Raw genomic sequence first — 57,671 nt, 5'->3', positions numbered from 1 at the left:
TCTGTTACGAAGATAAACAATTATTGCCCTATTACGCGGGCAATTCAGTAACAGTACCTGAGCATCCGGGCGCGACCATCGAACATCTGCAACGTGCTGCCGTAGCGGTCGGTATTCGCGTGGAACTTGTCAGAATGCCGTGGCTTCGGTGTTTACAGCAACTGGCAGACGGGAAAGTAGATGCATTAGTGGCCGCATATAATGCTGATCGCGCTCACTTTACCATCTATCCTCAAGATGAGTTTGGCCAACCCGATCCCAGTAAAGCCATTAACCGCAATGCGCTGTGTCTGACATATCGGTTTGACAACACCTTGCCCGCCAAACTGGAAAATGAAAATGCGGTATTAACCATTGCCAGGCCTCTGGGTTATCAGCCGCTGCCGTTACCACCTCATGCCGTGCAGGTTAGCGCACATTCACTGGAGAATGCGTTGGAACTGGTTGTCTCCGGGCGGGTTGATGCGACCACTGTTACCTGTGAAATTAATGGTATAGCTGCTAATAGGCAGGAAATCGACACCCTGCCGCTTAAGGTGCTGCAACCACCAGTATATTATTCAGTGGGGTATCTGATGTTAAGTAAGCCGTTTTATCAGCAAAATCCTTTGATTGCTGATAAGTTATGGCGGGCTTTGCCGCTTAACATCGAGCATAACCGCTATATTGACTATCTGGCGTATCCCGTGGGTTTTTAAAATGAGTGGGTACATCGCTCTCACATTATTCTGTCAGTAGCGCATTACCAACGTAGTGAGATAAATATGGACATGCAAAAGCTGATAAAAACTCTGCAAAAGTCGCTATTCCGCGCGGTGCTTGGCCTCATTGTGATCAGCCAACATGGCTGTTCTCTGATTCAAAAAAAAGTACTGACGCAAGACAGTGAGCCGACTATTATTCTTATTTCACTGGATGGATACAGCCAGCAATATCTTGGAAAATACTCTGCGCCTAATATCGATCAGCTCATTGCTGAGGGTGTTGTAGCAGAATCAATGCAGCCAGCGTTTCCAACAAAGACTTTTCCAAACCACTACAGCATTGTCACCGGACTTTATCCCGGCAATCACGGTATTATCGAAAATAATATTTATGATGCTGATTTTGATAGCATTTTCAGAATGAATAATGCCGAAGAAGTGACAGCCGCCCGCTGGTGGCTGGGCGAACCTATCTGGGTGACGGCAGAGCTCCAAGGGATAAAAACCGGTACCTACTTTTATCCGGGCTCAGAAGCCGAAATTAAAGGGGTACGTCCACGTTACTGGCAAGTGTATGATGGCAAAATTAGCAATACAGAGCGCGTACAATCCGTATTGCAATGGTTAGCATTACCACCAGCAGACCGTCCGCGTTTTATTACACTTTATATGAGCACCATTGATGATGCCGGGCATCAATATGGGCCTGACTCTGCCGAAGTCAGCGCCGCGGTAACTGAAGTAGATGAAGCAATTGGCCAGTTGATTGCCGGGTTGGAACAACAAAATTTGTACGGCAAGGTAAACTTAATATTGGTGTCAGATCATGGCATGGCAGAAGTACCCGCTGATCAGGTTATTATTGTTGATCGTTTATTTGATACCAGCAAAGCCATGCTAACGTTGTGGACACCGGAAATTGTTTCGATTTTTCCTAACGTGGGTGAGTTAGAAGCTATTTATCAGCAACTAAGCACTAACCTGCCCGATACCGCCAAAGTATATCGCAAACAAGAATTACCCGATCGCTGGCACTATCAGCAAAGCAAACGGGTAGCACCGTTACTGATTATTCCAGAGCCAGGCTGGCGTTTGCTTCAACACAAACGTTATCAGCGCGAGCAAAACGATCCGTTGAGGGAAGCCGTCACCGGCAGTCATGGTTACGACAATATCGTTCCACAAATGCAGGCCATTTTCATCGGGCATGGTCCGGCCTTCGCCAAAAGCCAGACCATCCCAGCCTTCGCGAATGTTCAATTATATAATTTAATGTGCAGTATATTGGGAATTGACCCGGCACCTAACGATGGCAATCCACAGTGGGCTGAAAATCTGTTGAAATCAGGTAATAAACCCTAGCATATTGCACAGTACCTTACACTTTACTTTGCACAGTACTTTCTAAAGTACCTTCTAAAGTACCTTCTAAAGTACCTTCTAAAGTGCTTTGCTCAGTACTAAAGCGTTATAGTAATGGTGTGGTCGCTGTGTCAAGGTGGCACTAATAACCTATTTTTAAGGATGTCTGAGATGAGCCATTGCCTGTTAAAAACTACACAGCTAAATTCAAAGCTGCTGGCGCTAGCACTGGCTATTGCGCCTGTTTATGCCGCAGTTACTGACAGTAAATTGCAACTTGCTGATGAAATAACGGTTTCCGGTCTGTCATCAGGTGCATATATGGCAGTACAATTTCATGTCGCGTTTTCCACTCAGGTAAAAGGAGCGGCATTGATTGCCGGTGGCCCGCTGTATTGTGCTCAAAATAGTCTTGCTACCGCTTTAACTCATTGCCTGGGTAAAGAAAATGCAAACCCTGATCTGAACTCCATCAACACTTATGTAAATGAACTGGTTCAAGCACAACGACTGCCAGATTTAGCCCAATTACATGACGATAAAGTTTGGATCTTACATGGCCACGCTGACACAACGGTTAAACCAGAAGTAGGCAAAGCGCTGGTCAGTCAATACCAGCAATGGGTAAAACCTGCAAACCTGAAGTTTGTGGCTGATAAGCCTTTCGCGCATCATTTTCCAACAGATAACAACACAGGCACCGCTTGCGATGTTTCTGAGCCGCCTTTTATTGCAAGCTGTAACTATGATGCCGCGGGTGAACTGTTACAACATTTGCTTGGGCCGATAGCGCCGAAGGTGGATAGCAGTACCGGCAACATTCGGCAGCTTACCCAGTCACAGGCTGGCAGTTTACTGGCAAAGACAGGCTTTGCTTACGTTCCTAAGCGCTGCGAAGCAGGCGAACCTTGCCGTTTGCATATCAGCTTTCATGGTTGTAAGCAGCATGTAGCGGCAGTGGACGATGCTTATTTAACCCAGACAGGCTTAAATGAGTATGCCGACAGCAACGATCTGGTGATACTTTATCCTCAGGCTGCAGCCAGTGCCTTTAATCCACATGGCTGCTGGGATTGGTGGGGTTATACTGGTGATGACTATATCAGTAAGCAAGCACCGCAGCTGCAAGCAGTGATGTTACTGGTGGAGCAACTTATGGCTAAGCATTAACGTTAACGTTAATTCTTGGTCTGAGACGCCCCTTGCAGCAGCTGTTCAAGACACTGCTGCTCAATCCCGTAAAATTGCTTTATTGCAGCAATTTGCTGTAATACGGCACGGTTATCCGGTGCTTTTTTACGCTTAGTCGCCAGGATCATTTTGTTTTTACTGGTATGCTCCAGCGAGATAAATTCAAATACTTTTGTCTGGTAACCATGAGCCTCCAACAACAACGCCCGCAGACTGTCCGTGACCATTTCTGCTTCCTGCCCCAAATGGATGCCATGGCTTAGCATCGGAGCCATAACCTCAGGCAAACGTATTTGCGGCCGGATTTCTTTATGGCAGCATGGTGAGCACATAATGATATCAGCGCCAGTGCGAACCCCCATATTAATCGCGTAATCTGTAGCGACATCACATGCATGCAGCGCCACCATCACATTGATCCCCCGGGCCTGAAAATGTTTAACGTCACCTTGCTCAAAATGGATACCCGCCAGCTCAAGTTTCTGCGCTGTGCTATTACACAGGTCAACCAGATTCTGGCGCAGCTCTACACCGGTAATTTTTGCTGGTAAGCCCAGCGTATGGCAAAAGTAGTCGTGCATCGCAAAAGTGAGATAGGCTTTACCCGAGCCAAAATCGGCCACATGTAACTGTTTCGCGTGTAAAAGGCCACTTTCTTTCACTGCAGCGTGTAATATTTCGATAAATTTATTAATTTGCTTCCACTTATTGGCCATCGCAGGAATTATCCCGCCCTGAGCATCGGTTACACCAAGTGCCTTCAGGAATGGCCTGCTTTGTTCAACATACCGCTGTTTTTCTCTGTTGTGGCTGATGTCTAAAGCGGGCGTCGTGCTAACTTTTCTACTATTGAACAATACCTTACCTTTTTTGCTTATCGTCAACTGGGTTTCACTGGCGCTCGCGTGTAATTGCGCTGCTTTAAACTGACCAGGCAGCAGCGTACGTAGCAACGTCACTGCGTCTTCCAGAGCATAGTTCTGAGTTTGGTGATTAGTTTGGTATTGCCAGACAAAACGCCAGAATATCTTGGATTTAATTTCTACCGGACTGATCTCAATCCGTCGAAGTTCTGACCTGGATCCCTGATACTTGCTCAACACCAGACGGATCAGCTGCTGCTCAACCATTAATTGTTGTGTTAATGCAAAAAAACGTTGCAGCTCAGTATTACTGCTCGGTTCAGAGGGGGTAAATGAGGTCGGCAAAGAGGCAGTCAACGTCTGATCCTGAATTTAAAACTATAACAGACGGTAATGATAACATTGTCAGCAGGCTTCAGGCACTACGCGCTAACATTGTGGGTTGATTAAACGGACTGACCCGGTTTCGCAGCAAGCGTAGCACCGTTGTGCGCTTAATAATTTTGCCCGCCAGTGTTTGAACATCATTCAACATCAAACAGGTTACACAGTCTGGATCTTCAGCAATAACCAGCGCGGCTATCCGGCCATCGGCGCCTACAATACTAACGACATCGCCATGCTGTACCGTTGATGTCACTTGTTCAGGAAAGTACCAGCTTTTGTGCGCCTGCAATTGTAAGTATTGCGCACTTAACGCATGTAAACATAATTCCAATTCAGACGCATGGCCTAATGCCAGCGATCCCAGACTCTCTATATAATGCCAGAATAATTCTGCTTCATTTACTGCAAAGCGCTGCTGTACCGGTTTCACTGTTAACTGTTGCGAGCTCAAATTAGAGCAAAACTGTGCCTGCTCGCTGATATCGAGTAACAAGCGGTCGCGTTGTTCGCAGTATGTCCAGCTCCAGCGCTCTGACGGCGTTAACATGGTCAAGTCCTTTGCAATCAAGTTATTGAATTAGCTTATGCTTTTCATCACTATAGCATGCTGATCAGTATGTTAAAGATTATTTATTTATATTAAAACCGGATCGCAGATTGATCTTTATAAGCCATCGATGATCGTTTTTATCAACGGTGGCCCACGATAAATAAAGCCGGTATATACCTGCAGCAGGTTGGCACCCGCTGTGAGCTTTGCCTGAGCAGACTCGATGTCATGAATACCCCCTACCCCAATAATTGGCAGCTTAGGCCCCACCGCCTGGCGCAACTGGCCGATAATAACTGTGCTTTTTTGCTGTACAGGTAACCCACTCAGACCGCCGGTTTCCTCAGCATGAGTCATTCCTTTAACCAGAGTTCTGTCCAGGGTTGTATTGGTGGCAATGGCGCCATCCATTTTGCTTTTTAGCAGCGTTTCTGCAATCTGGCTCACTGCCAGATTGTCCATATCAGGGGCAATTTTAACAAACAACGGTACATACTTGTCATAATGGGCTTGCAGGTCAAGCTGTTCATTTTTAAGGGTTTGTAACAGATCAAGTAGTGCGTCGCCAAACTGCAAATCACGTAAGCCCGGCGTATTTGGCGATGAAATATTAATGGTAATATAACTGGCGTGAGGATATACCTTGCGCATACAGCTGACATAATCGTCTTTACCTCGCTCATTGCTGGTGTCTTTGTTTTTACCAATATTTATGCCAAGGACACCTTTATAACTGGCATTTTTAACATTATTAACCAGATAATCAACGCCTTTATTGTTAAATCCCATTCGGTTAATAATTGCTTCTGCCTGAGGTAAACGGAAGATCCGGGGCTTATCATTACCCGCTTGTGGCCTGGGTGTTACCGTACCGACTTCAATAAAGCCAAAACCCATCTGACCAAACGCATCAATGCAGTCGGCATTTTTATCCAAACCTGCAGCTAATCCCACTGGATTCTCAAACCGAATACCCGCTACCGTAACCGGTTTCGCCGCAACCTGTTGTCGCCATAGCAAAGAGGCGGGCGTATGAGCTAATCGTTTCAGGCTACCCAGAGCCAGATCATGAGCACGCTCCGCATCACAGGTGAACATTACTTTTTTTGCAATAGAGTAAAACATAGGCGCCTTCAATAATAAAAAAATACCCCGGTACTACCGGGGTATTGTAACCATTGTGTCCGCTTATTTCAGCATCAAACTGATTGGCTTAACAACATCAGTTCTCGCATCGCTACTGAGAACTTGGCAAACTCATGGCTCTTGGTTGTTTTAAACTCCGCCAGCATTAGGCGCCAGCGCTCAACCAAAATGTGATGTTGCGTCAACCACGTGGCGATGACATCATCTGCTGAACATGATTTACCGCAGTTACGAACGACTACCGCCGTTAATGAGCGCTGCTGCCAGTCCAGTTCTTCGCGGTACGATGCTCGTGCCAGTGCTTGCCAGTGATTTGCCACCGGTTGCTGAGTAATTTGCTCCAGGAACCAGTGTAAATCAAGCTTGTCGCCGAGCTTGAAGTAAATCTCCGACACCAGAGCCAGTGAGGTTCCCTGATTATCACTAACCTGAGCAATATCCATCACCGAGAACACCGTGCTTAATTGGGTTAAGTAACGCGCAATGTCAGCCGGGATGTCTTTCGTTATCAAATCTTGCTCGTTGGCACGCAGCTGAGCAAGTTCAGCTTCTGCCAGATAATTGGCCAGCTCGTTTGATATCGCCTGATAAGCCGGTTTAAAGAAATCAACAGTTTGTTGAATATCCATCGTTTTATTACGATGCCGAATAAACCAACGGGTCGCCCGGCGCATGGTGCGTCGCAGCTGGAACAACAACTGGTTTTGTAACGCTGCCGAAATTTCATTATCCAGTAGCTCAAGTTGCTTCCAGAATTTAGATAAGTCGAATAGATCCCGGGCAATGGCGTAGCACATTGCAACTTCACCTATGGTAGCACCGGTTTCTTCCAGCATTCTTTGAGCAAAATTAGGGCCCATTTCATTCACCAGCATATTGGCTAATTTAGTGGCGATAATTTCTGCTTTTAACGGATGGTTCTCCATCTCTTTAGCGTACTGTTTTTGTAATATCTCAGGAAACGCCGTGAACAACTGCCGTTTAAAGTAATTATTCTCATAAATTTCCGGTAATACTAAGCGCTCTTTCAATACCATCTTGCCGTAAGCGGTTAATATCGCAAGCTCTGGCCGGGTAAGACCAATGCCTTTTACCATGCGCTCTGCCAGCTCATCATCGCTGGGCAAAAACTCCAGCTCGCGGTTTAGCTTGCCATCTTTTTCCAACGCATGAATAAAGCGGGTGTATTCTTTAATCTGTTCTGAACCCAGTAGCGACGACAAGGTAATGCTCTGATTTTGGCGATAGCATTCTTTTAAGACTAATGCCGCAACATCGTCCGTCATTTCATTAAGTAATTTATTGCGCTGCTTCAGGGTTAAATCGCCACTTTGTACCAGCGCGTTTAATAAAATCTTAATATTAACTTCATTATCTGAGCAGGTTACGCCACCAACGTTATCAACAAAGTCAGTGTTAATGCGCCCACCGTTAGCGGCAAATTCGATACGACCGCGCTGAGTAGCGCCTAGGTTGCCGCCTTCGCCGAATATTTTGGCTTTTAATTCTCTACCATTTATCCGTAACGGTTCAGAGCCACGGTCACCCACTTCGGCATGACTTTCTGACGTCGCTTTAATGTAGGTACCAATACCACCGTTCCAAATCAAGTCTACCGGCATCATCAGACATTCGCGGATCAGTTCATTTGGCGTCATGCTGGCTTTAGTGGTACCCAGCATTTCTTTCATTTGCGCTGATAATTTTATAGATTTAGCGCTGCGTGCAAATACACCACCGCCCTCAGAAATCAGCGATTTGTCGTAATCGTCCCAGGTAGAAGTTGGCAGATTAAACAAGCGCTCACGCTCAACGTAGCTGCTGGCTGGATCCGGAGTCGGGTCAATAAAAATGTGCATATGATTAAACGCAACCTGCAAACGAATGTGTTTAGATAACAGCATACCGTTACCAAATACGTCGCCTGCCATATCGCCAATACCGACACAGCTAAAATCTGTCGTCTGACAATTAATTCCCATTTCCCGGAAATGCCGCTTGACGGCTTCCCAGCCGCCACGGGCGGTAATTCCCATTTTTTTATGGTCATAACCATTAGAACCGCCTGAGGCAAATGCATCCCCCAGCCAAAAACCATATTCTTCTGAAATACCATTTGATATATCGGAAAAGGTTGCCGTGCCCTTGTCCGCCGCTACCACCAGATAAGGGTCATCTTCGTCTAGGCGGGTAACATGCGCAGGCGGCACTATTGTGCCTTTTACAATATTATCGGTAATATCCAGTAATGCCCGGATAAAGATCCGGTAACACGCTTTACCTTCTGCAATAAATGCATCTCGACCACCGGTTTCAGGCAGTTTTTTACATACAAAACCACCTTTAGCTCCAGAAGGAACAATAACCGTATTCTTAACTTGTTGTGCTTTAACCAGGCCGAGAACTTCGGTCCGGAAATCTTCCCGACGATCAGACCAACGTAACCCGCCGCGGGCCACTTTACCAAACCGTAAATGCACCCCTTCCACCCGCGGTGAATAAACGAAAATTTCATACATTGGCAACGGTAACGGAATATCAGGAATTAAATCAGGTTTAATTTTAAAAGAGATATAAGGTTTATCAGTACCGTCAGCGGCAGGCTGATAGTAATTGGTACGTAAAGTCGCGTTAATCATGTACACAAAGCGGCGGATAATCCGGTCGTCATCCAGGTTGGCAACCCCCTCCAACTGTGTATTAATTTGCTCTTCTAACTTTTCAATAGACTTTGCCGTCGCTTTAGACGAGGGTGAAAACTTTTTATCAAACAGCTGCACCAACAAGCCAGCCAATTCGGGATAACGGGTAAAGGTACTTTCAACATAATTCTGACTGAAAGTACCACCAATCTGCCGCTTATACTTAGCAAAAGCCCGGATGATAGAAGCCTCTCGCCCGCTTAACCCTGCGCCTAAAATCAGGCGGTTAAAACCGTCATCTTCCAGCTGCCCCGCCCATACTTTAGCAAAAGACAATTGAAAGCTTTGCTGTGCGTCGGCAAAGTCCAGCGGAACCTCACCATTTAGCTGCATGGAAAAGTTTAAAATCCAGCTAACGGAACCATCGGGAGACTTGACCGCATAAGGTGTCTCACCAATAACCCGCAAGCCGAAGTTTTCCAGCATGGGTAACACATCTGACAAATGAATCGGGTGATCTTTATGAAACAGGTTCAGCCGTACCGCTTTACTTTCTTTACTCTCTTCTTGCGGACGGTAAAACAACATTTCTAACTTATTATCGTCGTTTAATGCTTCCAGTTTGCCAATGTCTACCAGTGCGTCACTTGGTAGCATTTCTTCTTTATAGGCTCTTGGAAAACTGTTGACATATTTACGTCCCAATTCCCTGCCACGGGCCTCGCCATACACACCAGTTAATGCCGTTTCTAATTTGTCTTCCCAGGTACGGGCCGCTTCGACCAGATTACGTTCAATATCTTTCACTTTATACTCGACATGGCTATCCGTGATCCGCACCAGATAATGAGTGCGGGCCAAAACAGATTCTGAAAAATAGGTAGTAAATTCTACCGGCTCGTCGGTGCCCAGTGCCCGCTGTAAAATGGCCTGAGTTTCTTTTCGCAGCTGCGTGTTATATCGCTCGCGCGGCACATAAACCATCGCAGTAACAAAACGGCCAAATGCATCTTTGCGCATAAACAAGCGGGTCATGTCACGTTCTTGCATCTGTAACACACCCATCGCGACATAAAGCAATTCGTCGGCGCTCGCCTGGATCAACTCATCACGTGGATAGGTTTCCAGAATATTCAGCAGTGCTTTATAAGCATGGGTACCGGTAGCAAACTCAGACATGGCCATTACCCGGGCCAGCTTACTTTTAAGCAATGGAATATCTGCAGCGCTGTTGTTATATAACGATGATGAATACAAGCCGATAAAACGATGCTCGCCTACCACCTTGCCGTCTTTATCGAACTGTTTAACCCCAACGTAATCGATATAAGCCGGTCGGTGAACCCGGGATTTGTTATTGGTTTTAGTGAGCACCAAAATTGTCGGGCTTAACGCTTGCTTGCGACCGGCATCAGGCAACTCAGATAACATAAGGTCGCGGGATTCAGAGCGGCGCATCAACCCCAAAGAGCTGGCATCGATGCCGGCAATTTTATAATCACCTTTTACCGGCGTCATTTTATATTCGCGGTAACCAAGTAAGGTAAAGTTATCTTTAACCAGCCAGTTAAGAAAATCCGTTGTTTCTTTAATTTCGTCAGCAGCAGCTTTACCACTGTTTTTTGCAAAGGTTTTAATTACGTCCAGCAACTTCTGCCGGGTCGGCTGCCAGTCCTGCACTGCCAGAGAAACATCTTCCATTACCGAGTGCAATTCACTCTTTAATGCCTGGATAGTTGAATCATCTGATATCCGATCGATTTCAATATGAAATACGGTTTGCTGAGTACTGGAGCTATGGCTACTGCCTAACTTGAAAAAATCAGTAATATGTCCGGCTTTATCGCGTTGTGTTTGTAACGGATAATGCAATAATAAATGGGCTGCAATGTTATGGCGGCTTAATGCCATACGCACTGAGTCGACTAGAAATGGCATATCCTGTACGACAATTTCTACGATAGTGTGCTTAGACTCCCAGCCATGGCGGGATATCTCAGGATTGTACACCCGGATCCGGGCTTCAGCTTCAGCATGCTGATTAAAAGTTTGCCATAAACTTAATGCCGCGCCATACAGATCACTGTCATTGCGCCCCACTAAATCTTCATTCGACATGTTGCCATAGAGGGTATAAGCAAACTTCTCCACCAGCTTAGGCTGATCTTTTACTTTTTGAGTTATCAGTTTGCTTACATTTTGTAGTAGTACAGAGGGATGACCGTCTATCAGTGCCATTATTGTATCCTTTTTCAGAGCACAGCTTTACCAGCTGGTTCTACCTAACATACAAGGTCTTGTCTGCTGCGCAGTGTAGTGACTATTGTAGCGCTTTTGAAGCACTATTTCCGGCTTTTATGCTGGTTAAACCAGTGGTTTTTAAGGCTTTTGACAACTTATTCAGTTCACTTAAATAGAAAATGGCCTTTCGGCCATTTTCTTGTTTAAACATGCAAAAAATAATTTTTGCCGTTAACGATTATTTCGCCAGAATACCGCAGCTAAGGCTGGCAATACCACAATGGCACCTAACATGTTTACAATAAACATAAAGGTAAGCAGGATCCCCATATCTACCTGGAACTTCAACGCTGAAAATACCCAGGTACTGACCCCAACGGCCAACGTTATACCCGTAAACAACACGGCACTGCCCCGCTCTTTCAGGGCTTCAAAATAGGCCTGCCGTAATGGCATGCCGTCGCGCAACAGCTGACTCATGCTGGATAAGATATAAATACCATAATCAACGCCTATACCGACACCCAGCGCAATAACCGGTAAGGTGGATACCGTTAATCCAATCTGCAACTTGGTCATTAGTGCAGTCGCCAGCACTGACACCACATATAGCGGCACTACAACCGCAATAGTGGCCCGCAGTGAACGGAAGCTGAGTAAACATAGCATGATCACAGCGCCGTACACGTACCACATCATGGGTTGCTGAGCCGCTGACACCGCTTCGTTGGTCGCAGCCATTACCCCCGCTGGGCCTGAAGCCAGCATAAACCGGGTTTGAGCATCACCCAGTTCCACGCCGTATTTTTTCGCGGCTAACACCACTCGCTCAATCGTTTCTGCTTTGTGATCTTCCAGAAACACCATCACTGGCATAACGGAACAATCGGCATTAAGCAACCCGGTACTGGTTTCAACCCGGGAGGTCGCTTGCACCAGCGACTGAGGATTGCGCGGTAAAACCCGCCATTTCTGATTGCCTTCGTTATACGCGGCATTAATGCTTTTAGACACCGATGCCAACGATATTACCGATTGCACACCCTGAACGTTCTCCATCAACCATTGAAATTGATCTATCCGATCCATAATATCGTGCTCAGTACAGGCACTAGGAATGGTCTCAACCATAATATTGATGTAATCAACAGAGATAGCAAAACGATCCGTTATAAGTTTTGTATCGACGTTATAACGGGAGTCTTCGTGTAGTGACGGTGCCCCTTCATGCAAATCGCCAATCTTAAGCTGCTGACTCTGCCAGTATCCAACGGCGAACAACACGGCGGTTACCGCGATAATGGCATAAGCAAATCGTTTGGTGGCAAATGCTGATAACGCATACCAAAATTTATCTGCCTTGGCTGAAGGCGAAGCAACTCTGGCCTTGTACGCTGCGCTGAATTTAACAAAAGACATTAACACCGGAAGCAAAATCAGGTTGGTCAGAATGATGACAGCAACACCAAGGCTGGCGGTAATAGCGAGTTCACGAATCACGCCAATTTCTATGATTAATAAAGTTAAAAAACCCACAGTATCCGATAACAAGGCCACGCCCCCTGGTACCAGTAACTTTCTAAAACTGGATTCTGCCGCCGTTTTCGCATCCATACCCGCAGCAACACGTTTGCCGGTAGAGTTAATCATTTGCACACCGTGACTGACACCGATAGCAAACACCAAAAACGGTACCAGAATAGACATTGGGTCAATGCCAAAACCAAGCATGGTCAGCAGCCCCATTTGCCACACCACAGCGATCAGCGAGCAGGCAATCGGCAACACGGTCAGCATGATAGATTTAGAGAAGAAAAACACCATCAGCGCAGTTACCGCTAACGCCACCAGGAAAAACAACACCACACCCTTGGCGCCTTCGGCGACATCACCAACCATCTTGGCGAAGCCGATAATATGGACACTAATTTGTTCACTTTGATGCTTTGCCCTGATGTTTTGTTCTAAGGTTGTGGCAAACTCGAGGGTATCGACCGCCTCTCCGGTGTCAGAGTCAATTTCAAGCAGTTGGGCAGTTATCATGGCACAACTGTAATCATCCGCGACCATACGGCCGACAATGCCTGCTTTTTCAACGTTAGATTTCACCCTGGCAAGGCCACGCTTGTCGGCAACAAAATCGGCAGGAATAACTGGTCCACCGGCAAAACCATCCTCAACCACTTCAATAAAACGCGTGCTGGGACTGAACAACGACTTGACCAATACCCGGTTTACGCCCGGCGTATACAAGACGTCATCATGAACCTGGCGAAATGTTTCAAAAAAGGTTGGGTTAAAAATGTCGCCACTGGCATCGCACACCGCAATAAGAATATTGTTAGCACCGCCGAAATCTTCAGCATGCTCCAGATAAGTCTGCATATATTCGTGCTTTAGCGGGATATTTTTGGTAAACGCTGCATCCAGCTTAATGTCTGTCGCTTTTACCAGTAAACCGATAGTGACCAGAAGAAAAACTACAAGCACCAACGCCCGGTGCCGGAATAACGCATATTCAAATTTATTAACCAGTGAATTTACACTCATATTATTCAGACTTATCCAGATTTAATACTTTAATGCCAACCTCAGTAACCAATAACATCCTGTTATCCAGAGCCACCCCATTTAAAATTGCTTTACCATCGTCTTGCGAGCGTTCCGCAAAGCTGACACCGTCATCTTCACTTTGTAATAAAGTGCCTGCATTACCTGTCAGATAAACATTGCCGTTTGCATCACTGAACACGCTATTCAACGTAGCCGCTTCACTAATCTCAATTTGTTGCCAATTCTGACCGTTGTCTTCGCTTCGAAAAACGTGACCGCGTAAACCAACGGCTAGCAACCCCATTTGTGGCGTCCGATGCAAATCAAATAAGGAACCGTTATAAAACTCTTCCATTCGCTGCCAACTGGATCCGAAATCTAAACTTTTTGCGATAAAACCTGATTCACCAACCATGTATAACGTATTACCATCGATAAATAGTCGATTAAAATGGGGCAAAATTGAACTCAGTTCCTGACGGTAAATCTCGGGATCAGTTTGCTGTAAATCCAGTAAGTATTCTTTATCTTCCTCAGCTGCGAGTTCGACAAATAATTCCTGCTGCCAGTTTTTACCACCGTCGGTGGTAACAAAAAATAAGCCATAAGCGCCTATCGCCATACCATGTTGGGCATCGCGGAAGTAAACGTCCAGCAGAGGCTTATCATCATCAGGCAAAAACTGCTGTAGCTGCCAACTGGCACCGCCATCGCTGGTCGCCAGTATTAAGGCGTCATGCCCCACAGCCCAACCGTGTTGCTCATCAACAAAGAAAACTGCAGTCAGCAGGCTTTGTGTAGGTACCGGCACCTGTTGCCACTGAGCGCCATCGTTACTCAATAAAATATGACCACGCTCACCCACTGCCACATAAAAATTATCACTAACCTTTTGCACATCGGTCAATAATGACTGTGCGGCGAGCGGCATTATATATGCTGCCTTAGCTTCATCTACAGAGTTGACATCGGCCCGCGTCTGCAACGCTGTATTGCTTAACAAAACACAACTGCAAGCCAAAAAAAGTTTCTTAAACATAGGCAGCGTACTTACTCTTTACAATGCATAAATAAATTAATTACTGCCAACACCACTGTTGCGACAGAAATTAAAGCTAAAAAAAACGGCCAGCTAATGCCAGCCGTTTAACTACTATCGTGAGTTAACGAGTACCCTCACGGCGCAATGCTGCAGGCGTGAAGTCATTGTCAGAAAGTTGAACTGAAAAGTCATACATTCTGTCTTCGTTGTCCAGACCAATGGCGATATAACGACGGGAGTTAAGATCATGATAAACTTCCAGCGTACTCCAATGGGTTGGTACTTCATAATAGTTCAAGCCATGCGCAACCGCTACCCGATACATGTCACCACGGTTATCGTACAGGTCCGCAACATGAATTTGCCAGCTGTCTTCATCGATATAAAATACCCGCTTACCATATACATGCCGGGTACCCTCTTTCAGGGTTGCTTCGACCACCCAAACCCGGTGTTTTTCCCAACGAACATAATCAGGATTAATATGACCGGCCATCAGAATGTCAGCATATTTTGCTTCTTTGCTGTGCAACTTATAATCATTGTACGCAATATACATTTCCTGTTTGCCTTTCAGCTCCCAGTTATAACGGTCAGGTGAACCGTTGAACATGTCAAAGTCATCAGTGGTCCGTAAACCATCTGACGCAGTACCTGGTGCATCGTAGGCGACGTTTGGCGCACGACGAACCCGACGTTGGCCGGTATTATAAGTCCAGGCCTGACGAGGTGTTGCCACCTGATCCATCGTTTCATGCACTAATAACGCTGTGCCTGCCAGTCGCGCTGGCGAGGTAACGCTTTGCTTAAATCTGAACAAGATGTTTTCAGCTTCTAATGCGTCTGCAGTGGCGTCCGGATGAGAATACTTAAACATGATTTGTTCATCGAAGCCAATAACCGTATAGGCACCGTTAGAGGTAGGCGCAGCCTGGCCACCATTACGGCTTGCAGCAACACCACGATAACGAACAATATGGTTCCAGACCGCTTCCAAACCATTTTGCGGTATTGGAAATGGAATGCCTATTGCCGCGTTAATCAAACCATTACCACCTTGAACTAACTCAGCTTCAGTAGCAATTTTTTGGGTAGCATCATAAAAATATTGAGGAAATGATGCACTACGACGAGTTGGATAGACATTCATCTTAAAGGTATCAGGATAAATATCAAACAGCTGTATCATACCCGGGCTTAAAAACTGCCGATGGTCTGCAACATTAGATTTATCAATGGTTAATACCACTTCATCTGAAGCAAATGGATTAATATGATGATCACCAGCTGTGTAACCTGCTGGCGCACTTTTAATACCACCTGTCCATGCTGGAATTGAGCCATCAGCATTTGCAGCTTTCTCAGCACCCAGCGGCGTTAAATCATTTCCCAACCTGGCAGCTTGTTCTGGTGTTATTTTTGCCAGGGCGTTACAGCTGACAATCAGAGCAATCGCTGAAGATAATAGGGTGAGTTTTTTCATAATCGGCTCTCGTCCCTTAAATAGAATATTTAATATTAAAAGATACAAAATCACGGTCGGCTACGTTGTTAGTAGTACCCTTACCACCCCAGAACAAATTGTAAGAAACCTCAGCTGACCACTTACTCAGGTAATCAAAACTAACCGCGTAAGCTGCTGATTTTCTATCTTCAACAAACATGAATAACGGATCAGGGGTAATACCATTCACGTCATGTGAAAACACCAACCGTTGCGACATATTAACGCCAGCAAAGACGTTGTTATAGTCTGCTTTAGCCAGAATACGATATCCCCACGCAGATTTTGTTGGAAATGGATTGGTTTCAGGGCCATCAGACAAACCAGTGTGCAGGCCTTGAGATGGACCATTTACACCAATCAGAGGACCACCGCTGCGATCCGTGCCTGGACCATTTAAACGTAACTCATCATATGCTGGCATATCATTAATGGTGATACCACCAATTTCACCTAACATACTAAAGTTATCAGCTCCCAGCATAGGGCCAAATAAATGCGTAAAGGTCGCTTGCGCCTGCAAGGTATCACTTAGGATGTACCCTTGGGCAAAATCACCCGGGCCAACTTTTTCGCCAAACACCCGGCCTATCTGAGATATACCTGCCAAATCGGTACGCAAACCGGCATTGGCTAGCTGTTCAGGCATCCCCGCATATAAAATTTCAACGTCGTCAATTTGCAATGGCTCATCCTGCCGATAGGCTATTTCGCCTGCAATTGACGTTCCGCCTACCGTTGTATTAAAACTAAAACCATATAGCTTAATATCTTCAGGATATTCTAATAACGCCTGCGAAAACATTTCCATACTGGCAATATTTTCACTGGTAATCTGACCTTGATTTTGCGACAGGAAACTTAACGACTGAAGTACACCTATGAATTCTCCACTTTCAGGATCCGCACCTACTCTGAAATCAGATGCGATACCTGAAATAACAGGAACCCGGCTATGGTAATTCATGTAGTACAGCGCAAACTCGGTTTCATTCAACTCCGGTGCATAATACTCAAATTTAATACCGTATTGCCCACCATTTTTAGGTTTCACTTCACCAGCACTGCCTTCCGGACGCAGTGTTACCTTTGTCGGATAAGCAATTGCCAGGTTTACGGCGTCAGCACGCTGCTGAGCTGTGCTGGCAGGGTTAGTAATAACCTGCAACAATTGCGGCGCAAACATCGACAATGTATTCATTTGGTCAACCAGAAAATCCATATCGATATCCGGGTTACCCGCAAAACCTAACTGCACGTTCTGGGCATAACCACCCCGACCGGCAAAGTCATTGGTAGAGAAGTAGCTACCCGGAACTGGCAAGTAGCTTTGTTCCCAATCGTACTGATAAAAAAGTTCAGTAGACAGGTTTTCTGTTAAACCAACAGACAAGGTAATCATGCCGACAGGGATATAAGCTTCTTTTAATTCAGCGCCTGGCGCTCGGGCAATACCGACATCTATCGGTGTAATATTAATGCCGTGTTGGATAAGCGTACTTTCACCCCAACTTAACACCTGATTACCCACTCGAATTGTCACTGGGGTCATGCCATCGTTAAAACTGAAATTACCGTATACATAAGCATCTAACAGTCGTAAATCTTTACATGCCAATTCGCTGGAACCACTATCGGCACAGGGATCGACCCGATTACCACTTAAAGGGTTGGTATAAGCAAAATCCTGATCTGCGACAGCAAAATCATAAAAATACATAAACCGGGTAAATAAACCAATATTGTCACCGCTGATAGCTAACTCATGTACGCCTTTAAACAAGCTGCTGTACATATCGCCACGGTCAAAGTTCAGATTGCCGCCATCGCCATTACTGGAGTAGGAACCAGGTTGTTCCCATATCTGAGAGTTGGCATAGACACTGTTAAAATTAGGGTTGCCACTACCGTCAACAATATAGCCATAACCTGTCCAGTCAAAGCGCGGGTGATTTACCTTAGAAATGGTATCCCAATTCCGCTCTTCGGTGCGAATACTGCCACCGTATGAAAACGTTGAATCGAATACGACATCGAAATTGCCAACTTTAAAGGTTGCTGCTTGAGCAGGCACAATGGACAATGCCAGTAATGCAGATGCAACCCCCAAGGCTAACGGACTTTTATAAAAAGTATCAGGCCTTCTATTCATCTTGTGATCTCCCCCCTGTCCCTGCAGGTATGTTTTATGTCTTTTTAATTATTATGCTGAGCCAACTGCTCGGAGCTCAGCTTGCATCACGGAAATAATTACATCATTTTAGGGTGTTAGCAAGGCTTCTCCTTGCGTATATCTGTTGATTTTTATTCAATTTTTACTTATTGCAGCATCTGCCTGATCTGATAATCGCACTTTCAGTTTAATCATTGTCTTAAGCACGTTAACACCACATCATAAGCTAATGAAATTAAAGGTCAAACCAGATGAAACTGCAAGTCGTCGTTTTAATCTATCGTTTAAAGTAATAACTCTAATTAATTTTTTCCAGCCTTTCAAAAGCGCCACTTTGCGACAACGACAACCTGAACCGACCGCGCAGGCCCGACTCTGAAAAAAAGGGCTGAAAATGCTTTAAACCAAGCTGGATGCGCTCTCCACTGTCTGCGGTTACAACCACATAGCGCAGTGTGCCCTGATAATAGAGTAGGCATTTTTCCCTGCCCAGAAAAGCACTAAACACAAATAGCCGTTTCATGACAAGCTTTTAGTAATTTTCTCATAGAGATCATTACTTAATTTCTCCTGCGTTGCTAATTGCTTAAGTGTGGCCAACATATGGTCACGTCGTTGATCGTTAAAGCGTTTCCAGGCGAGTAAGGGAGTAACCAGGCGGGCAGCCACCTGCGGGTTTATCGAGTCCATTCTGGCGACGACTGCGGCCAGACAACGATACCCCTGCCCGTCAGTACGATGAAATTGTTCAGGATTGCGCATACTAAAAGCACCATACAAAGCCCTGACCCGGTTAGGATTTTTCCAACTGAAAAGCGGATGGCGACTTAATTTTTCTAAACTATCAAACACCTCTTCTCTGGGATTACTGGCAAGCAACGAAAAGTATTTATCCATAATCAATACGTTGTCTTGCCACTTTAACGCAAAATTCTCTGCCATATCGTTAAATCCCGCTAGCGCTGCATATTGCGCCGCAACAAGTGCGGCCAGCGTATCCGTCATGTTGTCTGATTTCTGATAGTGCTGATTGAGCAGTTCAGAGCCATCACTAAGCAGTGCAAGGTAACTTAAACAACAATTACGCAGCGCCCTGCCACCTGCTCCCTGCTCTGTATAACGATATGATGCATGTTCAGTGGCTTGATAACAGTGACGCCAGTCTTTGGCAAGCTGGTTCGCCAGCTGTAGTTTAATCGTCTTTAGGCTGCTGATGATGCCCGACACCGGTATATGCTGATACTGCTCGGCCAGGGTATCAAAATCAGGTAAGGTTAGCAGCTCTGCGGTGAGTGCCTGATCGGGCAATGGATGCTGTAACCACTGGCTGAGTAGTGTTATCAACTCAGCGGGCAATTCAAGCCGGGTGGCGGGTTGCGCTAAGTGTTGCCGGATAAAATCAGACCAGAATACCTGCATGGCATCCCAACGGGCAAACCCGTTATTTGCCTTTTCAGCAATCAGTAATAACTGGGACAACGAATAGTCTTGTTGCAATTTCACTGGCGCAGAAAAATTCTCCCATACCACAACCGGTTCGACTGATAGATTGTTAAAACTGAAATGTTCAGTTTGCTGGCGCAGTGTAATAAGGTGTTGCTGATCCACCCTGCCGTCACGGCTTAATAGTTGTAATTGCAAGGGTATCAGCAACGCTTGCTGGGTTGTTTGTTCTGAATTTCCCGAAAGCTGCTGTTTTACTTCAAGATGCAAAGTTGACGTTTGCGGATCAAACTGTTGAGTCAGGGTGACTACCGGCGTGCCAGACTGACTGTACCACAGCCTGAACTGAGTTAAATCTATACTGTTAGCGTCTTGCATCGCTGCAACAAAATCATCGCAGGTCACCGCCTGGCCATCGTGGCGCTGCAAATAAAGCGCCAGCCCCCTGTTGAAGCCTGGCTTGCCAAGCAGAGTCTGCAGCATCCGGATAACTTCAGCACCTTTATCATATACCGTGACGGTATAAAAGTTATTCATTTCAAGTACTTGCTCAGGTCTTATTGGGTGTGCCATCGGCCCGGCATCCTCAGCAAACTGCGCAGTACGGATAAGTTTAACCGCATCAATCCGATTGACTGTCGCAGAGCCCATATCTGCGCTGAACTCCTGATCCCGGAATACCGTTAACCCTTCTTTTAGGCTGAGCTGAAACCAGTCACGACACGTTACCCTGTTACCCGTCCAGTTATGAAAATATTCATGACCGATTATTGATTCAATATTAAAGTAGTCTTTGTCTGTGGCAGTACTGTCATCGGCTAACACATACTTACTGTTAAAAACATTGAGACCTTTATTTTCCATTGCGCCCATATTAAAAAAATCAACGGCAACAACCATATACACATCCAGATCGTATTCCAGATTGTAACGTGTTTCGTCCCAGCGCATTGCGCGTTTAAGCGCTGCCATCGCAAAATGACCTTTTTCCTGCTGGCCTGGTTCTACAAAAAGTTGCAGGCTTACCTGACGGCCGCTTGCTGTCGTAAATTGATCCGACAGGCAATCGAAGTTGCCGGCAACTAAGGCAAATAAGTAACAGGGCTTGGCAAAGGGATCATGCCAGCTAACACGGGTTCTGCCATCAGCACGTTGCTCAGTCGCAATGTTATTGCCATTGGCAAGCAGATAGGGGTACTGTTTATGGTCAGCAATAATATGGGTGGTATAGACCGATAATACGTCAGGTCGATCAGGATAAAACATGATCCTGCGAAACCCTTCAGCTTCACACTGGGTACAAAATACATTGTTGGCAAGATATAAACCTTCCAGAGCCGTATTTTCTGCCGGAGCTATCTCAGTAATCAGTTGCAGAGTAAATGTTTTTGGCACACTTGGGATAATCAGATGATCATCGGTAAGCTGATAGCGCTCAGGACCAAGTTCAACGTTATCAAGCGCGATATATTTCAGGCTTAGCTGCTGACCATCTAATACCAGGGGAGCACCAGCGCGCTGCTGGGTAATTTTCATCAGCGCCGTTACCCGCGTCGCCTCAGGAACCAGTTCAAAGGTCAGTTCAATTTCAGGGATCAGAAAATCGGGTTGCCGATAATCGGCCAAACGACGGCTGTTTCGGTCTGAATTGCTACTCATACTTTCTCCTTGAGACCATTAAAACACTCTGGTTCTGAGTTAAAAAAGCCTGAATATTTTCAGGCTTCAGATTGTGCTAGTTTTTTAACGTTTCTGCCGGCTGCATTGAGGCTGGTGGCGACAATCGCAGCACCTTTATGCCCAGATAAGCATATACTATAGACAGCAATGGATTAATTAAGTTAAAGAACGCATAGAAGGCATAATCCAGTGGGCTGACACCCAACACACTATGCATATAGGCCCCACAGGTGTTCCATGGTATTAACGGGCTGGTTATGGTGCCACCGTCTTCCAGTGAACGTGATAAATTTACCGGAGCCAGGCCACGACGCTTATACTCTTCTTTAAACATGCGTCCAGGCATTACTATCGACATATACTGGTCGGCGGTAAGTAAGTTGGTCACGAAACACGTCGCTATCGTACTGGTAATCAGCGAACCGGTACTGCTGGCAAAATAGAGAATGGACTGCACAAATTTACGCAGCAAACCAATTTTCTCAATAGTTGCACCAAACATCATCGCACAAAATACCAGCCAGATAGTATTGAGCATGCTTGCCATGCCGCCGCCACTGAGTAACTCGTTCAGGTTACTATCACCCGTATCGACAGCAAAACCAGCATAAAAAGTATGCCATACCAGTTTAAAAACTCCCACAGTGGCCGGCAAGTTACCATCAATCAGACGAGCCAGTAATTCCTGCTGAAAAAATACGGCCCATACCGCGCCAAGTAAGGCACCGATAAATACGGTTGGAAATGCAGGTACTTTTTTAATCGCCATGGCTAACAGTACCAGCAGCGGTACCAAAGACACCAGGCTAATAGCGAACTGATCTTGTAATACCGCGCTAATTTGTTCAATCCGGGCAAAATCGGCACTGATGTCACTGCTAAAACCAATAATGGTAAAAAGTATCAATGCCAGCACAAAGCTTGGCACAGTAGTCCAGAGCATATGCTGAATATGTTGAAAAAGCTCAGCCCCGGCGACTGCTGGCGCAAGGTTAGTCGTTTCACTCAGCGGTGAAAGTTTATCACCAAAATAAGCCCCTGAAACAATAGCACCGGCGGTAATAGCCGGTGACAACCCTAACCCCGAAGCTACACCAATTAGCGCAACACCTATGGTCGCTGCAGTGGTCCAGGAACTGCCAATGCTCATTGCCACAATACCACACAGTAAACAACTGGCGGCGTAAAACCAACTCGGACTAAGTAACTGTAAGCCGTAGTAAATCAACGTTGGTACAGTACCGGATAACATCCAGGTGCCAATCAGCGCTCCGACTGATAGAAGAATAAGGACCGCTCCCAATGACAACGAAATCCCTGACACCATGGCACTTTCCATGGTATGCCATTTATACCCATTTTTTAAACCAATGATTACCGCTACTGCAGTGGCAACAAATAGTGCAATCTGGTTTGGCCCATACGAGGAATCGTTGCCAAATAAATACACCGACGCAGAAAGTAATATAATCAGAACGATAACCGGCAGCGCTGCATCCAGAAAACTAGGATGTTTTTCAGTCATTATTGTTGCTCCACTTTAGTAAAGGCGCTTGCCGCGCCTTTCAATATTATTATGATGGAAGAGGCAAAGCCCTATAATGACCGGTAAAACATCAGCACTATGATTACCGGACAAACGAATTTAACGTACCAGGGCCAAACCCGCCAGAACCAGCTATGTTCTGCCTGCGAATCGCCCTTCTTCAGCTCAGCTAAAATGGAATTTCTGTTCCATATCCAGCCAGCAAAAATACATAACATTAAGCCAAGCAATGGTTGGCTGTACTGGGTCGTCAATGCAATAACAAAACCAAACAGCAATTCAAAGTTCGCCAGAATAAGTACACTAATCGAGAAAATAATGGCAGCAATAAGCCAGACTGCTTTGTTACGCGCGACTTTCCGGTTCTCCACAACATAAGAAACCGGTACTTCTAACATTGAAATAGAAGAAGTCAGGGCGGCTATCGACATCAACAGAAAAAAAGCAGAGGCTACAACTAACCCTACAGAGCCCATTGTGGTAAACAAGGACGGCAAAACGGTAAATATAAGGGTATCTTCAGCCAGTAGCTCGCCATTTGCCCCAAATATTTCAACACCATTGTGTAAAGCAACGTACATTGCCGGAATAATCAGTAAACCAGCCAGCACCGCCACACCAATATCAACCAATGCCACTGATGCACCTAATTTTGGCAGGTTTTCTTTATGGCTGACATAGGAGCCATATATCAGCATGGTGCCGACACCTAATGACATGGAGAAAAACGCCTGACCCATTGCACTTATTAATAATTCCGGATTAAGTGCTTCGGTAAAATCAGGCAGAAGATACACTTTTAAGCCATCCATAGCGCCGTCCTGAGTCATCACATACCCAAACAGCAACAACATCAACACAAATAATGTTGGCATTAACCTCACAGACCAACGCTCAATGCCGTTGACCACGCCACCGCTAACGATGCCAACCGTTAACAGCATAAACACGCCACAGAACAGAATATTTCGAGGCAAAGAAGACGCGATCAGCCACTGTGCCAGTTGTTCTAAACCCGCAAGGCTAGCTAATGCTTCCAGTGTGTAGGACAGCATCCAGCCGCCAACAATACCGTAAAATGCTAAGATCAATGAAACGGTAGCAATACCCCACATTCCGACAACGCGACCGGAACGACCTTTCGATACAGAACCGAGGGCATCCACCACATTGGACTCGGTTGCCCGGCCAATTAATAACTCAGCCATTAATACCGGATACGCCAACACAAATGCCAGGACTAAATACATCAGAACAAAGGCGGCACCCCCATTGCTGGCGACCTGAGAAGGAAAGCCCCAGACATTTCCCAAGCCCACTGCAGATCCCGACGCAGCCAGAATAAATCCCAGCCGTGATGAAAAAACACCCCTAGTTGCCATAAATTAACCTTTATAATTATTTTTATATTTGGCTGAGCCTAACAAAAAGCGGTAATAAATACCGCTTTTAAATCGTTATGTTCGCCTTGTTTTATTATTTTTTCGCCATACGGCTAACTCTTAATAAATCCGCCGTGATATTTGCCGCTTCCTCAAGAAAGGGATCCAATTCACTGATTAACTCAGGCGCATCATCTACAGACTGAACTTTCTCAAGTTCAAACCTGACTAATCGCTCGTTAACCCTGGCAAGTTGTTCCGCTTTTTCTTTATCACGCTCGCTTATCCGTTCAGATTCTTTCAACGATACCGTTTTGTCATTCTGACGCTGCTGATAATCTTTTATATCCTGCAACATGTAACCAAACTCAGTTTCCTTGCTAATCCGTTGCTGATGCTTCTCAAGCAATACGGGCACTACGGCCTGAATATCATTAACGCTGGCATATTTGGCCGGGTTAATAGAATCCCAGGGCAAGGCATGCTGCTCTTTGCTCTCACCCCATTCAGCGGGATCAATCGCGGTAGGGAAATGAATATCTGGTATTACCCCCTGGTGTTGGGTACTGCCGCCATTAATCCGGTAAAATTTGGCAATCGTATACTGTACACTGCCCAACGGTTCTTCAAACATGTCGTAAATACGACCTAAACCACGGTGTTGCTGCACAGTACCCTTACCAAAGGTTTGTTCACCGACGATAATTGCCCGGCCGTAATCCTGCATCGCTGCAGCAAAAATTTCTGACGCCGATGCGCTGTAACGGTCGACAAGAACGGTTAACGGGCCATCATAATAACTAACGCCATCGGTATCTGGTGACTCGGTTACTTTTCCGTCGCCCTGGCGGATCTGAACCACCGGGCCGCTATCAATAAATAAACCGGTAAGCAAAGTGGCTTCCTGTAGCGACCCACCGCCATTGCCACGTAAATCGATGATAATGCCATCAACTTGCTTTTCTTTTAATTCAACCAATAATTTTTTAACGTCATCAGCCAGATTATTATAAAAGCCAGGGATGCTGATTACACCGATATTCTGCTCAAGCTCGTTGAGCTTCGGATCTAAAACCTCTGCTTTGGCAGCGCGATCTTCCAGTCTGATTTTATCCCGGACAATCGTGATAACGTCGGCTTTATTGCCTGCGATATCGCTACCACCAAGCACTTGCAACCTTACCGTACTTCCTTTCGGGCCTTTTATTAAATCAACGACATCATCCAGCCGCCAACCTATAACATCAACAAAATCATTGCTGTCCTGTGCAACACCAATAATTCTGTCTTTGGGCTTAAGTTTCTGAGTCTGATCTGCTGGTCCACCTGGTACCAGACTCTGGATGACCGTGTAATCTTCATCGGCTCTTAGCACGGCACCAATGCCTTCGAGCGACAGATTCATCTCTTGTTGGAATCGATCAGCATTGCGTGGAGATAAGTAGGATGTATGCGCTTCAATGGCCCGCCCAAACGAATTCATCACTAGCTGAAACACATCTTCGCTATTGGTCTGGCTTAACCGCTTCTGGCTGTTACGATAGCGTTTATTCAGGATCTCCCTGATTTCGTCATCGGCTTTACCGGTCAACTTTAAATTAAGGGCGTCAAACTTGACCCGCTGGCGCCATATCTCATTCAGCTCAGCTTGGTTTGCAGGCCACTGCGCGTCTTCTCTATCGTACTTATAGCTATCGTCTTTACTAAAATCGAACTCTTTAGCAAGTAAATCAATAGCGAAATCAAACCGCTCAGCTCTACGCTGCATCGTATGATTAAACATATCAAACGCAAAATTTAAATTCCCTTTGTTCAAGCCATCGTCAAATTCGTCACGAAAATGTGCAAACGAATCAACATCCGCTTGTAACAGAACATTGCGGTAATAATCTAAATTTTTTAAATACATATCGAAAATGCGACCTGATAATTCATCATCAAGTTGCACAGGGACATAATGGCCTCGGGTGAACAGCGCGGTTATCCTTTTACTGGCTGTTGCGTGATGTGACGCCTGGGCCATTACTGGCAGAACCTGATTGTCTTCAGATTTTCCTGGCTCGGCTTGAACAGCCAGAGCCATCATTAAACTTGCCGCTAAAATGGATAATTTCTTCATAAGCTACTCTGCGTTAATCAGGCCTGATACAAACTGTCCCGACGGGTTTTGACCACCATTCCAGACGAAAGCTGCACCGTTACATCATCTTTATGCACTTCAAGCACGGTTGCCAGCATTGGAGACTGGCCTAACTTAACCAATACACCAGCACCTACTTTCAGTTGCTCATCCGCTATAGACTCTAAAACAGCCTCTTTCACTACCGGACTGGCAGCTTTAGTCACTGCTTTACTGCTTAGCTTAGTGCTGTTAGAGCTATTACTTGTCGTTTTGTTCGGCTTTTTTTTGTAAGCAGGTTTATCACTAGCGGGTTTAGCCTTGGCTTTTTGCTCTGCAAGCCGCGCCTTACGTAATTCGGCCGCTTTATTTTTGCTCTCAGTAAGCGTACTCAGGGCATGATCTGCTTGCTGCTGGTCAATCAGCTCACCTGCTTCACCTTCCAAATCTACGCGGGCAACACCAGTCTGGATTGCTTCCAGATAGCGCCAGCTGGACGTATATACCCGCAGCGCTTGCCTTAATTGCGTTTTGCTTACCAGGCTATCCTGCTCAAGTTTAGCCGCAAGATCTTGAAAAATACCGATTTTAAGTGGCTTTACCTGCCCCTTAACACTAAAGCATAAAGGAAATTGCTGGGCCAGATATGCCAGGACTTCTTTTACATTCGCCAGTTTTCTGACTTCGTTCTCGTTGGCTGACGCTTCTTGCGCTGGCGCAGTATTCTGGTCTGTATTTAACGCTTCAGTGGAGGTTGTCATTAAAATTTACTCTTCATCATCATCTGCATTTACGTCAGCATCTTCTGCATTTGCAGTGTCAGCATCATCAATGCCCAATTCAATTTGTTGTCGCATATAAACTAAAGCCCACCCGGTCAGTTCATGCTCATCAACATCCAGCAATAGGGTATCAGTTCCTAATTGCTGCCAGAGTTGTGGCATTATCTGTTCTATTTGCTCAGTGGCAAGATCATCGGGTAAAGCGTCCCACACAGCATGAATAATACTGTTAATCTTATCGGTTACCAGTTCCTCTTCGCCGTCCCAGTCACCCACTTCAGACTCGTTCAATAAATAGTCCTGAACTGTCAGTGCGTCTTTCATAGTGGTTCAGTTAACCGTTGTTCAAGCAATTTGACCAACGACACCAAATGCTGTTGATCATCACTATCAAAACGCGCCAGCGTTGGACTATCAATATCCAGTACCGCAACAATATTCTGTTGAAACCGCACAGGCAGCACAATCTCTGAATTACTGGCGGCGTCACAGGCGATATGGCCGGCAAACTGGTGGACGTCTTCAACCAACTGTACTTCGCCGGTAGCTACGGCCGTGCCACAAACCCCTTTTCCTACCGGGATCCGGACACAAGCGACCTGTCCCTGAAAAGGCCCAAGCACGAGTTCATCGCCACGCATTATATAAAAACCAGCCCAGTTTAAATCAGGCAGACTGTTGTATAACAACGCACTTAAATTGGCCATATTGGCAATAACATCGGTTTCATCGGCAATGATCGCCTGAGCTTGCTGTAGCAGCAAGTCGTATTGACTGTTCTTTTCGCTAGACATCGGTTTGCGGTTTCTGTTTACCCAGTATCAAAGGCATTACATTACTTGGTTTGCAGGTTAATTTAAACCTTTTTAATGTGAAAGACTGCCCATAGCCGTATGAATTCTGCAGCATCAAGCATAAACTGGTTACAAATCGCACAAAATGTACCATCAACCGCCAAATCGCATTGGGTTTGCCGGGTAATAACAGGCACTGGTCTGCGGCTGATGTCCGAAAAAACGGGTATCTTTATAAGGTAATTTCATAAAGCCACCGACGCCCTCACCGCTGATCAGCGGAACTTTGCGCAGAATACTGGCCAGTAATGATGAAAACTCGGGTTCGGCGGCGCTATCTAATAACCGGTAGTAGCTATGCACTTTCATATAAAGTGATGTGACTTCAAAAATAATACAACCGGTATGCCGGATCAGATTAAGTTTGGCAATATCATCCATAATCGCTTCTGGCAAAACGAGCTGCTCGTCCGGATCTTTACCATCTTCAAAATAGGAATGTTGCTTGCTAGCTTCTTCCTGGCTGGCAACCGGCGCATTCTGATAAGGTATCAGGGCTTTAGATGGCACAATAAACGGCTGTTCAACTGTTTCACGACTAATATGGATAGTATTACGGGCATCAAACAAACAGGCTTTAAACACACCGAGTTTACCAATAGCCCGGCCAAGATTAACGACATTATTTACCGCATGGCTGAACGCCACTTTCAGACTATGGTCGTACAAATTTAAACTGGAATCGATATAGACACCGCCAGCTTGCCAATGAATTGCCAGGCCACCTACAACAGGGTAGCGAGCCAGCCGCCCTACTGCAGCGATAAACGCTTTCTCGGTCTCGCCCATTCCTTCCAGATAATTTTTGTAATAGCGCTCCAGTTGCACATCATCAACATAATGTAAGTCGGCTTCTTCCTGATGCTCACGTAAAAACGATTTTCTAGAAGAATAGACAACGGTATCCAGCTCTTGTTTTTGAGCGCTACACCAGACCGGTAACAATGCCTCGTCAGGAAGTAATGGCAGCGCGGGCAACACCAGTTGGCTTAATTGCGGCATTCTGCTGATAAAATAATCACCGGCCTGCTGGCGCAAATTCGGGTCATCAGCCAGCATGCTGTCCAGCATAGTGGCAAACTCTACCGGTAACCCTAAACTGCGTGCTGGTATGGCCAGGCGGCCAAAACGACATGATTGTGCCGATGCTAAAGCATACAGCGTACTGGCAATGCCCTGCTCATCAAATCGTGGACTGGAAAGTGCTCCGGTACGTTGCTCCGGGCCAATAAAATAAACATCACCCATTCTGGCATTGGAATGCTGTAAATCAGCAGACATTAACTGCATTACATTATTTGCCAGATACTGTCCCTGACTATCTAGCTGAGCATGGACGGAAGATCCCCAGTCTATTAAACTTATCTTGCCGGTTTGCTCGTCAAACACCAGATTAGAAGGCTTAATATCACCATGCACGATTGGCGCACTATTACCATGGATCTGTTGCTGGCGCAAAAATAGCAGTAACTCAGCCAGTTGTGCGGCGATATCCACCACCAGGCGCACCGATAAACGCCCTACTTTGAGGCTGTATTGCTCTAAATCCAGGCCCGCGGCCCGACCCATCATTAATATCCCCTGCTTTTTAATCACCTGATAGGTAACGTAAGCCGGTACCGCGGGATGTTTTACCAGTGACAGCATATAAGCTTCGTCGGCCAAACGCTCCTGAATATGCGGCGCTAAATTTATCCTCGAAAACTTAAACACATAAGACACCCCATCCAGGCCAAACCCGGCAAAAGCAAAACCATAGGCGCCTTTGCCAATCAGTTCTATCTGGCGGTATCCCAGTTTTTCCAGTTCTTCAATACAAAGCGCCACCCAGTCCTTAAGCTTTTTAGCGTCATTCGCATTGAGTAGATAGACCGATTGCTCTTCCGGTATATAGAAGTTTCGCAGCGGGATCTTGTCGGTTTTATCTGGCATGGCTTTCCTGTTAATGATGCTTACTGGTAATAGCTATGCCATAACACAACGTTGCTCTGCCCAGCGGCGCAGGCTGTTGATCCGTTCGGCCATTACAATTGACAAGGGTTGAGTTTCATTCAGTTCGGCCATTAAATGCTGCAGGCTGAAACGGCCACCATCGGTATGCATACGATAACTGGCACTCACTACGGCCTGCTCCAATTCAGCACCTGAGAACCCCTGCGCCAGCGCAACACATTGGTCAAGCTCTGTATCGCTTAAGCTTAACTGCCGGCGCTGCAAGTGCAATCCCAGCAGCGCTTTAATTTGTTTATCGTCAGGTAAGTCGACAAAAAATATTTCATCAAAGCGGCCTTTTCGTAGCAGTTCCGGTGCCAGTTCGTCGATATTATTCGCCGTGGCAACCAGAAATACCGGTTTGGTCCGCTCTGCCATCCAGGTTAGCAAGGTTCCGAGGATCCTCCGGGTAACGCCGTTATCGTTGTCACCGCCCGCCAGGCCTTTTTCTATTTCATCAATCCATAGCACACAAGGTGCCATCGCATCAGCCTGAGCCAGCGCCTGACTGAGGTTCTTTTCGGTTTCGCCAATATATTTATTATACAGTGCAGCCATATCCAGACGTAATAGCGGGATCGCCCAGGCGCCAGCAATAGCCTTAGCAGTCAGACTTTTGCCACTTCCCTGTACTCCGGTCAATAAAATACCTTTAGGCGTATCCGCGCCATTATGTCGAAATGCATGCTGACGTTGTGCAAGCCAACGTTTAAAATTGGTCAGGCCGATGACGTCGTCCATACCTTTTGTATCGAATATCTGACTCAATGTGCCGCCACTTTGTAGCATACTAAACCTCGCTCGGGTAATTCGTGGCAGATCAGCCTGCGTTATTGCGCCATCATCCGCGACCGCCTTGTACGCCAGGCGTCTCGCTTCATCAAAGGTTAACCCGACTAAGTTTTGCACCAAGGCGCTGACATCTGCCGGAGCCATGGCCACTAACTGGCCATGCTCTCGGCTGTATTTATCTGCAGCTTCATTAATCATTTGCCTGATCTGCTGCTCGCCTGGCAGTGACAACTGAAACCGGTAACTTAACCGCGCCAGTTCCGGTGGGGTTTCGAGGGCATAACTTAATAAAATCAGGGTGTGACCCAGGCTTTCGTGCGCCTGAGCAATTTCTTTAAGAAAACGGATGTGACGGGGTTCCGTTAAAAACGGATGAAAGTCACATAATACATAAATACCGGGCACCCGCGTGCCCTTAATTTGTGCCAGTAGCTGCGAAGGTTCAATGTTAAAAGCTTGCGGACTGCTCTCCCGATCGGTCCGTTGTAACCCGTCAGTAATGGTCCATTGAAAGACCGGTCGCATCAGGTTTATTGCCAAACGCTTTATTAATGCCAGTGCCCGTAACTCTTCATAGGTTTCAATGACAATAAGGGGGCTTTTAGCCTGCACTAACACTCTTAAGTCTTCAAACTCGTACATTTTCGTTCCCTGTACCCACGGTATTATTCACCATAAAAAAACCCACTATCAAAGTGGGTTTTTATCAGAAACAGCCAGCGTTGCCAACTGCTTAAATCATGCTAACGAGCATCGAGGTCGGTTGCTCCAGATACTGTTTCCACAAATTGGTAAAGCGGGCAATCGTGCCTCCGTCGATGATCCGGTGATCGCCGGACCAGCTTATTTGCATCAGTTGCCTTGCTTGCACTTCGCCTTTGGCATTAAAGCGAGGCAACGTCTGCACCTTACCAAGCGCCACTATTGCCACTTCCGGTTTATTAATAATAGGCGTAGCGACCGTGCCACCAATTGCCCCAATATTAGAAATGGTAATGGTACCGCCTTTTAAGTCTGCCGGACTAACCCGCCCTTCGCGGGCCGAATCGGTTAAGCGACTAAGCTCGCGGGCAATATCAACAATAGATTTCGCCTGACAGCCTTTTACATTGGGTACCAGTAAACCCACTTTACTATCAACCGCCACACCAATGTTATGCTCGCTAAAGTAACGTAACTCCGTGCATTCGCTGTTTGGCTGGCTATTCATTACCGGGAAATCTTTAATTGCCAGCGATAACGCTTTCATAAAGAACGGCATCATCGTCAGCTTAACGCCTTGTTTGGCATAGCTGTCTTTCAGACTTAACCGCAGCGCAATCAACTCAGTCAAGTCAATCTCTTCACAGTAAGTAAAATGCGGAATTGTGGCGACAGAATCCGCCATCTGACGGGCCATTGCCGCTTTAATGCCTTTGATAGGCTCCACTTTGTCAGCAGTCTGATTGCCACTGCTCACTTGAGCCGAACCTGATGCGGATTGAACCTGTGCCTGGCGATTACTGCCTGCCTGCGAACCCGCACCATCAGCAAACGCTTTAACATCTTCTTTGTAAACCCGGCCTTTATCACCTGAGCCAGGCACTTTAGCCAAATCAATGTTCAGCTCTCGGGCTAACCGGCGTACAGCAGGGCTGGCTAATGCCTTGCCGCTGGACGCCACAGTGCTGTTGCCAGAAGCGTTATCAGTGGTGCTGCCAGAAGTGCTGCCAGAAGCGTTGCCAGAACTATTACCAGAGTTGTCGTTACCGGCTACTGCCGCAGTTTGTTGCTTAGCGGGCGCTGAAGCCTGTGCAGCCTGTCCGGCTATTTGCATCGCAAATAGTGGCGAATGCACTTTGGCAATCTCACCTTTGGCATAATACAATTTAGTGACCACACCTGAGTATTTAGCCGGAATTTGCACCAGGGCTTTATCGGTCATCACGTCACAGACCGGCTGATCTTCGACAATACTGTCGCCTTCGGCTACCAGCCAGTCAACAATTTCACATTCTACAATACCCTCGCCAATATCCGGCAGTATAAAGTCTTCTGTGTTTTCAGTGGTGTTAGTTGCCGCCGGTTTTACGCTATCTGATGACTTACTTTCGCCAGTCGGTGCAGCAGCGCCGGCTACGGTTTCATCTTTAACTTCCATGGCAAACAGCGGCGCATGCACTTTAGCAATCTCGCCTTTGGCGTAATACAGCTTGCTAACCACACCGTTGTGGACAGCAGGAATTTGCACCAGGGCTTTGTCCGTCATGACATCACAAACCGGTTGGTCTTCCTTTATGGTGTCACCTTCGCTGACCAGCCACTCAACAATCTCGCACTCGACAATACCTTCACCAATATCCGGCAGTATAAAATCCTGTTTCATACTATCTCCTTAGAAATTGACCGAGCGCATAATGGCTTCGTAAGTTTTAAGATGATCAGCCACATATTCTTTTTCAAGTGCAAGCGGATACGGCGTATCTAAACCGCAAACCCGGGCAATCGGGCTTTCCAGATGCAGGAAACACATCTGCTGAATGGTAGCGGCAATTTCACCGGCAAAACCGCCGGTTAATGGCGCTTCATGATTTATAACCAGCCGGCCGGTTTTCTTAACGGAAGCGGCAACAGTGTCGGCATCCCAGGGTAAAATACTGCGTAAATCGATAACTTCACAGGAAACACCTTGATCCTGTGCCATTGCCACCGCTTTATCAACAATCTCCATTTGGGCGCCCCAGGCTAAAACTGTAATGTCTTTACCTTGCTGCACAACTTCTGCTTTGCCCAATTCGATTTCATAATAGTCTTCAGGCACTTCACCCGTTGACGCCCGGTACAGTTTTTTCGGTTCAAAAAATATTACCGGATCCGGGCTGGCAATAGAGGCCAGTAATAAACCTTTTGCCTGATACGGATCACGCGGTATCACCACTTTAAGGCCTGGAGTATGAGCAAAATAGGCTTCAGGTGACTGGCTGTGATAATGACCGCCAGCAATGCCACCACCATAGGGACTGCGAAACACTAAACCGCCAACATCGAACTCGTTACCTGAACGATAGCGGAACTTTGCGGTTTCATTGACGATTTGATCAAACGCCGGAAAAATGTAGTCTGCAAACTGAATTTCCGCTACCGGCTTCATACCTTGTGCCGCCATACCATTGGCGAAACCGGCAATACCTTGCTCGGTTAACGGGGTATTAAAGCAGCGGGCTTTACCGTACTTTTCCTGTAGTTTGCTGGTTGCCCGGAATACACCGCCAAAATGACCAACGTCTTCCCCAAAGCATACTACGGCATCATCTTTTGCCATGGCTAAATCAAGCGCATTGTTAATCGCTTGCAGCATATTCATTTTGGCCATTAGTCCATTCTCCCCGACGTCACCGGATACGCATCCGGGTATTTTCTGATATGTTGTTTTAATTCATCTAATTGTTGTTGTAACGCCGGGATCGGCTGTTGATACACATCAGAAATTAAATGTTCTATTCCAGGTTTCGCTACTTTTTCAGCAACTTTCAGTGCATCCAGAATTTCACCACGCAGCGCTTCAATTTTTGCTTTATCCGCGTCTTCGTCCAGCCAACCCTGCTTTACCAACCATAAGCGAAAACGTGATATCGGGTCGGTTTTTCGCCATAACTCTTCTTCTTCTTTCGAACGGTAGCCACTTGGGTCATCCGAAGAAGAGTGTGCGCCTAATCGATAAGCCATGGCTTCAATTAATACTGGCTCGTTATGCTCAAGTGCATAGTCTCTGGCCATTTTAGTAGCCTGATATACCGCCAGAATATCAGCGCCATCTACCCGCAGCGCTTTCATGCCATAACCCACGGCCCGACACGCTATACCATCGCCAACAAACTGCTCATTAGCGGGAGTAGAGATGGCATAGCCATTATTGCGACAGAAAAATAGCACTGGTGCCTTGTGAACGGCAGCCATATTTAGGCCCGCATGAAAATCCCCTTCCGATGCCGCACCTTCACCAAAGTAACAAATAGTGGTGTTTTTCAAACCACGCAGCTTCTGAGCGTACGCGTAACCACTTGCCTGCGGAATTTGCGTGCCAAGTGGTGACGATATTGTCATGTAATAAATGTCTTTACTGCCATAATGCACTGGCATCTGACGACCTTTACCCAGATCTTTCTCGTTAGAGAACAGCTGGTTCATAAACTGCTCAAGGCTAAAACCGCGGTAGCGCAATGCGCCTTGTTCACGGTATTGCGCCATAATCATATCTTGCTCATCCAGAGCGGCAGCACTACCTACTGTAGTCGCCTCTTCGCCCAGACACTGCATGTAAAAACTGATCCGGCCCTGGCGTTGTGCGGCCAGCATCCGCTCATCCAACACCCGGGTAAATACCATAGTGTCATACATTTTCAGGGCGGTTTCTTTGTCCAGGCTCGGTTTATCGGCACCGTCATAAAGGTTGCCATCGTCTTTAAGAATTCGCAGAGTAGGAATTTTTAACGCATCACCAGCAGTAAAAGCTGCATTATGCACCGTGGTGATGGTGGCATTATTTGGGTTCGTCATAGCTATCTCTTGGGTTGTGGACACGCTGTCGATTATGGTTATTTGCCGGGAACTTTACCTTTACGTAAACTGCATTGCAACCGTGCTCAGGCACAAAAAAACCTGACAGCCCGCTGAGCTGTCAGGTTATATTTACTGTTTGCCAGCCATATTATATTACTGGCCTTACAGCAGGGTTTTATTGCAGATTATCTATTACAGAGCTTGGCACCACCATTAACATTGCCCGCTGGCCTATCGCTACATTAGCATTGGGAAAAATCAAAGCTTCACCTTCTTGTTCAACCCGGTATTCAATATTTCCATCTGTGGCTAACAGACTTCCTAAAGGATAACTGGTGAAGTTTTCAATATCGTCAGCAAAATGCAGTTTGAAGTCCTCCGTTTGCTTAATAATAGAGCGATATACCTGATACATATTAAACTGACTATGATCAAAGGCGCCGGATTTTACCGGTTTATTGCAGATTAACGCCCGTAAACTGCTATCCGCCTTGGCAAAGCGCGCCATATCGTTCTGACCAAACGGCTTAACCTTGCCAAGTTCAATGGTAAAGGAATTTGCACCATGTTCATTTGAAGCATAATAGCTAAAAGTGCTGGCCGGCGTTTGCATCAACAACACGGTATACACATCACATGCGGCTAAAAACGTAAACTCGGCCTGGCGCCAGGGCTTGCCATGCAGATAAGGATACACCGCAAACTTTTCAAAACGGGAACCGCGAATAGCGGTATGCAAGTCATACAAACTGCGGTTACGCATAACGTTATTGGTTACGGGTAACCCTTGGTAGAACTGAGTAACATACTGCTCCAGCGCTTTTGCACGCTGCCTTTCCGGATTAATTAAGCCCGCCCCTTTACTGTGATGACCAGAGAACAGTCGGTTAAGATTTTCAGTAATTTCACGAGTACCGGCATTAATCGCTGGTGGGTTTCCAAATAGTACCAATAACCGGACGTTGACCGCTAAACGCCCGGTCAGGATGTCTTGTACTATAGCAGCACAAATTTCAATGGGTGCGGTTTCGTTGCCATGTACACCACATGACAACACCACATCTTCAGTTGTTTCCCCGGCGGGCTCAAAGCTTATTACCCCACTATCCCATACCTTGACTTCAATACCATTAGCTAATGTAAATCCGAAGGGGGCTAAACCCAGAGGATTATTCAGGGTAAGTTTAAGAAAATCATCAGCAGGTATTAGTTGCTGTGCCATACATCGTCACTCCTTCCACTTGGCAGCTGTAGCGTATGCTTTATTATTGCGCTTATTGATCAGTTTTCTGATATTCGACCACCTGATTGCGGCCCATGGCTTTTGCTTCGTACATGGCCTTGTCAGCATCTGCCAACAACTGTTTGTTATCGTATCCACTGACAACACTGCCGCTGACGCCAAAGCTGGCGCTGAGGCTGAATTGATGCTCACTACTGCTGCAATCAATACTGGCGATGGCATCCCGGCATATCTCGGCAAGTAAGGTTGCTTTATCTAATTCACAACCGGGCATCATAATAACAAACTCTTCGCCGCCAATCCGGCCAAATATATCGTTTGATCGCATAAACTGCTTACATGCCTGCACGATCTGCTGCAGTGCCCAGTCTCCGGTGGCATGACCAAACCGATCATTAATGGTTTTAAAGTGATCCAGGTCGAACAAGATTATCGCCACCGGCAAGTGTTTAGCCTGGCAATACTTTAATGTCTGTTTGGCCTGGTTATTAAAATGGTAGCGGTTACTGATACCGGTCAGTTGATCGTACTCTGCCATTATTTTAAAACGTTTTCGCCCGGTTAATCCCTGGTAAGCCAGCACCAGAGCAATACAGCCAATCAGGGCCGCTAACAGCAACAGCAAACGACTGTTTTTCACTTCTTCCTGATAAATGCTTTGTTGTAAAAACAACAGTTCGTTGTCTCTGTCCAGTAAATTAATCCGTTGGTTTTTTAATTCAATCTCCGACTTAACGGTATGATAAGCCGCCTGTTGTTTAGCTTTACTGGCATTAAACTCTTCCTCGACCTGATACTGTTGCTCCAGATACTGCAAAGCCAGTGCGTAGTTTTTTTGCTGTTTAGCAATCTGATATAAGGTGGCGTAGGCCTCTACCAGCGCAACGTTATTAGGGCTGCTCTTTGCGCTAAGCAACGCCTGATTCGCTAGCGTTGCAGCCTGCTGAATATTATTTAGCTGCAGCTGAGCCTGAGCGGCGAGAACTTGGACTTGCGATATCAACATCGGATAATGCGTGTTTTCTATCTCTTCAATATACTGCTGATAAATTGCCAGCACTTTCTCAGGTTCGTTATTCTTTAAAAAATGCCGCATTAAATGGTGTCTGGCTATATTTGCAGGAATGAATTCTCTGGCCGCTACACATTCATCTATCACAATATTTGTTTCATTTTCAGTAGCGACACTGTCAACTTTTTTAAATTTTGCTTCAACGCCAATGACATTTATCCGACACGCTAATTTTTGGGGTATTGAATTAAAATCGATATATCGCAAATATAATAAAGATAAATCATAGCGTTCGAGTTGGTTATAAGTAAACATCACTAAGACAATAACCTGCGCCATCAATTCAGGATCAGTAATAGCAGATATGTTATTGGTTAACTGTTCAAAATAGGAAAAAGCCAGTTCATGGCGATTTGACAACAAAAGGACATTCACGGCCAGCATACGGGCTTTAATAATCATGGTTGGATCTGAAGAAGCGTCCAGTAATTGGGTCAGTACAGGCAATACCCTATCATATTGCCCTAGCAGGGCTTGTTCATAGGCATTCAGCAACATTAAATACTCAATATCAGCCGTCTCAGACAATTGTAATTGCCTTAATCTGGCCAATCCGGCTCTAAATTGAGATTGATCTTCCAGTCTTATATTGTCCAGGTAGGTTAACTGTTGTTGAATGGTCAGAGCTTGCTCAGCAGTGGGTTCCTCAGACAATTTAGCAGGTTCATTTGCAAAGCCTGCAGGTATCAGAATAAGCAGCGTTAGCAACAGCGCAGCGCTACCCGTAATGACTTTAATTAGAACATTCATAAGGTCAGTGCTGCTGTTTTTTTCTACTCATTAATTTAAACCGCCCGCTTAATTTCAGGATCTGCAGGCTCGGGTGCATCCTCCGGCTGCTTTTTGGGCTCATCGTCAGGCGTCGGCTCTTCTGCCGGCAGGATCATACAGACAATTTTATTATTGGCATGAAGCAATTGTGCCAATTTAATATCGTCATGCTGACATATTGCCTGCTGGATTGCCGGGTCCAGATTTAACGGGTTAACAACCTGCTCAAGCTGAGTATCAGCAAGATGACGCAGCGTAGCATCCTCTCCTAACCGTTGTAATAACTGCAATACATTATTCATGCGAAGCGTCCTGTATCTGTAATTTTATTATTATTATGTAATTTATAGTAATTACCTTGCTTACAATACACAAAGCCCAGCTCGCTAACCAGCTTTATTGCAGCCAGATTGCCGTCGGTAATCCTGCATATTATGTGTATGACCTGGGGCAGTTGCAGCAACCTCTGACATAAACTGATAAGCGCAGTAACAGCAAGACCTTTACCCTGGGCGAACGGTAGCAGCATAATACCAATCTCCGCGTTAAAACGATTGGCATGTACTGAGGTATTAAAGGTTACGGCCATTAACCCGGGAGTGGTGTTCGCTGCCGGGTCAGTAATAGTCAGAAATAACCGGCTATTTGGCTTAAGTTCAGTCGATGCCGCTAAGTTTTGCTGAAGCGCCGCAGCAAAGCTGCAGGTCAACTGGCTGTCAGTTAACGGCTCGCCAATCCATTGCATTACCGCTTTGCTGGTAAAAAGCTGCCGGTAGAGCTTTTGATCTGTCGCAAGCAACAGCCTGACACTTAAAAAGCCAGCGTCAAAACAAACAACAGGGGCACTAGGGTTATTGAGCAACGTTGTTATCTGCCTGTAGTGCGGCCAGTTTATCCAGCATGGGCTGGTTAGCGACCATCTTGGTCGCCGGCGGGATCACCAGAGTAGTTTTCGGATCCATCGGAGCACTTAGCAAATCGGCAAGCGACAAATAAGTAATCCGCGGCTGCTGAATGGGCAGGGTTACTGCTTCATATAATATTACCTGATGGCTTAACGGATAATGTGCAGCTAACAACTCAATAAGTAACTGCCGGTAACGGGCGTCAGTACTGCGTTTGGCCAGGCTGAGATCTCCCGCCACCCCAACCTGCCACAAAATAAGATATGCTGCGGTATCAATAGTGCGTTTATAATACATAAACTGGCTGGTTTCAAAATGCTGACAACCATAAGCACCAGGGTCGATAGCCAAATCCGCTATCAGGCAATCCTCTGCTGAAATACCGGGCTCCATATGGGCGGCAAAACCCGCAGCTTTCGCCTCGGCGATGGCCTTATGCGGTACCCAGGCAAACACCCCGGGGTGACCGTAAAACGCCCCCACCACTTTTTTATTTAGCCGTACCTCGCTCAGCATAGCTGCAACCATTTGCTGATAGCTAAGCATCCGCGATACACCCGTCTGATAATAGGGCTGTAACGAGCGAACATCGGCATTCATCTCGCCCACCCATTGTTCAGTAATACCATCTGCGACTAATAAAAATACTACATCGGCTTGTTCAATATAGCTGCGACTTAACGGACTAATATGCGAGCCCAGGGTCATACCGGTACCGACACAAACTAAACTGCCTGTTTGCTTCACGTGTTGCTCCACTATCACTATCACTATAATTTTTAATTTTGTTCAGTTGACCCTGCAGCCTCATCAAAGGCGCGTAAACCTTGCTCATTGAACATGTTAAAGTCAATACTGCTAACGTCGCTGTGCCACATTCTTAATACTTCCAGAAACTCCGGGTCTTGTCTTATTTGCGGCATCACGCGATTTATTCGTGATATTTGTTCCTTACCCCAGGCATTATTTGCGCAACCTATGGCACCAGCCACCGGCTGTTGATCATTTTCTGAAATAGCGATGGTTACCATATTACGGTTGTATAGCTGCTGAAAATAGTTAGCAATCATCGGGTAATCAATGGTGTAATCAAGCCTGCCCGAGCTGATCATATTCAAAATGGCCACAGAGCCGCCCGGGCCTGAGCGGGCCAGATAAGGGTCATGTTCATTTATTAAGGGTTGCAACACACCATAACGCCGACCCGAAGGATAGCCCAGCCGGAAGCGAGTGTCAGCCAGTAATGTGGCTAAGGAAATCGGCTCACCATAGAGTGCCTTTAACGTTTTCGCCGTATTTTCATCAGTAATGACATGATGCGGGTAATAAAGGTGCGTTGGCATACTGTAAACTGCTCTGTCCTCTCCTTCTGGTTTAAAGATCATGCAGGGAAAACACACCGGTTCTTTGTTGTCTAATGCCTGAGCAATTCTGGGCTGGGGCATCACCAGATACCTTGGCCGGGTATCTGACATGTAACGATGCACCACTTTAATTAACACATCACATACCCCCTGACGCTGATATTCGCCATGGATCACATGAAACGGCGGAGCGTCAGTAATGGCCCAGTTTAACCTGTCTTTCTCTTCGGTATCGTCAGTGACTTCTGGCCTCGCCTGCATTTCATTAGTTATTTGCAATGTATGGCTTGTCGTATTGGCCGCATGCACCGTTACGGCCACTGTTAACCCATAACCAAGTAGTAAAATATACATTAGCTGGCCAACTACCTTTCTGAACAATAGTAACACCTGCCCTGACCTCACCTAATCTGCTAAACCTGCTTAACTTTACGCATAGCCGGTAGCAATTGCCAAATTTTTGTCAATAAAAAACCCATCTGAAGATGGGTTTCTGTCAATGGATAGCGTTGCATCCGGCCTGATTAACCCTTAATCAGCTATTTTACACCGCGTTAAACGCCACACCTTGCTGACGTAATCTTCAATTGAACGGTCGGAAGTAAATTTGCCAACCAACGCGGTATTAAGAATCGCTTTTTTCGCCCAACCGGCTTTGTCGCGATACCAGCTATCTATTTGCTGCTGTGCTTTTGCGTATGATTCAAAGTCAGCCAGAACCAGATAAGGGTCGCCTCCCTCCAGTAAGCTATGCTTAATCGCTGCCAATTCACCAGGCTTGCCAGGAGTAAAGTAATCTGTTTCCAGCCAGTCTAAAATAGCTTTAATTTCTGGATTATTATGATAGTACTCGTAACTATGATAACCCTTAGAATGAAGTGCTTTTACTTCATCGACGGTAAGTCCGAAAATCGCAATATTGTCGCTACCGACTTCTTCGGCAATTTCAATATTGGCGCCATCCAGAGTGCCTACGGTTACTGCACCGTTTAGGGCCAGTTTCATATTGCCTGTACCAGACGCCTCTTTACCTGCAGTTGAAATCTGTTCAGACACGTCAGCAGCCGGGATCATTTTCTCGGCCAGGGTTACCCGGTAATTTGGCATAAATACTACTTTCAGCCGGTTTTTAACCCGTTTATCATTATTGATTTTGTCGGCAATTTTATTAATGGCATAAATAATTTCTTTAGCCAGCTTATAGCCAGGTGCTGCTTTGGCGCCAAAAATAAACACTCGGGGTACCATATCATAATCTGGGTTTTGCAGAATACGACGGTACAGCGCCAGTATATGCAATAAATTAAGATGCTGGCGTTTATATTCATGCAGCCGTTTAATCTGAATATCAAAAATGGCCGCCGGATCAATATCAATGCGGGTCAGTTTTTTTACTTCTTTGGCAAAGTCGGCTTTGTTTTGCTGCTTGATTGCCATAAAGCTGTCCTGGAGTTGCGGATCATCCGCAAAATCTGCCAGCTTGCTCAGTAATTTAAGATTAACCGGCCATCCGTCGCCTACTTTTTCATCCAGCAATTTGGACAATCTTGGGTTACAGGCTTTTAACCAGCGCCGAGGGGTAACCCCATTAGTCACATTGGTAAATTTATCCGGCCACAATGCCACCATCTCCGGGAATAAATCAGACTGCACCAGCTTTGAATGGATCTCTGCCACACCATTCACTTTGAATGAACCAACCACTGAAAGGTGACCCATCCGCACCATCGGTTCGTCGCCCTCTTCAATTATAGAAAGCTTGCGTTTTTTAGCATTATCACCAGGCCATAATACGTCGACCTGTTCGACTAGAAAACGTCGGTTAATCTCATAGATAATTTCAATGTGCCGTGGTAATACTTTTTCAAATAACCGCACCGGCCATCTTTCTAACGCCTCTGGCAGCAAAGTATGGTTGGTGTAGGCAAAAACCTGTTGGCATAGCGCCCAGGCGTCGTCCCAACTCATGTCAGCCCGGTCAATCAGAATTCGCATCAGCTCCGGGATAGCAACCGCCGGATGGGTATCATTTAATTGAATAACGACCTGCTGCGGGAATTTGCTCCAGTCATCGCCATGGGCTCTTTTGTAGCGACGAATAATATCTTTTAATGAACATGAACAAAAAAAGTATTGCTGGATCAGCCGCAGCTCTTTACCTGCATCAGTTTCGTCATTCGGATAGAGCACTTTTGAAATCGTTTCAGCTTCAATATTCTCTCTGGCAGCATCAATATAACCACCAGAGTTAAATACATCCCAGTTAAAAAAGTCACTGGCCCGACTTTCCCACAGCCGCAATACATTCACCGAACTGCCATTGTAGCCTACAACCGGAATGTCCCATGGCACACCTTTTATAATGCGCCCAGGATGCCAGACTTTTTTCATGGTGCCTTGCAGGTCATATACCGTTTCGACATAGCCATAAACTGAAACTTCCTGCACTGATTCTGGCCGGCATATCTCCCACGGATTGCCATACTCGCGCCAGCTATCGGGGCGCTCTATTTGCCGACCATCCTGAAAGCTCTGTTTAAACAGACCATGTTCATAATGAATACCATAACCAATGGCCGGATAATTAAGAGTAGCCAGAGAGTCAATAAAACAGGCAGCTAAGCGGCCAAGACCGCCGTTGCCAAGCGCCATATCTTCTTCCTGATCTTCCAGATCCGCAATATTCATTCCAAGCTCTGACAGTGCTTGCTTAGCTTGCTCATGCAAGCCTAAGTTATGCAGATTATTACTAAATAAACGGCCCATCAGATATTCAAGGCTAAAATAATGTAAAGCGCGGGTATCTTGCTGATAATGCGTACGCTGAGTATTTCGTAAGCCGTCGAAAACCTGTTCGTTAACCGCGGCACAGGTGGCACGCCACCAGGCCTGACTGCTGGCTTTATTAACGTCGGTACCCAGACTTGAATGCAGGTGTTTAATAATATTCTGTTTAAGTTGTTCAGTTGTCGCGCCGCTGGCAGCGGCCTTTGGTGAGGTTGCTTTCTTCATTGCCAATCCTGAAATTTACTGAGCTTGTTAATTAAACCAATTTACTGAGCTGAGCCAGCCAATATTATCGTTACATGTAGCAATATTACGAAAACGATACCTTAAATTAGCTCATTTAGCAAAATAAAGGCCGCTTATGTAATTAAATTACAATATGAGGCGGCCTGGTATTGCGCTCAGAGAGTACGGAAGACCTGATCTACAAAGGCTTTCGCATCCTGTTCTAATAACTGTAAGTGTTGTTGATCAGCAAAACTCTCCAGATAAATTTTATAGGCGTTCTCAGTACCAGAAGGACGAGCGGCAAACCAGCCATTACGGGTGACCACTTTTACCCCGCCTATGTCTGCCTGGTTACCAGGCGCTTTAGTTAATACCGCCAATATCGGATCACCCGCCAATTCAGTCTGGCTAACACTGGCGATATCCAGTGATTTTAACGCGGCCTTTTGTGCGGCATTCGCCGGCGCATCTAATCTGCGATATAGCGGAGACCCTAACTCTTTGGTCAATGCCTGATATTGTTGATAGGGGTCAACTCCGGTTTTCGCCAGCATTTCTGCTGCTAATAAACCGAGAATAATACCGTCTTTATCCGTAGACCATACTTTACCATTTAGCCGTAAGAAGCTGGCGCCAGCACTCTCTTCACCACCAAATGCCAGGGTACCGTTATACAAACCATCAACAAACCACTTAAAACCTACCGGCACTTCACATAAATTACGGCCTCTCGCCGCCACCACTCGGTCAATCAATGCGCTGGACACCAGGGTCTTGCCAATGGCCAGACTGGCAGGCCAATCGGGCCTGTTCGACAGCAAATAGTTAATGGCAACTGCCAGATAATGATTTGGATTCATTAAACCGCCACTGCGGGTAACAATACCATGGCGATCAAAATCAGGGTCGTTGCCGATAGCAATATCAAATTGGTCTTTTAACTGGATTAAATTGGCCATGGCACAGGCAGAGGAGCAGTCCATCCGGATTTGACCGTCTTTATCCAATGGCATAAAAGCGAACGACGGATCTACTTTGTCATTGACGACTGTAATATCAAGACCATACTTTTCAGCAATCCGTGGCCAGTAACCAATGCCAGAACCGCCCAGCGGGTCAACGCCAATTCTGATGCCGGCTTTAGCAATTGCGGCCATATCGATGACATTTGCCAGATCGTCTACATAATGCTGAATATAATCGATGTGCTGACAATAGCCTGACTGAATAGCCAGACTGTAGGGCATCATTTTCACCCCATCAAGATCTTTGGCAAGTAGCTGGTTAGCCCGTTGTTCTATCCAGTTAGTCACCTCGGCATCAGCCGGCCCGCCGTGCGGTGGATTATACTTAATGCCCCCGTCTTCAGGCGGGTTATGCGAAGGCGTGATAACAATACCGTCTGCCAGTTTGCTATCTGCCCCCTCGTTTTGGGTGAGAATAGCGTGTGATATCACCGGTGTTGGGGTATAGCCTAAATCTTTTTGAATACATACCTGAATTTTGTTGGCTATCAGTACTTCCAGCGCTGAGGCAAAAGCCGCCTCTGACAAGCCATGCGTGTCTTTTCCTAAAAACAACGGGCCGTTAATGCCTTGTACTTTACGATAATCAGCAATTGCCTGACATATCGCCAAAACGTGCGGTTCATTAAATGAGCAATGAAGGGCACTACCCCGGTGACCAGAAGTACCAAAGCTGACTTTGTGCTCCGGATGCTGATGAACATCAGGTTCCAACACATAGTAGGCCGTCATTAACCGACTGATATTGGGAATACGATCGTTTGGCACCTGTTGTCCGGCCAGGGGATGTAAAGACATATTGATTCCTTATAATAAATCGCGGATCCGCTCAGCGTCGTTTTCACTATAACCTAATTTAACTGCCGTTTCGGTTAGCATCATTTTTTTTCTGGTGGTATTAGAATTAGTAATAACCCAGAAACTGGTATTAGGAATTTGTTTGGGATTAGTGCTGCTTCCGGCCTCAGAAAGCGCCTCGGCCGTAGTGGCAAAATACAGGCGGTTACGGCCTTTAATCTCAAGCACTTTACTGAATTGCTTTTTATGTACCCTGGCCAGTACTGACAATAAATATAAAAAACGCCCCACTACACTTGATTCCGCCTGTAAATCCTGGCGGCTTACCAAATCGAAAACAGTACCTGTGTTACTGGTCTCAAGCGTAACCGCCGGTTTTACTGGCTCAACGTCGACAGTCTCAGGTTTAACATCAGCCGCAGAAGTCTGGCTTGTCACCTGCTCACCGAGCAGTAAACGACGTAAAATATCAGAGGCACTTTCGCCAATCTGGCGCGTTTGTGTGGCAATGTAGTGATATAAATCGTCTTCTATTTCAATGGTTTTCATATTTTTTTCCGTCAACTGTATGTTGGCCCATTATATAAAGCCTTTGCGACTGACGCCAGCAGCTTAATTTGTTAAAATACCCGCTCAATCTTTTCAGTGAGTTAGCTATGATTCTACATTCAAACAGCACCGGTTCTGGGCAACCTTTGATCATACTACACGGATTGTTCGGCAGTTATGACAACTTAGCCGGTATTGCCAGAACCTTAAGTGACCAATGGCAGGTGATCAGTATCGATTTACCTAATCATGGTCAGTCCCCCCACAGTAACGTCATGAACTACACCAGTATGGTGGCGGATTTGGTTGATACAACTGAAAGCCTGAATATCGATCAATGTGCGGTATTAGGTCACTCACTCGGCGGCAAATTAGCAATGGCATTCGCGTTAGCCCACCCGGGTCGGGTTACGGCGCTTATTATTGCTGATATCGCCCCGGTTAGCTATGCCAGAAGCCATCAGGCAGTTTTTGCTGGATTAACAGCGGTCAACACCAGCGCGCTAACCAATCGTAGTGAAGCTGAAAAGCAGCTGGCCAAGCATATAACAGAGCCTGGTGTGCGTCAGTTTTTGTTAAAAAGTTTGCACAAAACTGAACAGGGCTTTGATTGGCGCTTTAACTTAGCGACATTAGCGCAATGTTACGACCACTTGCTCACTTTCCCTGACTATAGCGATGCATACACCGGCCCGGTACTTTTTATTAAAGGCGCACAGTCTGACTATATATTGCCGGAGCACCGGCCTCAAATAATGCAATTATTCCCCGATGCGCAAGCAAAAATAATTAATGGTACAGGCCATTGGCTACACGCAGAAAAACCGGTTGCCTTTGCCAAGCTGGTTAGAGACTTTTTATTGAGCCAGCACACTAAAATTTAGCAACTTTTGTGCTATAGTGCGGCCAATTTTTCAGGTATGGCCAGAGCAGATGACCATTGCACAATTTGAAACCATGGGATTATGGCTGGGGTTGTCGGTACTCTATATTTTTATAGTGCTGGCAATTAACGATGTACTGAAAAAGAGTCAGGCGCCACGGTTTGGTCGTTTTTTTGTCTGGCTGGTGTTGTTTCTATCACCACTGGTGTTTGTGATTAAAACGGTGGTCCAGTATTTTCTGGAATAACAAGGTTGAGATTGATGGCTAAAATCGCCACTGATCGCACCACTATTGATTTGTTTGCGGCTGACAAGCGGCCGGGACGGCCTAAAACCAACCCGTTGCCCAGGCAAGAACAGCTAAAGCTGAATAAACGCAATCAAATTAAGCGCGATCGTAATAACGGCTTAAAGCGTATTGAATGTAAGGTGTCAGCTCAGCTGTATGATGCGCTGAGTCTGGCTGCCGAACAGGCAAACACCACACGCAGTAACTTAATTGAACAACTTTTAGAGCAAGCTTTATCCAGGTAAGAAGGCAATTAACCATGGCAACTGTAGGAATTTTTTTCGGTAGCGATACCGGCAACACTGAGCATATCGCCAAGATGATCCAAAAAGAGCTGGGCAAAAATCTGATTGAGATCCGTGATATCGCCAAAAGCAGCAAAGAAGACATTGCCGGCTTCGACTTACTGTTACTGGGTATTCCAACCTGGTATTACGGTGAAGCACAGTGTGACTGGGATGATTTTTTCCCTGAGCTGGACGGTATCGACTTTAATAATAAACTGGTGGCAATTTTCGGCTGTGGCGATCAGGAAGATTACGCTGAATATTTCCTGGACGCGATGGGCACGTTACGCGACATCATTGAACCTAAGGGCGCGATTATCGTTGGCAACTGGCCAACTGCAGGCTACAACTTTGTGGCATCAAAAGCGTTAGCCGATGCCAGCCACTTTGTTGGCCTGGGTGTTGATGAAGACCGCCAGCCAGAGTTGACTGAACAACGGGTAAAGCAGTGGTGCAAACAGGTTTACGAAGAAATGAGCCTGCAGGAATTTGCTAACCTTTAACCCGGCTGCAAAACAGATAAAAGAGGCATTATGCCTCTTTTTTTCTGAGGCCAATTTATCAGGATAATCCGGAAAATTGGCACGCTACTCACCACTAAACTTATATTGTGCCAGCGTGTTCAGCGGTATTTGGGTTTCTTTCGAATGTAAACGGTTCGATTTACTTCGCAGACTATGTTGTTGTCCTGATCTTTAATATGTACCAAAAACTGCGGAAAATATTTCTCGCCGGCAGCCGTGTGCTTAATAATGTCGGCAACAGTGTCATCGGTCAGGATAAACTCCGCCACCAATCTACCTATTCCGGGTTTAAGGTAATCAATATCAGCTTGCTTATCCCAGACGATATATTCTTTACCCAACGCGCCCATCAACAGTAATGGAAATACTGGATCTGTCATGGCAAACATTGAACCACCAAACTGGCTACTATTAATGTTTCGGGTCCAGGGGCGGTTTTTCAGCTCTACTCTGGCATAGCGGTAATCATCAGCCAATATGGCAACTCTGATGCCACTGAAAAAAAATGGCGGCCAGAAATTCAATAATTTTCGCATGATCTGTGGTTTAAACGCCCAACGCATCACTTTACCTGGTATGACCTGTTTGCAGGCCATTTTACAATGCTTAAAGGAAAGCACAACAGAATTGACGATAAATCAGCAGTAATCGGCCATTTCAATATGGCGCCAATGTCTTTATAATCGATGCAAATCCACCAGCAAGACAGAGTTTATATGTCAGATCATAATACTGAGCTACGCAGAGCCGGCCTTAAAGTTACCTTGCCGCGGGTGAAAATTCTTGAGATTTTACAAGACCCGAATCATCAACACATCAGTGCTGAAGACGTCTATAAGATCCTGCTGGAGCTTGGTGAAGATATTGGGCTGGCCACGGTATATCGGGTACTGAATCAATTTGATGATGCTGGAATTTTAACCCGTCATCATTTTGAGGGTGGTAAATCGGTTTTTGAGCTGACGGGCAACAGCCATCATGATCATCTGGTGTGTTTAAAGTGTGGTAAAGTTATCGAGTTTGAAGATGAAATTATCGAAGCCAAGCAGCTGGAAATAGCAGAGAAAAACGGTATTAAACTTACCCACCATAGTTTGTATTTGTATGGTGAGTGCACAGACACCGCACAGTGCCAGAAAAATGCGAATTCTCATTAATTAAAAACACAACAGCTACCTGCATTGAAAAAAAGGCACTTGAAAGTGCCTTTGTTGTTTTATAATCTGATTATTCAGCTATTACCGGTATTAATGCGGGCCATGCATAACGCCGTGACATATTTACCATATTGAAACGCAAAATCTGCCAACTCCGCCTCAACTTCAAAACCAAAACGCTCGTACAGAGCAATAGCAACGTCATTGCTGCTATAAACAGTTAGCTCCATCCGTCTGATATTCAGCCAGTTATCGGCCATCTCAAGCGCTGCACGAAGCAGAGCCGATCCCACGCCCTGACCCTGATATTCCTGTAATACCCCCATTCCTAACTCAGCAACGTGACGTCGTCTGGGGTTCTGACAAACCTGTAAACCTAGTTGCCCTACCACTTGTCCTTCAACCTCTGCAACTAAATTATAAAACCCGGCACCGGCGTTATATAACTTCTGCCAACTGGCAACGGGCTGATAAGGCAGCTGTAAGGTATTAGAATAAACTGCTGGCTGATCATATATTGTTTTAATTGATTCAATATCAATCGGTTCAGCATGGCGAATTAAAACAGACATTCTTTTGGCATCCTTGGCAAATGGTAGATTATCTTAAGTCGGAAATAACATTGGCAACAAGCACTAAAACGCAAAAAGCCAGCAAATGCTGGCTTTGATACGGCATTTTATGTTGATCAGAGCTGCTGTTCGAGCTCTGGCAACACGGTAAATAAATCAGCGACTAAACCATAGTCAGCAACCTGGAAAATTGGCGCTTCAGCGTCTTTATTAATCGCTACGATCACTTTAGAGTCTTTCATACCTGCCAAATGCTGGATAGCACCCGATATACCTACCGCGATATACAGATCAGGTGCAACAATTTTACCTGTCTGACCAACCTGCATATCGTTGGGCACAAAGCCTGCATCCACTGCAGCTCGTGAGGCACCAATTGCCGCATTCAGTTTATCGGCTATGCCATTGAGCATGGCGAAGTTCTCACCATTTTGCATACCGCGACCACCTGAAATAATAACCTTGGCAGCGGTCAACTCTGGCCGGGCTGATTTAGTCAGCTCCTCACCAATAAACTTAGATACCTGTAAATCTTTCACCAGATCTAACGACTCAATTGGTGCATTGTTACCCTCTGCAGCTGCAGCGAACGCAGAGCCGCGCACCGTCAACACCTTGATGCTATCTGCAGATTGTACTGTCGCTATTGCATTACCTGCATATACCGGCCGCACGAAGGTATCCGCACTCTCTATCGCAATAACGTCGGAAAGTTGTGCGACATCTAATAGCGCGGCAACCCGTGGCAGCATATTTTTCCCGGTGGTGGTTGCTGCCGCCAGGATGTGGCTATAATCTTTGCCAATTTCTGCCACTAACGCCGCCACGTTTTCGGCCAGTTGATGGCCATATGCGCTGTCTTGAGCAACCAGCACTTTGCTAACCCCTGCGATACCTGCTGCTGCTTTGGCGGCGCTATCACAGTTCTCACCCGCCACTAACAGGTGAATATCTCCGCCAATAGCCGTAGCGGCCTGCACAACTTTATGTGTGTCGGCTTTAAGGGCATCATTGCTATGCTCTGCAATTACTAAAATCGTCATCAGATCACCTTCGCTTCGTGCTTTAATTTTTCAACCAGTTCTGCAACCGACTCAACAATTACCCCACCTTGCCGGGTAGGCGGCGCGGTGACTTTCAACGTGCTGACGTTTGAACTCAGGTTTACGCCAAGACTGTCAGCCGCTTTAACATCTAACGGCTTTTTCTTGGCTTTCATAATATTAGGTAGTGACGCATAGCGTGGCTCGTTCAGACGCAAATCGGTCGATACCACGGCTGGCAAGGTCAACTCTACCGTTTGCAAACCACCGTCAATTTCCCGGGTTACCTGCACTTTGTCACCGTTTACCGCAACTTTTGAAGCGAAGGTGCCCTGGCCCATTCCGGTTAACGCTGCCAGCATCTGGGCGGTTTGGTTGTTGTCAGAATCTATTGCCTGTTTGCCCAGAATAACCAATTGTGGCTGCTCTTCTTCAACCAGCTTTGCCAGTAGTTTGGCAACCTGTAATGAATCCAGATTCAGCTCGGTTTCCAGGTGGATGGCACGGTCGGCGCCCAGTGCCAGTGAGGTGCGCAGTTGTTCCTGCACCGCCTTTGCACCGATAGACACAACCACGACTTCAGTCGCCACACCGGCCTCTTTCAACCTTACTGCTTCTTCTACTGCAATTTCACAAAATGGATTAAGTGCCATTTTCACGTTGGCCAGGTCAACGCCGGTTTGGTCTGCTTTAACACGAACTTTTACGTTGTAATCGATAACCCGTTTCACCGGAACTAATATTTTCATATAATCCTCTTAAATCGCGTGCTACGCAGCAGGTTTACGTTAAGGTAAACATAACAATGTATATTGCTGCACAATCTACTTACTGTTGACGTTAACGTCAACCTGCAATACCCTTATCAACACAATAAACGCAGTGAATACTGTAAATATAAGCATCCAAGGGGTAACCATCGTGGAAAGAGAAGCAATGGAATACGATGTTGTAATCGTTGGCGCAGGGCCAGCGGGCTTGTCGGCCGCGATCCGGTTGATGCAACAGGCAAAAAACGCCGACAAAGACATCACGGTATGCGTGGTGGAAAAAGGCTCTGAAGTAGGTGCTCATATCCTCTCTGGTGCCGTGTTTGAACCCAGGGCCCTAAATGAATTGCTACCGGACTGGCAAGAGATGGGAGCGCCACTGACCACGCCCGTTACCCATGACGATATTTACCTGTTTAGTGACGAGCAATCCAGTCGCAAATTACCGGGCTTTGCTGTACCGAAAACAATGCACAATAGTGGTAACTATATTGTGTCTGTTGCTAACCTGTGCCGCTGGCTGGCAGAGCAGGCAGAAACACTTGGCGTAGAAATTTTTCCTGGCTTCGCCGCCAGCGAGTTGCTGATAGAACAGGATGTCGTCAAAGGCATTCTCATAGGTGATATGGGCCTGGACCGTGAGGGCAAACCTAAAGACAGTTTTACACCAGGTATGGAGCTTCGGGCAAAATACACGCTATTTGCTGAAGGTTGTCGAGGCCACTTAGGTAAGCAACTAATCCAACACTATCAGCTTGATAAAGACGTATCACCACAACATTACGCTATTGGCTTTAAAGAAATCTGGGATGTTCCCGCCAATAATCATCATCAGGGGCTGGTCGTGCACTCGGCGGGCTGGCCGCTCGCTAACGAAGCATCGGGTGGTGGTTATTTGTATCACAGTGAAAGTCAGCAAATCGTCGTCGGCTTAATTATTGACCTCAATTACAGCAATCCTCATCTGGATCCTTTTGCGGAATTTCAACGTTACAAACACCATCCGGTTATCAAGCAGTATCTGGAAGGTGGTAAACGGGTAAGTTACGGCGCGCGGGCTATTGCTAAAGGCGGGCTGAACAGCTTACCGAAAATGAGCTTTAGTGGTGGCTTACTGCTAGGTTGCGACGCCGGCACCTTAAACTTCGCCAAAATCAAGGGTAACCACACGGCGATGAAGTCTGGCATGCTGGCTGCTGAGACCGTATTTGCTGCACTGCAGACTGACGATGGCGGCGGCGGCAGAGATTTAACTGAGTATGGCCAGAACGTAAAGCAAAGTTGGCTTTATGAAGAATTGCACAGCTCACGTAATTTTGGCCCGGCTATGCATAAGTTTGGTACCTTCTGGGGCGGTGTTTTTAATACTATTGAACAAAACTGGTTTGGCGGCAAACTGCCCTTTACCCTTAAAGATAATAATTTTGATTATGCCCAGTTAACACTGGCGAGTGAAGCAACAAAAATTGCTTATCCAAAACCAGATAATACCCTGAGTTTTGACCGGCTAACCTCAGTTTATCTGTCTAACACCAACCATGAAGAAGAACAGCCTTGCCATCTTACCCTGGCAAACGCCGATATACCTATTGAAGTAAACTTGCCAAAATATGATGAACCCGCGCAGCGCTACTGTCCGGCTGGCGTTTATGAAGTTATCAGTGAAGAGGGGCAGCAGCCGCGTTTTCAGATTAACGCCCAGAACTGTATCCACTGTAAAACGTGTGACATTAAAGATCCAAGCCAGAATATTACCTGGGTTACCCCGGAAGGCGGTGGCGGTCCTAACTACCCCAATATGTAGGCTAAGGCTTGCTGCAAGACGTTACAGCCCCTAAACTAGGGGCTGTTTTATTTTAACTCAAGAATGCCATGACAGACCCCACCCAATATCGTTTAAACAAATACATTAGTGACACCGGTTTCTGTTCGCGTCGTCAGGCCGATAAATATATCGAGCAGGGTGTTGTAACCGTAAACGGCGAAGTTGCGCCGGTCGGGTTAAAGGTAGTTGACGGTGATGATGTAAAAATTGCCGGAAAAGCACTGCAGCAAAAACCTGATCGTATCTATCTGGCCTATCATAAGCCGGTGGGCATTACCTGCACCACCGAGCGTCATATCAAAGGCAACATTATTGATGCCATAGGCTATCCGCAACGGATATTTCCGATTGGCAGGCTGGATAAACCTTCCGAAGGCCTGATCTTTTTAACCAACGATGGGGACATCGTTAACAAGGTATTGCGCGCCGGTAATGCCCATGAGAAAGAATATTCGGTCACGGTGAATAAACCCATTACTGCTAATTTCATTAGCAAGATGGCCAGCGGCGTACCTATTCTTGGCACCACCACCCAACCCTGCACCGTTACTCAGGTATCAAAAAACACCTTTAAAATTATTCTCACCCAAGGGCTGAACCGGCAAATACGCAGAATGGCTGAGTATTTAGGATATGAAGTTATAAAATTAAAACGAACCCGGATTATGCATATACGCCTTGCTGAATTGCGCCCCGGCCAGTGGCGTTTATTAGATAAGTTCGAATTATCGCAAATGGACCAATTGCTGCAACATTCCAGTAAAACGGCCAATGACTGTAATGCCAATGAACACGACGATGAGGAATAACGGTGGCCAGCAACAGGCTTGAACTTGGTTATCTGCTCCCCTTGCTCACTGGCCCGCTGGTTTTTTTGCTGGTGTTGTGCACTGAGCCAGCGTTTAACGGGATGTCTGAGTCAGCCTGGCTGCTTACTGGGCTGACTGCATGGATGGCCATATGGTGGATTAGCGAGAGCGTGCCAATTCCGGCAACTTCATTATTACCCATTATTGTCGTGCCACTACTTAACCTCGACTCAGTTGCTAACGTGACAGCCCCCTACGCTGACCCGCTGATTTTTCTATTCCTGGGTGGCTTTATGTTATCTATTGCCATGGAACGCTGGAACTTACATAAACGGATTGCCCTGTTAACCATGTTGATGGTAGGCAGTAAACCCAGCCAGCAAATTGCTGGCATGATGCTGGTCACTGCCTTTCTGTCAATGTGGATGTCAAATACTGCTACTGCAGTTATGATGCTACCCATTGCCCTGTCTATTATTGGCATGCAAACCAATATCAGCGATAAATTTGCTAAAGCTATGCTGTTATCTGTGGCCTATGCTGCCAGCATTGGCGGTGTCGCGACGTTAATTGGTACACCCCCCAACGCCCTGTTGGCCGGTTATTTGCGTAATCAGTATCAACTGGAGGTTGGCTTTGCCCAGTGGATGATACTGGGTGTACCTGTTGCTGTGGTATTGCTGCTTGCTGCCTGGTACTGGCTTACTCAAATTCACTTTCGTTTTGGCCGCGACGAAGTGCAAATAAGCCGTCATATCTACCTTGAGAAACTGGTGGCACTTGGCAAAATGCAACGCGCAGAGAAAATTGTGCTGGCAGTCTTTTTATTGGCAGCCAGCCTCTGGATCTTTAAAAAGTGGTTTATCAGCATTACCGGCTTACCATTAAACGATACGTTAACCGCAATTCTTTGTGCCAGTTTGCTATTTATCATACCGGTAAGTTTTAAGACCGGCCAGAGAGTATTGACTTGGGAAGATTGCAACAAACTTCCCTGGGGTATTCTGATATTGTTCGGAGGTGGCTTAACCCTGGCCTCACAAATACAGCAATCGGGCCTGGCAGCTTTTATTGCCAGTCAGGTCGGTGGTCTTGGGGCAATAAATCTTCTTCTGCTGATTATTTTGGTGACAACCATTATTATTTTCCTGACTGAAGTCACCAGCAATACGGCAACAGCAGCCGCTTTTCTGCCGCTGCTGGGCCCCGTGGCAATCTCGCTTAATACCAGTGCCTCTATGCTGGTGATCCCCGCCGCCATTGCTGCCAGCTGTGCTTTTATGATGCCCGTAGCCACACCGCCAAACGCTATTGTATTTGGCTCAGGTAAATTAAAAATTGCCGATATGGTAAAAGCAGGTCTAGTGTTAAACCTGCTGGCGATAGCGGTGATAACCACTGCCGTATGGTTTATCAGTCCAAAACTCTTTAGCTTTTAGTGTTTTTCGCCGATATTAGCAACTTCACCACCTGACATTCTGCTTTGGGCAGAATGTCAGGTTCCAGCAGCATATCAGCCAGGTATCGTTACCATTATCGATTTAACATTTACAAACTCTCGCACACCAAAACCGCCATGCTCTCTGCCATAGCCACTGTCTTTAACCCCACCAAAGGGTAAGTTAGGTACTGCTAAAGAGTAGCCATTAATATTAATCATACCCGTATTAAAGTGCAGCTTAGCCAGCTCAATGGCATGCTCAACATCTTTTGAAAAGATACCTCCTCCAAGTCCATAGCGTGAATCGTTCGCCACTGTTATGGCTTGCGAATCGTCTTTTACTTTAATTAATACGGCGACCGGACCAAATAACTCATCATCATAAGCTGGCATTCCCGGGCTCACATTTTCCAGAATTGAAGGCGGGTAGAAATAGCCGGTTCGATCAGGGATCTTACAACCGCAAACAATGGTCGCACCAGCCTTAACCGACTCGGTGACTTGTTTATGAATTTTATCTCGTAAGTCACTGCGTGCCATCGGCCCTAAATCGGTATCATCATCATTCGGATCACCCATTTTCAGCTTAGTCATCGCGTCTGAAAACGCGTCTTTGAACGCATTATAATTTTTCTCTGTAATAATAAAACGTTTTGCCGCTACGCAAGTCTCTCCATTGTTAACTATCCGGCCCTTTACACAAGTTTCAACGGCCAATTGAATATCAGCATCATCCAGTACCAGATAAGCATCATTACTGCCTAGCTCTAACACCGTTTTTTTTGCTAATTTAGCCGCAGTCTCAGCCACCGATTTTCCTACTTCATCACTGCCAGTAAAGGTGACCCCTTTTACCTTTGGGTGACTGATAAGTTCTGACGCTGTGCTTCCATCAACCAGTAATGATTGGTAACAATGTGGTGGAAAACCTGCTGCAAGGTACATGGCCTCTATTTCCTCGGCCATGCCAAATACATTGGCCGCATGTTTTAATACGGTAGTATTGCCAGCGACCACATTCGTGATACTGTAGCGAATAACCTGATACAGCGGGAAGTTCCAGGGCTGGATCCCTAATATAACTCCCAGCGGTTGATAAGTTACAATGGCTCTGCCTTGTGCAAATTCGCGCTCTTCGTCTGCAAGCTCAGACTTTGCCTGCTTGGCAGTATAACGACATATCTCAGCACACAATTTAACTTCTTCAACCCCCTGCTCGCGCACTTTGCCCATCTCATCTGTCATCAGCTTAGTAAGATGCTCTTGCCGATCCTCAATTACTTGTGCCAGTTTTTCGGCCAGTTCAGCACGTTTTGCTAAGGGTGTCAGTTTCCAGTTGGCAAAGCACTTATCAGCTTTATCAATGGCTTGCTTAGCTGCTTCTTTACTTAATAGCGTATACGACTTAATAGGCTGCTCAGTAAACGGATTAATTGTTGTTGTGGTATTGTCTGCCATTTCGTTTTCTCTTAATTGCCTTAAACACTTAGACATGCAAAGCCAACGCCAAAAATTAAGTCAACAACAACACTTACAAGGTTATGTTTTGTATAACAATTAATAGTTAATATTTTTTCAGATAGAGGCCGCAGCCAAAAAGTATGAAAATATTGCAAAACCTTTGCTAATTATCAATTTGATAGAGCACTGTAAATCGGGCGAAACCATAAAGCAAAAAAGCAGCCATAAGGCTGCTTTTTTAAACTTGGAGCGAGTAACGAGGTTCGAACTCGTGACCTCGACCTTGGCAAGGTCGCGCTCTACCAGCTGAGCTATACTCGCGAGAATCTGGTTTTACTGTGGTTTACTACCAGCAGCAAATGGTGCCCGGGGCCGGACTT

46 protein-coding genes and 1 tRNA gene (1 of these 47 running past the window's edge) are annotated in these 57,671 nt (G+C 46.1%); 11 read left to right on the top strand and 36 right to left on the bottom strand.

The window, feature by feature from the left end; genetic code table 11:
- The 3 genes from B2X65_RS00825 to B2X65_RS00815 form a co-directional block, all read left to right on the top strand.
- Positions 1–698, top strand: the 3' portion of a protein-coding gene (locus B2X65_RS00825) for an amino acid ABC transporter (RefSeq protein ID WP_290609908.1). The gene continues 121 nt to the left of window position 1, outside the view; 698 of the gene's 819 nt are visible here — the last part of the coding sequence; the start codon falls outside the window, past its left edge; it ends in the stop codon at positions 696–698.
- A 66-nt stretch (positions 699–764) separates the two neighbouring features.
- Complete coding sequence (locus B2X65_RS00820) at positions 765–2,066, top strand: ectonucleotide pyrophosphatase/phosphodiesterase (protein WP_290609907.1); 1,302 nt, start codon at positions 765–767, stop codon at positions 2,064–2,066.
- 171 nt (positions 2,067–2,237) lie between these two features.
- Positions 2,238–3,236: a PHB depolymerase family esterase gene (locus B2X65_RS00815; protein WP_290609906.1), complete on the top strand. Its 999-nt coding sequence runs from the start codon at positions 2,238–2,240 to the stop codon at positions 3,234–3,236.
- 8 nt (positions 3,237–3,244) lie between these two features.
- Here the strand turns inward: B2X65_RS00815 and B2X65_RS00810 are convergent, their stop codons facing one another.
- From B2X65_RS00810 to seqA, 30 genes are all read right to left on the bottom strand, one after another.
- Entirely contained in the window at positions 3,245–4,477 is a 1,233-nt protein-coding gene (locus tag B2X65_RS00810; protein ID WP_290609905.1) for a class I SAM-dependent methyltransferase, read from the bottom strand.
- Between the two features lie 58 nt (positions 4,478–4,535).
- Positions 4,536–5,054 (bottom strand): cell division protein ZapC domain-containing protein, encoded by a 519-nt coding sequence (locus B2X65_RS00805; protein ID WP_290609903.1) that lies wholly within the window; start codon positions 5,052–5,054, stop codon positions 4,536–4,538.
- Positions 5,055–5,171: 117 nt separating this feature from the next.
- Entirely contained in the window at positions 5,172–6,182 is a 1,011-nt protein-coding gene (gene pyrD / locus B2X65_RS00800; protein ID WP_290609901.1) for a quinone-dependent dihydroorotate dehydrogenase, read from the bottom strand.
- Positions 6,183–6,256: 74 nt separating this feature from the next.
- Positions 6,257–11,083, bottom strand: a complete 4,827-nt coding sequence (locus B2X65_RS00795; RefSeq protein WP_290609900.1) for an NAD-glutamate dehydrogenase — start codon at positions 11,081–11,083, stop codon at positions 6,257–6,259.
- A 234-nt stretch (positions 11,084–11,317) separates the two neighbouring features.
- A complete protein-coding gene (locus B2X65_RS00790; RefSeq protein WP_290609899.1) occupies positions 11,318–13,636 on the bottom strand; it encodes an efflux RND transporter permease subunit in 2,319 nt (772 codons plus the stop codon).
- Position 13,637: 1 nt separating this feature from the next.
- Complete coding sequence (locus tag B2X65_RS00785) at positions 13,638–14,570, bottom strand: WD40/YVTN/BNR-like repeat-containing protein (protein ID WP_290609898.1); 933 nt, start codon at positions 14,568–14,570, stop codon at positions 13,638–13,640.
- 232 nt (positions 14,571–14,802) lie between these two features.
- Positions 14,803–16,164: a DUF1329 domain-containing protein gene (locus tag B2X65_RS00780; RefSeq protein WP_290609897.1), complete on the bottom strand. Its 1,362-nt coding sequence runs from the start codon at positions 16,162–16,164 to the stop codon at positions 14,803–14,805.
- A 16-nt stretch (positions 16,165–16,180) separates the two neighbouring features.
- On the bottom strand, positions 16,181–18,337 hold the full coding sequence (locus B2X65_RS00775) for a DUF1302 domain-containing protein (RefSeq protein ID WP_290609896.1): 2,157 nt from the start codon (positions 18,335–18,337) through the stop codon (positions 16,181–16,183).
- Positions 18,338–18,656: 319 nt separating this feature from the next.
- A complete protein-coding gene (locus B2X65_RS00770; protein ID WP_290609894.1) occupies positions 18,657–18,881 on the bottom strand; it encodes a DUF2835 family protein in 225 nt (74 codons plus the stop codon).
- The gene (pepN, locus tag B2X65_RS00765) at positions 18,878–21,460 is read right to left on the bottom strand and encodes an aminopeptidase N (protein ID WP_290609893.1); all 2,583 of its coding nucleotides are present in this window, start codon (positions 21,458–21,460) and stop codon (positions 18,878–18,880) included. The genes B2X65_RS00770 and pepN overlap by 4 nt, the downstream gene beginning before the upstream one ends.
- Before the next feature lie 76 nt (positions 21,461–21,536).
- Positions 21,537–23,006: a Na+/H+ antiporter NhaC gene (gene nhaC, locus B2X65_RS00760; protein ID WP_290609892.1), complete on the bottom strand. Its 1,470-nt coding sequence runs from the start codon at positions 23,004–23,006 to the stop codon at positions 21,537–21,539.
- A 71-nt stretch (positions 23,007–23,077) separates the two neighbouring features.
- A complete protein-coding gene (locus tag B2X65_RS00755) occupies positions 23,078–24,409 on the bottom strand; it encodes a sodium-dependent transporter (protein WP_290609891.1) in 1,332 nt (443 codons plus the stop codon).
- A gap of 94 nt (positions 24,410–24,503) precedes the next feature.
- Positions 24,504–26,528 (bottom strand): carboxy terminal-processing peptidase, encoded by a 2,025-nt coding sequence (prc, locus tag B2X65_RS00750; RefSeq protein ID WP_290609890.1) that lies wholly within the window; start codon positions 26,526–26,528, stop codon positions 24,504–24,506.
- Between the two features lie 17 nt (positions 26,529–26,545).
- A complete protein-coding gene (gene proQ, locus B2X65_RS00745) occupies positions 26,546–27,289 on the bottom strand; it encodes an RNA chaperone ProQ (protein ID WP_290609889.1) in 744 nt (247 codons plus the stop codon).
- Between the two features lie 6 nt (positions 27,290–27,295).
- The gene (locus B2X65_RS00740; RefSeq protein WP_290609888.1) at positions 27,296–27,634 is read right to left on the bottom strand and encodes a hypothetical protein; all 339 of its coding nucleotides are present in this window, start codon (positions 27,632–27,634) and stop codon (positions 27,296–27,298) included.
- Positions 27,631–28,104 (bottom strand): GAF domain-containing protein, encoded by a 474-nt coding sequence (locus B2X65_RS00735; RefSeq protein ID WP_290609887.1) that lies wholly within the window; start codon positions 28,102–28,104, stop codon positions 27,631–27,633. The genes B2X65_RS00740 and B2X65_RS00735 overlap by 4 nt, the downstream gene beginning before the upstream one ends.
- Before the next feature lie 153 nt (positions 28,105–28,257).
- Complete coding sequence (locus B2X65_RS00730) at positions 28,258–30,096, bottom strand: protein kinase domain-containing protein (protein WP_290609885.1); 1,839 nt, start codon at positions 30,094–30,096, stop codon at positions 28,258–28,260.
- Between the two features lie 33 nt (positions 30,097–30,129).
- Positions 30,130–31,590 (bottom strand): AAA family ATPase, encoded by a 1,461-nt coding sequence (locus B2X65_RS00725; protein ID WP_290609883.1) that lies wholly within the window; start codon positions 31,588–31,590, stop codon positions 30,130–30,132.
- 91 nt (positions 31,591–31,681) lie between these two features.
- Positions 31,682–33,313 (bottom strand): dihydrolipoyllysine-residue acetyltransferase, encoded by a 1,632-nt coding sequence (locus B2X65_RS00720; RefSeq protein WP_290609881.1) that lies wholly within the window; start codon positions 33,311–33,313, stop codon positions 31,682–31,684.
- A 9-nt stretch (positions 33,314–33,322) separates the two neighbouring features.
- A complete protein-coding gene (locus B2X65_RS00715) occupies positions 33,323–34,300 on the bottom strand; it encodes an alpha-ketoacid dehydrogenase subunit beta (RefSeq protein WP_290609879.1) in 978 nt (325 codons plus the stop codon).
- The gene (locus B2X65_RS00710; protein ID WP_290609877.1) at positions 34,300–35,484 is read right to left on the bottom strand and encodes a thiamine pyrophosphate-dependent dehydrogenase E1 component subunit alpha; all 1,185 of its coding nucleotides are present in this window, start codon (positions 35,482–35,484) and stop codon (positions 34,300–34,302) included. Before B2X65_RS00710 ends, B2X65_RS00715 begins: the two co-directional genes overlap by 1 nt.
- Positions 35,485–35,662: 178 nt before the next feature.
- Positions 35,663–36,709 carry a succinylglutamate desuccinylase gene (astE, locus tag B2X65_RS00705; protein WP_290609875.1) on the bottom strand — a complete coding sequence of 349 codons (1,047 nt, stop codon included), beginning with the start codon at positions 36,707–36,709 and terminating at the stop codon, positions 35,663–35,665.
- 52 nt (positions 36,710–36,761) lie between these two features.
- Positions 36,762–38,552 carry a tetratricopeptide repeat-containing diguanylate cyclase gene (locus B2X65_RS00700; RefSeq protein ID WP_290609873.1) on the bottom strand — a complete coding sequence of 597 codons (1,791 nt, stop codon included), beginning with the start codon at positions 38,550–38,552 and terminating at the stop codon, positions 36,762–36,764.
- Positions 38,553–38,587: 35 nt separating this feature from the next.
- A complete protein-coding gene (locus tag B2X65_RS00695) occupies positions 38,588–38,875 on the bottom strand; it encodes a hypothetical protein (RefSeq protein WP_290609872.1) in 288 nt (95 codons plus the stop codon).
- A complete protein-coding gene (locus tag B2X65_RS00690; protein ID WP_290609871.1) occupies positions 38,872–39,372 on the bottom strand; it encodes a GNAT family N-acetyltransferase in 501 nt (166 codons plus the stop codon). The genes B2X65_RS00695 and B2X65_RS00690 overlap by 4 nt, the downstream gene beginning before the upstream one ends.
- A gap of 52 nt (positions 39,373–39,424) precedes the next feature.
- The gene (locus tag B2X65_RS00685) at positions 39,425–40,225 is read right to left on the bottom strand and encodes an SAM-dependent methyltransferase (protein ID WP_290609870.1); all 801 of its coding nucleotides are present in this window, start codon (positions 40,223–40,225) and stop codon (positions 39,425–39,427) included.
- A gap of 32 nt (positions 40,226–40,257) precedes the next feature.
- Entirely contained in the window at positions 40,258–41,223 is a 966-nt protein-coding gene (locus B2X65_RS00680; RefSeq protein WP_290609868.1) for a hypothetical protein, read from the bottom strand.
- 150 nt (positions 41,224–41,373) lie between these two features.
- Positions 41,374–43,854, bottom strand: a complete 2,481-nt coding sequence (locus tag B2X65_RS00675; protein WP_290609867.1) for a glycogen/starch/alpha-glucan phosphorylase — start codon at positions 43,852–43,854, stop codon at positions 41,374–41,376.
- 176 nt (positions 43,855–44,030) lie between these two features.
- On the bottom strand, positions 44,031–45,680 hold the full coding sequence (pgm, locus tag B2X65_RS00670; RefSeq protein ID WP_290609865.1) for a phosphoglucomutase (alpha-D-glucose-1,6-bisphosphate-dependent): 1,650 nt from the start codon (positions 45,678–45,680) through the stop codon (positions 44,031–44,033).
- Positions 45,681–45,689: 9 nt separating this feature from the next.
- Positions 45,690–46,229 carry a replication initiation negative regulator SeqA gene (seqA, locus tag B2X65_RS00665; protein ID WP_290609864.1) on the bottom strand — a complete coding sequence of 180 codons (540 nt, stop codon included), beginning with the start codon at positions 46,227–46,229 and terminating at the stop codon, positions 45,690–45,692.
- Between the two features lie 146 nt (positions 46,230–46,375).
- Between seqA and B2X65_RS00660 the strand changes: the two genes are divergently transcribed.
- Genes B2X65_RS00660 through fldA form a run of 4 tightly spaced genes read left to right on the top strand, consistent with a single transcriptional unit; the run spans position 46,376 to position 48,192 of the window.
- Positions 46,376–47,113 (top strand): alpha/beta fold hydrolase, encoded by a 738-nt coding sequence (locus B2X65_RS00660; RefSeq protein WP_290609862.1) that lies wholly within the window; start codon positions 46,376–46,378, stop codon positions 47,111–47,113.
- A gap of 49 nt (positions 47,114–47,162) precedes the next feature.
- Entirely contained in the window at positions 47,163–47,360 is a 198-nt protein-coding gene (locus B2X65_RS00655; RefSeq protein WP_290609860.1) for a DUF2788 domain-containing protein, read from the top strand.
- Positions 47,361–47,374: 14 nt separating this feature from the next.
- Positions 47,375–47,647: a LexA regulated protein gene (gene ybfE, locus B2X65_RS00650; RefSeq protein WP_290609858.1), complete on the top strand. Its 273-nt coding sequence runs from the start codon at positions 47,375–47,377 to the stop codon at positions 47,645–47,647.
- A gap of 14 nt (positions 47,648–47,661) precedes the next feature.
- On the top strand, positions 47,662–48,192 hold the full coding sequence (gene fldA / locus B2X65_RS00645; RefSeq protein WP_290609856.1) for a flavodoxin FldA: 531 nt from the start codon (positions 47,662–47,664) through the stop codon (positions 48,190–48,192).
- Positions 48,193–48,311: 119 nt separating this feature from the next.
- Here fldA and B2X65_RS00640 read toward each other — a convergent pair whose 3' ends face one another.
- Complete coding sequence (locus B2X65_RS00640; protein ID WP_290609854.1) at positions 48,312–48,809, bottom strand: DUF4442 domain-containing protein; 498 nt, start codon at positions 48,807–48,809, stop codon at positions 48,312–48,314.
- A gap of 120 nt (positions 48,810–48,929) precedes the next feature.
- On the opposite strand from B2X65_RS00640, the gene fur reads away from it, so the two are divergent.
- Positions 48,930–49,370, top strand: a complete 441-nt coding sequence (gene fur, locus B2X65_RS00635) for a ferric iron uptake transcriptional regulator (RefSeq protein ID WP_290609852.1) — start codon at positions 48,930–48,932, stop codon at positions 49,368–49,370.
- Between the two features lie 74 nt (positions 49,371–49,444).
- Here the strand turns inward: fur and B2X65_RS00630 are convergent, their stop codons facing one another.
- From B2X65_RS00630 to B2X65_RS00620, 3 genes are all read right to left on the bottom strand, one after another.
- The gene (locus B2X65_RS00630) at positions 49,445–49,942 is read right to left on the bottom strand and encodes a GNAT family N-acetyltransferase (protein WP_290609850.1); all 498 of its coding nucleotides are present in this window, start codon (positions 49,940–49,942) and stop codon (positions 49,445–49,447) included.
- A gap of 116 nt (positions 49,943–50,058) precedes the next feature.
- Positions 50,059–50,985, bottom strand: coding sequence for an electron transfer flavoprotein subunit alpha/FixB family protein (locus B2X65_RS00625; protein WP_290609848.1), 927 nt, complete (start codon positions 50,983–50,985; stop codon positions 50,059–50,061).
- Positions 50,985–51,734, bottom strand: a complete 750-nt coding sequence (locus B2X65_RS00620) for an electron transfer flavoprotein subunit beta/FixA family protein (protein ID WP_290609846.1) — start codon at positions 51,732–51,734, stop codon at positions 50,985–50,987. The genes B2X65_RS00625 and B2X65_RS00620 overlap by 1 nt, the downstream gene beginning before the upstream one ends.
- A 187-nt stretch (positions 51,735–51,921) precedes the next feature.
- Between B2X65_RS00620 and B2X65_RS00615 the strand changes: the two genes are divergently transcribed.
- The 3 genes from B2X65_RS00615 (at position 51,922) to B2X65_RS00605 (ending at position 55,828) form a co-directional block, all read left to right on the top strand.
- Positions 51,922–53,559: an electron transfer flavoprotein-ubiquinone oxidoreductase gene (locus B2X65_RS00615; RefSeq protein ID WP_290609844.1), complete on the top strand. Its 1,638-nt coding sequence runs from the start codon at positions 51,922–51,924 to the stop codon at positions 53,557–53,559.
- Between the two features lie 68 nt (positions 53,560–53,627).
- Positions 53,628–54,389: a 23S rRNA pseudouridine(2604) synthase RluF gene (gene rluF, locus B2X65_RS00610; RefSeq protein ID WP_290609842.1), complete on the top strand. Its 762-nt coding sequence runs from the start codon at positions 53,628–53,630 to the stop codon at positions 54,387–54,389.
- 2 nt (positions 54,390–54,391) lie between these two features.
- The gene (locus B2X65_RS00605) at positions 54,392–55,828 is read left to right on the top strand and encodes an SLC13 family permease (RefSeq protein WP_290609839.1); all 1,437 of its coding nucleotides are present in this window, start codon (positions 54,392–54,394) and stop codon (positions 55,826–55,828) included.
- Between the two features lie 74 nt (positions 55,829–55,902).
- Here B2X65_RS00605 and B2X65_RS00600 read toward each other — a convergent pair whose 3' ends face one another.
- Entirely contained in the window at positions 55,903–57,288 is a 1,386-nt protein-coding gene (locus tag B2X65_RS00600) for an NAD-dependent succinate-semialdehyde dehydrogenase (RefSeq protein WP_290609837.1), read from the bottom strand.
- A 248-nt stretch (positions 57,289–57,536) separates the two neighbouring features.
- Positions 57,537–57,612: transfer RNA gene (locus tag B2X65_RS00595), tRNA-Gly, on the bottom strand.
- Between the last annotated feature and the right edge of the window lie 59 nt (positions 57,613–57,671).

The organism is Arsukibacterium sp. UBA3155, assembly GCA_002364615.1.
Lineage (GTDB): Bacteria > Pseudomonadota > Gammaproteobacteria > Enterobacterales > Alteromonadaceae > Alishewanella.
Note: the sequence above shows the minus strand (reverse complement) of the source record. Positions and strands in the feature narration are given on the sequence as shown.

Bases quoted from the DNA above. Each gene is read 5' to 3' on its own strand.
- B2X65_RS00820 (WP_290609907.1), top strand. From the start codon at position 765: ATGGACATGCAAAAGCTGATAAAAACTCTGCAAAAGTCGCTATTCCGC.
- B2X65_RS00815 (WP_290609906.1), top strand. From the start codon at position 2,238: ATGAGCCATTGCCTGTTAAAAACTACACAGCTAAATTCAAAGCTGCTG.
- B2X65_RS00805 (WP_290609903.1), bottom strand. From the start codon at position 5,054: ATGTTAACGCCGTCAGAGCGCTGGAGCTGGACATACTGCGAACAACGC.
- pyrD (WP_290609901.1), bottom strand. From the start codon at position 6,182: ATGTTTTACTCTATTGCAAAAAAAGTAATGTTCACCTGTGATGCGGAG.
- B2X65_RS00795 (WP_290609900.1), bottom strand. From the start codon at position 11,083: ATGGCACTGATAGACGGTCATCCCTCTGTACTACTACAAAATGTAAGC.
- B2X65_RS00790 (WP_290609899.1), bottom strand. From the start codon at position 13,636: ATGAGTGTAAATTCACTGGTTAATAAATTTGAATATGCGTTATTCCGG.
- B2X65_RS00785 (WP_290609898.1), bottom strand. From the start codon at position 14,570: ATGCCGCTCGCCGCACAGTCATTATTGACCGATGTGCAAAAGGTTAGT.
- B2X65_RS00780 (WP_290609897.1), bottom strand. From the start codon at position 16,164: ATGAAAAAACTCACCCTATTATCTTCAGCGATTGCTCTGATTGTCAGC.
- B2X65_RS00775 (WP_290609896.1), bottom strand. From the start codon at position 18,337: ATGAATAGAAGGCCTGATACTTTTTATAAAAGTCCGTTAGCCTTGGGG.
- B2X65_RS00770 (WP_290609894.1), bottom strand. From the start codon at position 18,881: ATGAAACGGCTATTTGTGTTTAGTGCTTTTCTGGGCAGGGAAAAATGC.
- pepN (WP_290609893.1), bottom strand. From the start codon at position 21,460: ATGAGTAGCAATTCAGACCGAAACAGCCGTCGTTTGGCCGATTATCGG.
- nhaC (WP_290609892.1), bottom strand. From the start codon at position 23,006: ATGACTGAAAAACATCCTAGTTTTCTGGATGCAGCGCTGCCGGTTATC.
- B2X65_RS00755 (WP_290609891.1), bottom strand. From the start codon at position 24,409: ATGGCAACTAGGGGTGTTTTTTCATCACGGCTGGGATTTATTCTGGCT.
- prc (WP_290609890.1), bottom strand. From the start codon at position 26,528: ATGAAGAAATTATCCATTTTAGCGGCAAGTTTAATGATGGCTCTGGCT.
- proQ (WP_290609889.1), bottom strand. From the start codon at position 27,289: ATGACAACCTCCACTGAAGCGTTAAATACAGACCAGAATACTGCGCCA.
- B2X65_RS00740 (WP_290609888.1), bottom strand. From the start codon at position 27,634: ATGAAAGACGCACTGACAGTTCAGGACTATTTATTGAACGAGTCTGAA.
- B2X65_RS00735 (WP_290609887.1), bottom strand. From the start codon at position 28,104: ATGTCTAGCGAAAAGAACAGTCAATACGACTTGCTGCTACAGCAAGCT.
- B2X65_RS00730 (WP_290609885.1), bottom strand. From the start codon at position 30,096: ATGCCAGATAAAACCGACAAGATCCCGCTGCGAAACTTCTATATACCG.
- B2X65_RS00725 (WP_290609883.1), bottom strand. From the start codon at position 31,590: ATGTACGAGTTTGAAGACTTAAGAGTGTTAGTGCAGGCTAAAAGCCCC.
- B2X65_RS00720 (WP_290609881.1), bottom strand. From the start codon at position 33,313: ATGAAACAGGATTTTATACTGCCGGATATTGGTGAAGGTATTGTCGAG.
- B2X65_RS00715 (WP_290609879.1), bottom strand. From the start codon at position 34,300: ATGGCCAAAATGAATATGCTGCAAGCGATTAACAATGCGCTTGATTTA.
- B2X65_RS00710 (WP_290609877.1), bottom strand. From the start codon at position 35,484: ATGACGAACCCAAATAATGCCACCATCACCACGGTGCATAATGCAGCT.
- astE (WP_290609875.1), bottom strand. From the start codon at position 36,709: ATGGCACAGCAACTAATACCTGCTGATGATTTTCTTAAACTTACCCTG.
- B2X65_RS00700 (WP_290609873.1), bottom strand. From the start codon at position 38,552: ATGAATGTTCTAATTAAAGTCATTACGGGTAGCGCTGCGCTGTTGCTA.
- B2X65_RS00695 (WP_290609872.1), bottom strand. From the start codon at position 38,875: ATGAATAATGTATTGCAGTTATTACAACGGTTAGGAGAGGATGCTACG.
- B2X65_RS00675 (WP_290609867.1), bottom strand. From the start codon at position 43,854: ATGAAGAAAGCAACCTCACCAAAGGCCGCTGCCAGCGGCGCGACAACT.
- pgm (WP_290609865.1), bottom strand. From the start codon at position 45,680: ATGTCTTTACATCCCCTGGCCGGACAACAGGTGCCAAACGATCGTATT.
- seqA (WP_290609864.1), bottom strand. From the start codon at position 46,229: ATGAAAACCATTGAAATAGAAGACGATTTATATCACTACATTGCCACA.
- B2X65_RS00655 (WP_290609860.1), top strand. From the start codon at position 47,163: ATGACCATTGCACAATTTGAAACCATGGGATTATGGCTGGGGTTGTCG.
- ybfE (WP_290609858.1), top strand. From the start codon at position 47,375: ATGGCTAAAATCGCCACTGATCGCACCACTATTGATTTGTTTGCGGCT.
- fldA (WP_290609856.1), top strand. From the start codon at position 47,662: ATGGCAACTGTAGGAATTTTTTTCGGTAGCGATACCGGCAACACTGAG.
- B2X65_RS00640 (WP_290609854.1), bottom strand. From the start codon at position 48,809: ATGGCCTGCAAACAGGTCATACCAGGTAAAGTGATGCGTTGGGCGTTT.
- fur (WP_290609852.1), top strand. From the start codon at position 48,930: ATGTCAGATCATAATACTGAGCTACGCAGAGCCGGCCTTAAAGTTACC.
- B2X65_RS00630 (WP_290609850.1), bottom strand. From the start codon at position 49,942: ATGTCTGTTTTAATTCGCCATGCTGAACCGATTGATATTGAATCAATT.
- B2X65_RS00625 (WP_290609848.1), bottom strand. From the start codon at position 50,985: ATGACGATTTTAGTAATTGCAGAGCATAGCAATGATGCCCTTAAAGCC.
- B2X65_RS00620 (WP_290609846.1), bottom strand. From the start codon at position 51,734: ATGAAAATATTAGTTCCGGTGAAACGGGTTATCGATTACAACGTAAAA.
- B2X65_RS00615 (WP_290609844.1), top strand. From the start codon at position 51,922: ATGGAATACGATGTTGTAATCGTTGGCGCAGGGCCAGCGGGCTTGTCG.
- rluF (WP_290609842.1), top strand. From the start codon at position 53,628: ATGACAGACCCCACCCAATATCGTTTAAACAAATACATTAGTGACACC.
- B2X65_RS00600 (WP_290609837.1), bottom strand. From the start codon at position 57,288: ATGGCAGACAATACCACAACAACAATTAATCCGTTTACTGAGCAGCCT.